Source organism: Parahoeflea alexandrii, from assembly GCF_027214025.1.
GTDB classification, from domain to species: Bacteria; Pseudomonadota; Alphaproteobacteria; order Rhizobiales; family Rhizobiaceae; genus Hoeflea; species Hoeflea alexandrii_A.
The window spans coordinates 848,457-905,656 of sequence record NZ_JAPWHB010000002.1; the positions used below are offsets into that span (position 1 = coordinate 848,457).

Sequence of the window (57,200 nt, forward strand, 5' to 3'; positions counted from 1 at the left end):
CTCCGCCCGCACCGCCAAGTGGATGCGCTCCAACGTTCCAGGCGTGCACATTCCCGACGAGATCATCAAGCGCCTGGAAGGCGCCGAGGACCAGAAGAAGGAAGGCAAGCAGCTCTGCATCGACATCATCAACGAGGTCAAGGAGATCGAAGGCGTCTCCGGCATCCATGTGATGGCCTACCGTCAGGAAGAATTCGTTGCCGAGATCGTCCACGAATCAGGCGTTCTGAAGGGCCGCAGGCCCTGGCGCAAGGAGCCCAATCCGGTGGACGAACTGGTCGCAGCGAGGATGGAGGAAATCCTCGAGGAACCCAAGCAGGTCCCGCATGAACTGGCAGGCGCCGTGGGAGATGCGGAGCCCTCCGATTAGAGCCGAAGGCTTGCATCTCGCACCAGAAATCTATAAACACATAAACAAATCTTTATGTCTCTACCGCAAGGACCGACCATGACCCGCACTATCGTCGCCTCAGCCACCCGAGAAGTGATCATCGGCTTTGATCAGCCCTTCTGCGTCATCGGCGAACGCATCAACCCGACCGGCCGCAAGAAGCTCGCCGCCGAGATGATCGAAGGCAATTTCGACACCGTCATCAAGGACGCGCTGGAACAGGTCGCCGCCGGCGCCACCATGCTCGACGTCAATGCCGGCGTCACCTCGGTCAATCCGAACGAGACCGAACCGGGTCTGCTGGTCCAGACCATGGAGATCGTCCAGGGCCTGGTCGACGTGCCGCTGTCGATCGACAGTTCGGTGACGGCCGCTATCGAGGCCGCGCTGAAGATCGCCAAGGGTCGGCCGCTGGTCAACTCGGTCACCGGCGAATTGGAAAAACTCGAAGCCATCCTGCCGCTGTGCAAGAAGTACGACGTACCGGTGGTCGCCATCTCCAACGACGAGACCGGCATTTCCGAAGATCCCGACGTGCGTTTCGCTGTTGCCAAGAAGATCGTCGAGCATGCCGCCGACTACGGCATCAAGCCGTACGACATCGTCGTCGACCCGCTGGTCATGCCGATCGGCGCCATGGGCACGGCCGGCCAGCAGGTCTTCGCGCTGCTTCACCGCCTGCGCAACGAACTCAAGGTCAACACCACCTGTGGCCTGTCCAATATCTCCTTCGGCCTGCCGCACCGCCACGGCATCAATGCCGGCTTCATCCCGATGGTGATCGGCGCCGGCATGACCTCGGCGATCATGAATCCCTGCCGTCCGCAGGAAATGGAAGCCGTGCGCGCCGCCAACGTGCTCAAGGGCAACGACGCCAACTGCATGAACTGGATCAAGACCTACAAGGACTACCAGCCGCATGTCGCCGGCTCCGCCCCTGCGCCCCAATCGGCAGCCCCCTCGGGCGGTGATGGCGGCCGCCGCCGCGGCGGCCGCGCAGCCCGCGCCGGCGGAGCGTGATCCAAAAGTCGGACAATGACACTGGCAAACCATTGCTTTGGACGGGTGACTGAAATGAAGTCACCCCAACACCCTCATCCTGAGGTGCGAGCTCCGAAGGGGCGAGCCTCGAAGGGCGAGGGTGTTGGCCTTCTGGCGCTATGGTTTCGGCACAAGATGCCCGCGCCGCGAAAGATCTGGCAATCCTTCATAATCAAGGGCGATCAAGGCCTGCTTTTTTCGCCTCGACCATCCCTTGATTTGCCGCTCGCGCGCGATCGCATCGGTCACCAGATCGTAAGTCTCGGAGAACACCAGTTCCACCGGGCGCCGCTTGGCCGTATAGCTGGTTTCGCTCGGAAGGTTGTTGTGCTCCCATACACGCGCCTCGAGCGCCTGCTTCGTCAGTCCCGTGTAGTAGCTGCCGTCCGCACAGCGCAAAATGTAGACAGTTGCCTCAACCATCCTGCCCCTCGCCCTTCGAGGCTCGCATTCGCCTTGCTCATGCTCGCACCTCAGGATGAGGGTCAGGATAGAGCATCGCGCCTCACTTGCAAAATGGTGACCCAATGACCGACCATCTCGTCCTGTTCATGCCCTCGGGCAAGCGTGGCCGCTTTCCCACCGACACGCCGGTGCTCGATGCCGCGCGGCAACTGGGCGTGCATGTCGAGAGCGTTTGCGGCGGCCGCGGCATCTGCGGCCGTTGCCAGGTCGACGTCCAGGAAGGCGTCTTCGCCAAGCACGGCATCACCTCGTCCAACGAGCACATCTCGCCGTTTGGCGGCAACGAGGTGCGCTACGCCGAAAAACGCGATCTCAAGGCCGGCCGCAGGCTGTCCTGCTCGGCAAAGATCCTCGGCGACCTGGTCATCGATATCCCGCAGGACGCCGTGGTCAACGCGCAGGTCGTGCGCAAGGATTCCGACGGGCGCGTCATCGAACGCAATCCGGCCATTCACATGTGCTATGTCGAGGTCGAGGAGCCGGACATGCACAAGCCGCTCGGCGACCTTGACCGGCTGCTGCTGGCGATCGAGGCCGACTGGGGCTTCAAGGGCCTGGCCATCGACACCTACCTGCTCGGCCAGGTGCAGCAGATCCTGCGCAAGGGCGACTGGAAGGTCACCGCCGCCGTGCACGAACCCGTCGACGGCGGACAGGCGACACTGGTGGCACTTTATCCGGGGCTGAAGAACGAGGCCTACGGCATTGCCTGCGACATCGGCTCGACTACCATTGCCATGCACCTGTCGTCGCTGCTTTCGGGCCGCACGCTCGCCTCGTCGGGTACGTCGAACCCGCAGATCCGCTTCGGCGAGGATCTGATGAGCCGCGTCTCCTACGTGATGATGAACCCGGAAGGCCGCGAAGGCATGACGGTGGCCGTGCGCGAGGCGATCAACGGACTGATCGACAAGGTCTGCGCCGAGGGCGGGATCGACCGCACCGACATCCTCGACGCGGTCTTCGTCGGCAACCCGATCATGCATCACCTGTTCCTGGGCATCGATCCGACCGAACTCGGCGGCGCGCCTTTCGCGCTCGCCGTCTCCGGCGCCGTCAACGTCAAGGCCTCCGAGATCGACATTCCGCTCAACAGGGGCGCACGGGTCTACATGCTGCCCTGCATCGCCGGTCATGTCGGCGCCGATGCGGCAGCGGCAACGCTCACCGAAGGCCCGCACCGGCAGGACGAGATGATGCTGCTGGTCGATGTCGGCACCAATGCCGAGATCGTACTCGGCAACTCGGCCCGCACGGTGGCCGCCTCCTCGCCCACCGGCCCCGCCTTCGAGGGCGCTGAAATCTCCTGCGGCCAGCGCGCCGCACCCGGCGCGATCGAGCGCATCCGCATCGATCCGGAAACGCTTGAACCGCGCTACCGCGTCATTGGCATCGAGCCCTGGTCGGATGAGCCCGGGTTTGACGAGGCCGCGAAGAAGGTCGGCGTCACCGGCGTCTGCGGCTCCGGCATCATCGAGATCATCGCCGAGATGTACCTCGCCGGCATCATCACCGAGGATGGCGTCATCAACGGCGATCTCGCCGCCCGCAGCCCGCGGATCACCGGCAATGGCCGCACCTTCTCCTACCTGCTGCGCGATGGCGAGCAGCGGCTGATGGTGACCCAGACCGATGTCCGCGCAATCCAGCTGGCCAAGGCGGCACTCTATGCCGGCGTCAAGCTGTTGATGGACAAGCAGGGTATCGATCATGTCGACCGTATCGGGCTGGCCGGCGCCTTCGGCTCGTTCATCGACCCGAAATATGCCCTCGTGCTGGGTCTCGTGCCCGATTGCGATCTCGAGAAGGTCAAGGCCGTCGGCAACGCGGCGGGCACGGGCGCCCGCATGGCGCTGCTGAACCGCGATCACCGTCGCGAGATCGAGCAGACCGTCACCCGGATCGAAAAGATCGAAACGGCGCTTGAGCCGAAATTCCAGGAGCATTTCGTCAACGCCATGGCCTTCCCCAACAAGGTCGATGCGTTCCCGAAGCTCACCGAGGTGGTCAAACTGCCGGAACGCTCGATGGACACCGATGCCGCCGACGGCATCGAGCCCGGCGCCGGACGCCGCCGCGGAGGCCGGCGCAACCGGGGCTAGAATTCGCCCTTTACCCGAATCGGGCTTGGGTCTACGGCCATTGGGATGTCTTCCCTTTTCCGATCACCGCTGTTCCTGGTCCTCGCCCTGTGGGGTGCGGGCCTGGGAGCAGCGGCGCAATTCGCCAAGATCGTGGTGATCTTCCCCGAACTGCAGGCCCATTACGGCGAGACGGGTGCCGCCTCGGGATATCTTGTCTCGCTGATCTCGGTCATCGGCATGCTGTTAGGGATGGTCGCCGGCGTCATCGCCATCCAGCTCGGCGTCCGCCGCCTGCTGATCGCGGGCCTCTATCTCGGCGCCGCCGTTTCCGCCTGGCAGACCATGCTTCCCGGGTTCGAGTGGATGCTGGCAAGCCGGCTCATCGAGGGTATGTCGCATCTGGCGATTGTCGTCACCGCGCCGACACTGATCGCCCAGTTGACAACGAAGCGCCATCAGGCTGCGGCGCTCACCCTGTGGGGCACCTATTTCGGCGTCGCCTTCGCCGCCATCGCCTTGACCGCGCCTCATATCATCCGGATTGCAGGACTGTGTGGATTGTCGGCGATCCATGCGGCCTACATGGCGTCTTTCGCGATTCTTCTGACGATTGTCCTGCCAGGGGAAGATCGCACCGGCGCCCCGCCATGGCCTTCGCTCGGGAACATCCTGCATCGGCACCTGACGGCCTACGCTTCCCCCTTCATCGCCGCTCCCGCGCTCGGCTGGCTGTTCTACACACTGACCTTCGTCTCGATGCTCGCCATCCTGCCGACCATGGTGGATCCGTCGCAGCGCGCCTTCGCCGCCGCCGCCATGCCGCTGTCCAGCATCGTCTCGTCGATGACGCTCGGCAATGTCTTGCTCAGATACATGTCCGCGGTCAGCGTCATCGTCACCGGCTTCGCGACAGCCATCGTCCTGGTGCTGGTGTTTCTGCTCACAGGCCCCGGTGCCTGGCTCTTCATCGCGCTGTTCGCGTGTCTTGGCCTGGTTCAGGGCGCGAGCTTCGCGGCAGTCCCGCAACTCAATATCTCGCTCGAAGATCGCGCGCTGGCCAATGGCGGCATCGCCCAGACCGGCAATATCGGCAATGCGCTCGGCACGCCGGCAATGCTGGCCGTCGTTGCGACGGGCGCCGACACCGGGCTGCCGGCCCTGCTGATCGGCTGCTACGCCTCGGCGATCATCGTCCATCTGGCATTGGCCCGCGGCCGGGCCAATGCGGAAAGGGCCTCGGCTCCGAAGAACTGAGGGCTCATTCCGGCCAGATATACTTGCCGCGCGCCCAGCCAAGCTCGGCGTCGTCGGTCATCACCTGGCACCAGACATTGGCCTTCTTCATCTGGGCATATTTCCACTCGATGCTGCCATAGCCGTCAATCCGGAACGAGACATTGGTGACGATGTTCTTGCAGCGCCCGGTCATGCTGATTTTTTCATTGAGCTCATAGGCATCGATGATCTGCGATTGCGCCGATGGCCATTTGCGGATGTTGAGAGCGTCGTCCGGTGCGATTGCCGTGATCGTGCCTGCCGTAAAGGCCGACGAAAGGGCCGGAGCGGATGTCGCGCCAATGGCCGCAGCCGCAAGCGCCAGAATGATGCGGATGGATGATTTCATTGTCTTTCTCCCCTTCAGCGCCGGGTTGGATGCGCTGTTGTCTGCAAACTGGACGATTACGGCTGGCTATACCCTGAACAGGCCGTTCAGGCGGCATTCATCCCCGCAGATCCGCAGATATCACACTGCTGACGCATCGAACGATCCGGTCTGGTTGAACCGTTCGAAACCCGCACGGAAATGATCGCTGAGTGCGCAGATCTGTGGCGACGGATCGGCCGCCACCTTGAGCAGCAACTGGTACTCGCCGGGCGCCGGCAGCCCGCAATTCTCGTCGAGGATCTGGATATCCGGTCCAACAAAGCTCCGCCCCATCGGCGCGATCGCCAGGTCGGCCAGGATCGCCGCGCGTTGCCCGGCCATGTGCGAGGTCATGAACGCCACCCGGTAGGCCCGGCCAACCCTGTCGAGCGCCGACAGCGCGCTTTCGCGCCACACGCACCCCTCGTCCCACATCGACACCGGCAGCGGGTCCATCAGGCAGGCCTGGCCGCCCTTGGCGCCGGCCCAGACAATCTCGTCCGTCATCATCACTTCGTCGGGCGTCGGCGTCAGATGCTTCATGCAGCTGACCAGGGCGATGTCGAGGTGCCCCGAGGCAAACCGCTTCAGAAGGCTCGAGGACTGGTCGATCACCACGTCGACGACCACCGAAGGGTGCGATTTGGCAAACAGCTTGAGCACGCCCGGCAGCACCGCCTCGCCATAATCCGACGGCGATCCGATCCGTACGACGCCGGAGACCTCCGACGTCACGAACCGCGAGATCGCTTCCCGGTTGAGCGCGATCAGCCGCCGCGCATAGCCAAGCAGCACCTCCCCGTCATGGGTGAGCGACACGTTGCGCGCATCGCGCAGGAACACCGAGACGCCCAGCTGCTCCTCGAGGCGCTTGATCTGCATCGAGACGGCTGATGGCGTCCGGTAGATCCGCGCGGCCGCGGCCGTGAAACTGCCGGTCTCGGCGATCGCGACAAAGCTGCGCAGGACATCCGGATCCAGCATCAGCAGCGGGTGGTTGAGGGGTGCATTCATATCATTCAATTCCATTGATCGTTGAGGTAAATTCATTTCGTTTGATTGAATGATGCATCGGAGCGATGCTGTTGTCAATCCAGCCTGGCTGGTCAACACCGACACAGGAGACACAGCAATGTTCGGTCTTTCGCAAATCGCCCGCCATGCCCGCCGCTGGCATGCCAATCACAAGCGTGCCGTCATGGAACGGACCCTGCTCGATCTGCCGCTCGAGCTGCAGAAGGACATCGGCTGGCAAGCGCCCCGGGGCCATGTTTCGGAGAACACGACACGCGCTGAAATTCTTGCCCGCCCGATGCTGTGACGCCTGTCGTCCATCCCCGATCCCCATGTCGCAAGGCGAAAAAATCCGGTGTCATCCCAGTGACAAAACGCGATTTTTGTGGCCTGATCGCGACATGGGCCTCTGGGAGGCGCGCACAGGATTGTTGGCATGGCCTCACCGAACAAACAGAAGCGGTCGATCGTCTTTTTCATGGTTCCGGAGTTTTCGATGATCGCCTTCTCGATGGCGATCGAGCCGTTGCGTCTGGCCAACCGGATGCTCGGATACGAGTGCTACAAATGGCGGCTGACGTCCCATGATGGAGAGCCGGTGCCGGCCTCCAACCAGGTTGTGGTCGGCGTCAACACCTCGCTCGCCGACGAACGGCGCAGCCTGTCGGGCGAAAACCGGCCGACAATGGTGTTTGTCTGTTCCGGCGTCAATGTCGAGCGATTCCAGAACAAGTCGGTCCTGGCCTGGCTGCGCGAGGAGCACAATCGCGGTGTTGCCGTCGGCGGCCTGTGCACCGGCGCCCACATCCTGGCGCAGGCGGGCCTGCTGTCGGGACGTCGTTGCGCCATCCACTGGGAGAACCTGCCTGGCTTCGCCGAAGCCTTCCCGAAGGCCAATGTCTATGCCGATCTTTATGAAATAGACGGATCGATCCACACCTGCGCCGGCGGCACCGCGGCACTCGACATGATGCTGAGCCTGATCGGCGAAGATCATGACGACACGCTGGTCAACCGCATCTGTGAAATGGCGCTGACCGATCGCGTCCGCAATGCCCACGACCGCCAGCGCCTGCCGTTGCGCGCCCGTCTGGGTGTGCAGAACGCCAAGGTGCTCTCCATCATCGAGTTGATGGAGGCAAATCTCTCAGAACCGCTGTCGCTGATCGAGATCGCCGACGATGCCGGCCTGTCGCGGCGGCAGATCGAGCGCCTGTTCCGCCAGGAAATGGGCCGTTCCCCGGCCCGCTACTATCTGGAAATCCGTCTCGACCGGGCCCGGCACCTGCTCATCCAGTCACCGATGCCGGTGGTAGAGGTGGCGGTGGCCTGCGGCTTCGTCTCCGCCTCGCACTTCTCCAAGTGCTACCGCGAACTCTACAACCGCTCGCCGCAGCAGGAACGCGCCGAGCGCAAGCAGTACCAGACGGCAGCCTGACGAACTGCGGCTGCCCTTAGGTTGGCTGATGGATCAGGCCGGCACCGCGACGGCTGGATGATGCCGTGCCGCGGCCCTCTTCAGGGCTTCCATCTTCATCAGGATGCCGATGTTCTGAGCAATCCGGCACTGGAACTCCTCCTGGACAAACGGCCGGTAGAGAAAATCGCTGGCTCCGGCCTTCAGGAAGCTTGCCGAAAGCTCCGGATCGTTTGAATTGGAAATGCCGATGATGCGCAACATGTCGTCGGTGTAGTCGCGGCGCAGCTTGCGGGTCAGCTGATAGCCGTCCATGTCGCCCATGTGATAGTCGGTCAGCACCAGCTTGATGTCGGGATTAGCCGCAATAGCCTCCAGCGCCTGCTGGCCCGATGCAGCTTCGACCACTTCGAACTTCTGCGCCCGCAGCATCGACGAGAGAATGCTGCGCTGGGTCTTGGTGTCATCCACCACGAGAATGCGGTAGTTGCGGTTGGACATGATCCGCTGCACGGCATTGACGATTTCGTCGAAAGCCCGGTCGGTATCCTTGATCACGTAGTCGAGCACATTCTTCTTCAGAATGCTGGCGCGCGTGTTGAAATCGAATTTTCCAGTAAAGACGATCGTCGGCAAGTCGATATCGAGGGCATAATCCAGTGCCTCGCAATGCGGCGAATCCGGCAGGTTGAGGTCCGTGACGGCGACGAAGAAACCGTGACTGGCATCGTTTGCCGCCCGCTTCATTTCCGCCAGCGAACTGCAGGTGACGACATCGACGCCAAGATCGGTCTCGAACCGGAACTTGAGCGCCGAGGTGAACATACGGGAATCCTCGACCAGCAGCACCCGAAGGCGCTCCCCTGCCATGAGCGGATTGGCTTGCATTTCGAGTTCATTTGAAGCTCTCGGCATCAGCTACTCCATTGGTAAGCAGGCCAATCACGCGGCGGCAAACCGGGTACGGATCGGGTTATGCGACTTTCGCCGCCTCTGTATTTCCCTTCAACCGGCGTGCGGACTTGATCTGGTCAAGCGTGTCCAGGTTCTGGTTCACACGGCAGTAGAATTCCTCGTCGATATAGGGCCTGAGCATGAAATCATTGCCGCCGGCCTTCAGGAACCGCGCCGAAAGCAGCCGGTTGTCGGACGACGAGACGCCGATGATTCTGAGCTCATGGCTGCCGCGCACCGAGCGCAGGCGCCGTGTCAGTTCGAAACCATCCATGTCGGGCATGTTGTAGTCGGTAATCACCAGGCCGATGTCCGGCGTCACCTTCAGGATCTTCAGGGCCTCCGCCGCGCTCTCGGCGGCGCTGACCTTGAAGTTGAAGCGCTCCAGCCGAGTGCGCAGCAGCGCGCGCGCCGTCGGGCTGTCATCGACGATCAGCACATGGTGGCGGTGATTGGTCAGGAAGCGGCAGACCGACTCCTCGAGCATGTCGATCGCAAGCACACTGTCCTTGATCACGTAGTCAACGATGTCACGGGCAAGAATCCCTTCCCGGGTCTTCTCGTGGAATGTTCCGGTAAAGACGATGATCGGGATCGACAGTCCGGCCAGATAGGCCAGCGCCTCGCCGTTCTCCGCCCCTGGCAGATTGACATTGGAAATGGCCAGCGTGATCGGCCGGTCATTGTAATCATAAGCCAGTTGAAGCTCTTCGAAGGAACGGCAGATCTCGATGTCAATATCGAAGCTTTCCTTCAGCTTCTGGCCAATCATCGAGGTGAAGACATTCGAGTCCTCAGCCACAATGATGCGGTGGTCACGAAGCGATCCACCCGTATACTGCATTCCCGAAAGCCCGATGAACATACATGCACCCCTTTGTATGCGTCAGGCTAATCATGCCGGGATTGAATTTCGGTTAACATCAACCGGTCAATACCAGCATTTCCAGGGGATGAGACGGCCGGAAACCGGCGGTTCTGCGACCTGCCTCGAGGCTCAGGCCGACAGGCTGCAGCTGGCCCACGCGAAGAATGGCGTAAACCGCCCGTTTTCGGGCAGATGCAGCAATACCTCTAGGGGTCATCGAACATCCATCGCCGCTGATCCCAGATCTTCTCGCCGATCAGGCAGTCATAAGGCTCGGACGGCGCCCGGAATCCCAACCCCGGCGGGGATTGCGCCGGAATGACCGATTGCTCCACCGGTGGCAATCCGCCTATCTCGAGGATGAGCTTGCGCCGGATCGCTTCGGGAAACTGGTCCCAGCTTGTCACCGGAACCAGGAAACTCCCCGGTCCGCCGATCACGCATTCGCTGTAATAGGTATCGAGATCGGCGATGTTGAAGCCGCTGCCGAATCCGTCGCTGGTCATCAGCGGAAGCCCGTTGATGACAATGCGGTTGGCGAGCGCCGCCTCGCGTGCAGCCAGCACCGGCTGCCCCTGGTTGTTGGGACCGTCGCCGGAAACATCGATCACCTTGCGAAACCCGTCGAAGGGCGCTTCTTCCAGAAGCTTCAGTGCGTGCAGGATGGCGCCGGAAATCGATGTCCGGCGCAGGCCGACCGGACTGGAACTGCCGACAATCGCCGAGAGCTGGTCCGCATCCGCGCCTGTTTCCACAAGCGTCCAGCCGAACACCTCGCGGATCGCACTGTTGCCGGCCCACTCGAACATCGTCACGGCTATGCGGCCATAGGCGCCCTGCCTGATGGCCCGGATGACGTCGGGATGATTGAGCGCCGCGGCATAGCCGTCGCGCTGGATGGTGAGTTCCCGTGCCGACATCGAGCGCGACACGTCGACCGCCAGTACCAGCGCGACATCGACCGGCTCCCGCGCTTGCGCGCCGGGCGATGCCACCAGCAAAGCTGCGGCTGCCAGCGCAGCCCTGATCCATCCGGTCATGGTTCAGCTTATCATGGCAGCAAGCGAGGCTGAACCGGATTTTCGGTTGGCGGTGGTGCAGATGGTGGGCAATCTGTGCCCGCAACTCCCAGAGGCCGGTGTTGCAGCGGCAGCAGGGACCAACCTCGCGACAACGGGTCCGTCCGCAAGAAAAAGCCGTGCTGCCCCAGGTGAGCAGCACGGCCATTCATTCCGGCAATAAGCGAACGATCAGCTCCGCGGCTTGAGGTTTTCCGGGTCGTAAAGCGGCGTGTAGCCAACCGCCGCCACTTCGACCGGGTAGGTTTCGTTGAAGTACTCGACATTGAGCTTGCGCCCGACCTGGCAGTAATCCCAGGGCAGATAGGCCAGCGCGATGTTTTTGCCGATAGTCGGACCGTAGGCGATCGACGTCGTGTAGGACCGGCGGCCGAGTTCGTCGACAAGCGTCTCGCCGGTTTCCGGATCCATCACCGGCAGGACGCCGACCGGGTAGCGGGCCACGCCCTTGGCGTCGACATTCTCGGTCATCACCAGCGTGCACAGCATCGCCGGCTGGTTGGCGCGCGCCTTGTATTCCAGGTGTTTTTCCTTGCCGCGGAAATCGGCTTCCTTGACCTTCGGCCGCGCAAGGTCGCTTTCGATCAGGTTGTACTGGGTCAGAAGATCGGCGTTCTGCAGCCGCAGGCTCTTTTCCATGCGGCGCGAGTTTGCGTAGGTCTCGACACCGACCGGCATCACCCCGGTCGACCGCAGCGCGTCCCAGACGGCCAGGCCGTCCTCGTATTTCATGTGCAGCTCCCAGCCCTGCTCGCCGACATAGGAGAGGCGGAAGGCGGAAACCGTCCTGCCGGCGATCTCGATCGGCTTGATCGCGGCAAAGGGGAAGTTCTCGATGTCGAGGCCCGCCGGATCGGCGACCACCTTCTTCAGCGTCTCGCGGGCGTTGGGGCCCCAGATGCCGATGGTGATGAACTTCTCTGTCACATCGGTGATGGTGACATCGTAGCCCTTGTCCTGGGCAATACGCTGCATGTAGTGGAAGTCGCGCGGCCCGGCATCCGCGCCGTTGATCAGCCGGCAACGGTCGGCCATGCGGATGACCGTGAAGTCGGCCCGTACCATGCCCTCGTCGTCGAGGAAGTGGGTGTAGATACCCTTGCCGATCATGTTGTCGCCGCCGATCTTGGCGGCGCAAAGCCATTCGAGCATCTCGACGTGATCCGGTCCCTCGATGTCGACCATGTGGAAATGCGACAGGTTGATGATGCCGCAATCTTCGGTCAACTGCAGATGCTCGGCATTCGACACCCGCCAGAAATGACGGTTGTCCCACTCGTTTGCCCGAACCGGAACCCGGTCGCCGAACTTCTCGAGCAGGTGCGCGTTCGAGGCATAGCCATGTGCGCGCTCCCAGCCGCCGAGTTCCATGAAATGACCGCCAAGCTCGACTTCGCGCTCGTAGAACGGCGACCGCTTGACGCCGCGGCCCGAAGCATAGGGCTCGCGCGGATGGATCGCCGGGAAGTAGATCTTCTGCGCCGCCTCGCGGCAGCGGCCCTCGATGAATTCCTCGGTCATCTGGTGCGGGTAGAACCGCGCATAGTCGATCGAGTTATGGTCGATCTCGGTGCGCCCGTCGGTCATCCAGTCGGCAATCAGCTTGCCGTAACCCGGACCGTCCTTGACCCATATGGCGACGCAGTACCACAGGCCGCGCACCTTCTGGCTTTCGCCGCAGGAGGGCCCGCCGGCGGCCGAGACCTGCAGCAGGCCGTTGAAGGAGTGGCTCTCATTGTAGCCGAGCTCGCCGAGGATCGGGGTCAGTTCCATGGCCCGCTCCAGTGGCTCAAGGATCTGCTCCATCTCGAGATCGCGCTGTGACGGCGAAAGCCGCGCCTCATTCTTTTCCAGGATGTCCCGGGGATGGCACAGCCGCGGCTCGTCGGTCTCGTAATAGCCCCATTCGATCTGGCCGCCCTCGGCGGTCTTCGGATCGCCGGTGTCGCGCATATAGGCCGAATTGCCCTGGTCGCGCATCAGCGGCCAGCCGATGTCCTTGCCGGTGCCTTCGAACTCGTTGTAGGGGCCGAAAAAGGTCAGCGGGTGATCGACCGGCATCACCGGCAGGTCTTCGCCGACCATCTCCGCGATCAGCCGCCCCCAGATGCCGGCGCAGATGACCACATGGTCGGCCATGATGGTGCCGCGATGGGTGACGACGCCCTTGATGCGCCCGCCCTCGACGATCAGCGACTGGGCCGGTGTGTTAGCGAAGACGCTAAGCTTGCCGGTCTTTTCGCCCGCATCGACGAGCTTGCCGGCAACCGTCTGCGAGCGCGGAATGACAAGGCCTGCGTCCGGGTCCCACAGGGCGCCCGCGACCATTTCTTCCTCGACCAGCGGGAACTTTGCCTTCACCTCAGCCGGACCGATCAGGCTCGCCCGCGTCCCGAAGGCTTTGCCGGAGGATATCTTGCGCTTGATCTCTTCCATCCAGGTCTCGTCGCCCGCGCGCACGATTTCCAGTCCGCCGATACGGGCGTAGTGGCCCATCTTCTCGAAGAAATCGATCGAGTACTGCGTCGTCCAGACCGACAAATAGTCGTGGCTGGTCGTGTAGCAGAAATCCGAGGCATGCGCCGTGGACCCGATGTCGGTCGGCACGCCGGACTTGTCGATGCCGACAATGTCGTCCCATCCACGTTCGATCAGATGGTGCGCGATGGAGGCGCCGACAATCCCGCCCACACCGATGATCACGACCTTCGCCTGCTTCGGAAACTCTGCCATTTTGATCTGCCCTGATTGCGCTTTGAACAGAATTTAGAATCTGCCGCATCAAAACTAGAGCCTGTCTACGACATAATCACAATGCAGGACGACGGGCAGAACCTTGCAAATTTGGGGATGGTGATTTCGCCGCTTGATCCTCAAGGAGCGGAGGCTGCCAGCTTCCGGCAGCCGCAGGTGGCGCGTGAATAAAGCGTGAGGTCACATCCTGAGCATTTGGACGTCGAGAAAACGCAGTATAGTTGCTTTTTGAGGAGGCTCCACATGCGTTACGTCGACCGCAGCAATGTGTCACCGCCCACGTCGTTGGCTGACGACGATTTCAAGAAAATGCGGATGGCATACCTTCAATATCTGAGCCTGCCCGACAAGGAACGGGTCCAGCACACCCCCCCGGACAGACACCTGCTCCATGATTCGAACTTGAACAACGCGCTGTCGAAGCTGTTTTCAGGACGCTGTGCGTTTTGCGAAACGCGGACCAGACTGGAGACCTATCGCTTCCGCCCGACCAGAGAAGCTCTGCCGCTCGACAAGGACGAATTCGCCTTCATGGCCTATGGCTGGCTGGCCGACGCCTGGCAGAATCTCTACCCGATCTGCAAGGAATGCCGCCCCCGCCGCCTCAACTTCTTTCCCGTGGACGGCCGCCGCAGCAAGGCTCCGACGGCGGCGCAGTATAGGGCCTATGCCGAGCGAAACGATGGCAACTGGCTGCTGTCGATTTCGGAGAGGAACATCCTGCTCGATCCCTGCAATGACCAGGACATCTCAAGCCACATGATCATGGGCCGCAACGGGTTCCTCAGACCACTTTCGCCGCGCGGCGAGGAAACCATTGCCCATTTTGGCCTTAACCGGCTGAGCCTCGCCAACAGACGCGGTAAAGAGCGTGAGCGCGTCGTGCCGGACCTGTCGGTTTTTGGCGGCAGACCGGATTCCTATTTTGCCTCCGAGGCCTGGAAGCTCGAAACAGAGTTTCCGGGACTGATTGCCGGCTACATCAAGTCGGAAAGAACCGGTGCAAATGACTCCGTCGGCCGCGCCGCAAATCCGGCCACCAAGCGTTCTCCCGCGCGCAAGGTCGGTACGGCACGAGCGGCAAAGAAGCAGACCAGGCAAGACTGGCGGCTCAGCAGCGTCCGGCTCAAATCTTTCAAATCGCTCGAAAAGCTCGAGTTCGAAATGCCCCGCCGCAAGCACGGCCGGGAACCGGGACAAACCCCGGCGCTGCTGATACTTGGCGAAAACGCATCCGGAAAGAGCTCGATCCTCGAAGCCATCACGCTGGCCCTTAGCTCGGAGGCGGCACTGGAAAAACTCGGCGTCGAGGCCGGCCGGCTGCTGCTCGACCCGACTTTTCTGGGCGATCAGAAGAAACGCCGGCGTACCCATTCGAGCGTCGAACTCGATTTTGCCGACGATACCGGCAAGTCCCAAACCGTCAGCTTCAAACTGAGTTCGAAGGGGTTTCAGGCAGAGAGCGCTGTTCCGGCCAACATGCCGGTCTTCGCCTATGGTGCCTATCGTCATTACCTGGACGATTTCTACGAATGGGAGCCGCACCGGGGGATCGTCAGCCTGTTCCGCAGCGACAACCTACTGTCCAATCCGGAAAAATGGCTGCTACAGATCAGCCAGAACAAGTTCAACATGGTCGTCAGATCGCTGCGGCATGTCTTCGGCATCGGTGAAAACTTCAACGTTATCGAACGCGACAAGAAGGCCAAACGATGCCTCGTCGTCGTCGAACTGGCGAATGGAAAACTGTCCAGGACGCCTTTGTCCAGCGTCTCCTCCGGTTTCCGGACTATTCTGGCCCTCACCTGTGACGTCATGCGCTGGCTGCTCGATGACAAGCGCGGGTGGAATTTCCAGACCCTGAACGACGCCCACGGCATCATTATGATCGACGAGGTGGAGGCGCACCTGCATCCACGCTGGAAAGTCCGCATCATCGAAGGCTTGCGCAAAGCGCTTCCCAACATGACCTTCATCGTCACCACCCACGACCCGCTGTGCGTCCGCGGGATGCACGACGGCGAAGTCATGGTGCTGCAGCGCCTGCCGGGCCGCGCCCTGGGATCGAAACTGCCTGTGGTGATCGAAACCCTGACAGAGCTCCCGAATGTATCGCAATTGACCATCGAACAATTGCTGACCTCCGATCTTTTCAGCCTGTTCGACACGGATGATCCTGTGAGCGGCAAGGCAATGGCGCAACTCGCCGACAGCCTGGTCAAGGCCAAGACCGATAAGATTGATGACAACTCCGAAGAAGGCCAGATGCTGCGGAAGTTCCGCCGCGAGATCGAAGAGGCGTTGCCGATCGGCACCACCCAGGTTTCGCGGATCGTCCATGAAGCGGTCAGCGATTACATCATCAAGCGCGGCAACGTGAGTGCCAACGCCTATGCCGGTTTGCGCAAGGAAACCAAGGAGCGCATCCTCGAAGCACTGGAGCGTGTATGATGCGCAAGGTTGACCGCAACACCATCGATCCCCCGAGCTATTTGACCGGCCCCGACTCGCGCGGTCGCGAAGAGCTGGAGAAAGCCCGCAGTCACGTATCCAACGCGGCCTTGCGCAAGAAAGCGTTCCCGTTCAAGGTCTACAAGAACGACGGCGTCAAGACGGCGCTGCATGCGCTGTTTCATGGCAAGTGCGCCTATTGCGAAAGCTATTACCAGGCCCAGGCGCCGGTGGATGTCGAGCATTTCCGCCCCAAGGCTGCGGTGGAGGGCGAGGATGATCATCCAGGCTACTGGTGGCTGGCGATGAACTGGGAAAATCTTCTTCCGAGCTGCATCGATTGCAACCGCAGACGCCGGCAGGAAATTCCCTCGCCGAGGGTCAGCCTCAGCGATTTGCACGAAGCCGAGATGGCAACCAGAAGCACCGGAAAGGGCCCCGCATTTCCCATTGCAGGCACCCGTGCGGTCACCGAAGCCGATAGCATAGAACGCGAAGCGCCCTATCTGCTTGATCCATGCCGCGACGACCCGGCCGAACACCTGGAATTCTATATCAATCACGACCGCCCGATCGGGCTGGTTCTGCCGAAAACGCTATCAGGCGGCACCGAGGCCGTACCCGACACCGGGAATACAGGAGCAATCGTCAGCGGCGCCCAGGCGCGGAAGAACGCTGTGCGCGGCGCTGTGTCGATCCAGGTCTACGGCTTGAACCGTCTGGGTCTGGTGCAGGAGCGCACGCGGATCCTGCGCCATCTTGAGTTCCTTCGCCATCTCATCGCCGAGATCGACAAGACATCCCGACAACTGGCCCGCTCGCGAACCGCCAAGGTCAGGGCTGCTGCCATCAAGCTCGACAACCTCATTGAACTCATCATCGCCGAAATCGCGGCGATGGCCGAACCCGACCAGCCCTACAGCGCGATGGTCCGGCAATGGATCGACGCTTTCAAGCAAGAACTCGCGACCTGACTTGCAACGGTTTGAACTGGAGACATGCCATGACGGCGCCGCAACGGAAATGCGATCTGGTGATGAAAGGAGGGATCACCAGTGGAGTGGTCTACCCGATGGCCGTGGTCGAACTCGCCAAAAAGTACCGGTTCGAGAACATCGGCGGCACCTCTGCCGGCGCGATTGCAGCAGTGGTGACTGCCGCCGCCGAATACGGCCGTGACAAGGGCGGGTTCAAGAAGATCGGCGAATTGCCGGAGGAACTCTCGGCCGATCTGATCGGCAAGTTCCAACCGGTTCCCGAATTGCGGCCGCTGTTCAATTTCATGCTCGCAGCCTTGTCGAAAAGCATGAGCAAGATCGTTGCAGCGCTCCTGGGTAATTATCGCAGAAAAGCCCTGATATGGGCCCTCCCCGGGATGGTGATCGCAATTGCTCTGGGAATTCTCCCCCATTCGCTCGGCTTCACCCTGCTGGGCCTGTTGCTTGCGGTTCTGGGCGCTTTTGCAGGTGCTGGCGCAGCCTTGCTGCGGCAGGTCACGGTGACCTTGCCCGAACATGATTACGGGATCTGCCCGGGCCTCACACAGGCCAACAGCAAAGGCGCGGCCCTCACCGATTGGCTAAGCCAGACCATCGATGCCGTGGCGGGCCTCGATGACAGCGAGGGCCCTTTGACCATTGCGCACCTCAAGGAAAAGGGGATCAACGTAAAAACCGTCACCACGGACATCACCACCCACCGGCCCTACATCCTGCCGATTGCAAACAACAACCACGCTTTCTCCGAAGCCGAATTCCGCAAGCTGTTTCCCGGCAAGGTGGTGGACCATATGATCTCGCGTTCCTCCAAAGTGAGCGCAAAATGGGGGAAAGATGCCGGTGATCTGCACTACTTCCAATCAGATCAATTGCCTGTCGTCGTGCTGGCGCGCATGAGCCTGAGTTTTCCCGGGCTGATTTCGGCTGTGCCACTGCACCGGATTGACTACACGCTGGTCAACCAGGCGGTCTATCCGGCGGTCAAGCGCTGCCTGTTCTCCGACGGCGGGCTGTCGAGCAATTTTCCGGTTCACTTCTTTGATGAATTCCTGCCGCAAACACCGACATTCGGTGTGTCGCTCTCCGAATATCATCCCATGCGCATCAGGAAAGAGGATGCCGGCAAACCGAAAGCCGGACGGATCACCCTGCCAGTTGAAGCAGCAAGTGGCCGCTTGCTGCCAACCCACCAATTCAAGGGCCTGTTGGGCTTTGTCATGGCCATGTTTGACAGCGCCAAGGACTGGCAGGACTCGCTGCAGTCCATCTTGCCGGGCTATCGCGAACGCATCGTCACGGTGAATTTGAAAGAAGATGAAGGCGGACTGAATCTCGAGATGAAAAGCCCAACAATCAAATTGCTTTCAGATTTCGGCCAGGATGCCGGCCAGGAAATCGACCACAAGTTCGATCTCGATGAACATCGCTGGAGACGATACCTGGTGGAAATCCAGGCGATCGAGGAAATGCTGGAGCAATTCTCAAAATCCTACTCGGACACGACACCGCAACCCGACAGCCTCGCCTACCCCGACCTTGCAGTCGACTACCGCCCGAAATCCTTCGACAAACTGACAGACGAGCAACGCAGGGTGATCAAGTCAAAGGCCGAGCAGATCGCGGCTCTGGGCAAGGCATTGACGGCGGAAACGCCCATCAGCAAATACGCGGCGGCTTTGCCCAAGAGCCAGTCCAAACTGCGCAACATCGCCAGCATGGACCAGTAGCGCTGTTACGACACGTTTCCGGCTCCCGGCGTTGCGTTCTGGCCTGGTTCGACCGGACCGGAAGCCGGTGGGTCGCATAATCGCTCCAATCCGCGTCCGGTTCCCGCCGGCATTGCAACCTACTTGATCACCGCCGCGCCGTTGACGATGTCGATGGTTTCACTGCCGGAAAAGGTTTCGCGGTCGCCCGACGGCATGGTCACGAAACAGCCGGTCGGGCAGAAACTGACCGTGGCTCCGGCCTCGACCACCATTTCGATCTTGGCGCCAGCTTCGGTCACGATCAGCACCTGCGGCTGGGCATCCTTGTTGGTGATGCTCGCGGCCGAGGCGCCGCCAATCATGGCCAGGCTCACGGCCATACCCAGATAGAATGTTTTCATCGGTGTCCGGCGAAGATTTCCGCCGCTCCCTGTTGGAACACTTTCGAGCCGCCTTTGGCCCGGTATGGGTGCTTTATTGCATTGCGAAAATGAATGCAGCCTGAACGATGCAAGGTCAACGGTCGCCCCCGTCGGAATTGCCGCCATCATCCATCGAATCCGGCCGCATCTTCGGGTTCGGCTTTTTTCTCGAACGCTTGGGCGCGGGTGGCTTGCCAGAGGTGGCGTCGGCAGTCACCGGGCTGCCGGCACCGCCCATTCCACCCATCAGTTTTTCCGCAAGCACAGCCACCGGTTCGTGTTCGTCGCCGAACTTGACGTTGAGATCGCGCTGCGGGAACGGAATTTCAATACCTTCGGCCTTCAGCCGCTCGAAGATGCGCAAGCTCAACTCGGTGCGCACGGTTATCCCCGTAAGCACGTCGGCAACATGACACTTCAGCACGAAGTCCAGCGAAGACTCGCCGAATCCGCTGAAGTGAACCACCGGTTCCGGGTTGTTGAGTACCAGTTCATGGCCCTGGGCAACCTCGATCAACAGTTCGATGAGCCTGCGCGGGTCGGCATCATAGCTTACGCCAATCGGTACATCGACGCGGCCGAGCTTGTTGCGGTGGGTCCAGTTGCCCACCGGCGAGTTGATAAGTTCGGAATTGGGAACGATGATAGACTGGCGGTTGAACGTTTCAATCTCGGTGGCGCGGACGGAAATCTTCTTCACAAAACCCTCGGTCGAACTGGTCGACACCCAGTCGCCAACCTTGAACGGCCGCTCGACCAAGAGGATAAGCCCCGAGACGAAGTTGCTGACGATATTCTGCAGGCCGAAACCGATACCGAGCGAGAGCGCACCAGCGACCAGGGCGAGGCTCGAAAGATCGATGCCGGCCGCGGAAACCCCGATCAGGCCGGCGATCGCCACACCGAGATAGCCGACCCCGGTCTTGATCGAGTTGCGCACACCCGTATCCATCCGGCCCCGCGCCATCACGCTGCCATCCAGCCAGCGCTGGAACCAGCGTGTGACCAGAAGCCCCAGCAGGAACAGCAGGATACCGAAGAGGATGCCGACGATGGAAATCGTGATGCCGCCAATGCGGATCTCGGTCATGAACCGGTAGAACCACAGCTCGATATCCTGGACCTGAAAGCCCCATTGCAGGAGGATCAGCGGCACCCCGAGCAGCAGCACGGCCAGGCTGATCAGCAGTCCGGCGCCCAGTCCGGCCTGGTCGAGTGCCATGTGACCCAGCTTGAATCGATCCTCGACACGCCGCCCGATCGCGGTCTGCGCAAAGGTTCCGGGCTCGGAAATCGCCTTGCCGGACAGATAGCCGATATACATCGTCGTCAGGATCGCGCCGGTCACCACGAACTGGGTCGCGGCGAAACGGGCGAACCCGACATAGCCGAGCGAGGCGGTGGCCATGAGTCCGATGCCGGTGGCAAATAGCGCGACCGAAACCGGACGCGGCCATGGCTGCCCCGGATCCGCCAGGTCTCCGGATGCCGCGACCATGGGGTTGCCCAGCGCCATGCCGATCAGGATCAACGCGATCAGGAACACCGCCACGATGCCCTTGAAAACCGTCAGCACCACCGGCGATCCCATCGACTGGCTGACCTGGTCGCCAACGAAATCCAGGCCGTTGACGATCACCATCGCCAAGACCAGGAAGTAGAGCATGCGGGCGCCGCTGTTGGACACATTGACCAGGCGCCAGGCCGACATCCTCGGCGCGAGTATTCCGCGCGCCAGCTTGCCGACAAAGAAGATCGCCACAAGCGTCATCAGCACGCTTGCGACAACCGGAGCGACATCGGCACGAAGAATCGAGAAACTCTGCCCCAGCACATAGACCGTCCCCGCCAGCGCGGTCATCGCCATGCTCGGGATCACCGTCGACCAGAACGCCACCGACAACCGGCTCGTATAGGGCGGGTCCTCGTCTTCCGGGTCACGGTCGATCAGTCCGCCGAACACCCGGTAGGCGCCCGGCACGAATACCAGCGCCGCAAGCAGCGAGAAGAACGCCCAACCCAGGAGCGCCTGCCATTTGAAGGCCCAGACGAATTTCAGCCACGAACCATAGGTGCGGACCACATAGGATCCTTCGTCCTCCATCGCGCTGAGAGCTTGCGCCAGCATCGTTGGCCCGATCTCGGTCCGCTTGAACAATGTCGTCGTGAAGAGTTCGCGCCTGGCTTGCGTGATCCGGTCACCGAGCTGGCTGGCCCTCACCGAGACAGCCTCGGCGCGGCCGGTCAAGGCATTGATCTGCGCCCGCTCCGCGGCCAGGCGGGTCCGTTCGGCGACCACGGCCTCGGGTTCGGCCGGCTCCCCCTCGGCAGGCGGCGCGCCGAGCTGGTCGATCCGCGCCTTGATTTCCGTCAGCCTCGGGCGCAGCGACACCCCGATATCAAGCATGCTGCGCGCCAGCGCCTCGACTTCCAGCTTGAGATCCACCAGCGAACTGTCATTACCGGCGTTTTCCTCAACCCGGCTGGTCAGCCGCGTAATGGTCGTTTCAGCAGATGTGAGTTCCTCTTCGGCGGCCGTGATTGCAGGCGACGCCAGCGGCTCTGCTGGCGCCGTTTGGGCGGCGGGCGCCGCGGTCCCTGCAGGTGCCGGTGCGGCGTTGCTCTGGGTGCCAGCTGCTGCCGGCGCTTGCGGCTGCGAAGCCTCGGTCGGCGCCGCGGTTTGCGAACTGGCGGAACCGGCCTGCAAGAACGGCACGAGGCCCGCAAGGATCGTCGCAATCAACCAAACAAAACGCATCTAAAACCTGTCCATTTCGCCATCACCGCAGCATCCATAGCAGGCTCGCGGCGCTTCTCAAACGCTGAGAGCGTCGGCATCGCTGTTGTTGGAAGGTGCCGTGATCGGATCGTCCCGTCCGGCAGACCTCAGAATCCGGCGCCAGGCTCGGCAAGATAGGCCTTCTCCTCCGGGGTGGAGACCCGGCCGAGAATTGGATTGCGGTGCGGAAACCGGCCATAGCGTTTGATGATCTCGTGGTGCTGATTGGCGTAGTCGAGATAGTTTTCGTTGCCAAGCGCCTCGAACAGCGCCACGCAACGTTCCTGCTCGCCGATATCTTCGGAGTGTTCGAACGGCATGTAGAAGAACGCCCGGCGGCTCTCGTCGACATTCTTGTCGGCCCCCACCGCCAGGGCCGCCTTTGCTTCCTTGAGTGCAAGCCCATCTGTGGCAAAGGCCAGCGGCGATCCCCGGTAAATGTTGCGCGGGAACTGGTCGAAGACGATGACCAGCGCCAGCCGCGCCTCGGGCGTTGCGCGCCAGTCGTCGCCAATTGCCCGCGACAGCGCCAGATGCAGGCCGGAGAACCGCTCCGAGATTCGCCGGTCGAGGTCCTCGTCCTTGACGAACCAGTCCTTCGGGGTCAGTTCGTTGAACCAGAAATCAAGTACGGTTTCAGGTGTTTCGGTCATGAAGGGTTCCTGCCTCTGGCTGCGTTTCCATCGCTTGAACTTGGGATTTCCTGCCACGGCTTCAACCGCGATGCCGCCGATTTCCACTGCGCTCAGGCGCCATGCGTCCAGGTGGACGCACAAGGGACGCTCCAGGTATTCCAATCTCAAGCATCATGCCTGCGCCATGCGGCGCCGCGCGGCCTGAGGATGCACCGGCAGCGCGGCGGACGCAAATCCCACAGATCAGGCAGCCGCGGCTTCTGTCTGGAGCATCACCAGGCTGACGCCGTCTGTCACCTGCGCGCCGACTGTCACCAGGACTTCGGCCACCACCCCGTCGCGCGGCGCCGACAGCGTCATTTCCATCTTCATGGCTTCCATGATCACCATCGGCTCGCCGGATTTGACCTCCTGCCCCTGGGCCACCAGCACCTGCTTGATGATCCCGGGCATGGCCGAGACCACCTGGTCCCCGCCCGCTGCAAGATCGTCGGCACGGCTGCCCTGGGGCTTGCCGAACCTGTGGGTCAGGCCTTCGTGAAACACCGCCACCTCGGTGCCGCTTTGGACCAGCCGGCATCGCTGCGTCACGCCATGGACGCGGAAAACCCAGTCATCATGCTTGCGCTCAACCGTCTCCAGCCGCATGTCGGCCGATTTGAGACCGCTCCCGGCAATCCGCCACGCGGAAGCGCCCTCCCGCTGAACCCGGAAGCCATGCTCCGCTCCGTTGGCCTCAAGCGTCACCGACCGCATTGGAGATCCCCAGATTTCGAATGGACCGATCTCCGCGACCGAACCGCCAATTGACCTCTCCGGCGGAACCATCCCCGACGCGGCAAGCACTGCCAGCGCCACGATTGTCTCGGGCGCTTCCGCCCGTTCGGTCAGGCTTGCTATGTTGCGGTCGATCAGCCCGGTATCGAGCCGCCCCGCCGCAAAATCCGCATCCCGGCACAGCCGCGCGAGAAACGCCGTGTTGGTCACCGTGCCGGCAATTTCCGTGCGGCCCAGCGCGCCCGCCAGTTTGCCCAGCGCTTCAGTCCGCGTCTTGCCGTGCGCAATCACCTTGGCGATCATCGGATCGTAGAACGGCGTGATCTCGTCGCCGGCCCGGACGCCGGCATCGACCCGGATGTCGCCATCGGGAAACTTGAGATGCATCAGCCGTCCGACGGCGGGCAGAAAGCCCTTTTCCGCATCCTCGGCATAGATCCGCGCTTCCACCGCATGGCCGTTGATCGAGAGCTCGTCCTGCGCCATCGGCAGCGTCTCGCCCGCCGCCACCCGGATCTGCCATTCGACCAGGTCCAGCCCGGTGATCAGCTCGGTGACCGGATGCTCGACCTGCAGCCGCGTGTTCATCTCCATGAACCAGAACCTGTCGGCCGAAAGCCCTTCGCTGGCGTCGACGATGAACTCGACGGTTCCGGCGCCGGCATAGTCGATAGCCCTGGCGGCCTGCACCGCGGCGGCGCCCATCGCCGCGCGCATGTCCTCGGGCATATCCGGCGCAGGCGCCTCCTCGATCACCTTCTGGTGCCGCCGCTGCGCCGAGCAGTCGCGCTCGAACAGATGCACCACATTGCCGTGCCGGTCGCCGAACACCTGGATTTCGATATGCCGCGGCGTGGCGACATATTTCTCCACCAGCACCCGGTCATCGCCGAACGAGGCCTTGGCCTCGCGCCGCGCCGAGGACAAGGCAGCGGGAAAATCCTCCTGCCGGTCGACCTTGCGCATGCCCTTGCCGCCGCCGCCGGCCCGCGCCTTGATCAGCACCGGAAAGCCGATCTCGTTGGCCTTGCCCGCGAGCACCACCAGGTCCTGCGCCTCGCCGTGATAACCCGGCACCACCGGCACCTTGGCCTTTTCCATGAGCGCCTTCGCCGCATCCTTCAGCCCCATCGCCCGGATCGCCTTTGCCGACGGCCCGATGAAGATCAGCCCGGCCTTCTCGACACGCTCAACGAAGTCCGGGTTCTCCGACAGGAAGCCGTAGCCGGGATGGATCGCGTCCGCGCCGGTGCGTTTGGCGGCCTCGAGGATCGCGTCAACCTTGAGATAGCTCTCCGACGCCGCGGCGCTGCCGATCAGCACCGCCTCGTCCGCCATCTCCACATGCAGCGCGTTTGCGTCGGCCTCGGAGTAGACCGCCACCGTGGCAATGCCCATTTTCCGCGCGGTGCGGATGATCCGGCAGGCAATCTCGCCCCTGTTGGCGATGAGGATTTTGGTGATGGTCATAGTTTGAGCTCTCTAGCCAATAGGGCCACCATATTCATTCGTTTTATTTTTCATAAAGAATGGAGTTGTTGGGGCGCCTCCATAGACCGCGCTTTTGCCCTTACGAACTTCTATCGTCATCTTGTCGTGAAGCGCACCTAGTCGCTCAACATTTTGGATGTCAGCGACCATAGACCTGTACATTCGGGAAACCGGATTAGCACCGAATTTCAATATTCTTTTCAACGATTGTGGAATTATGTCGAAATCTAAAGACGGCCCAGACAAACCGACAGAAAAAGACAAAAAACTGCCTGAATTTCCGGAGTATACGTATTTTTTCCTAATTTCGTCCAATACCGCCTGCAGAGCCTTATTCACTTTTACAATTTCTGCCCGTTTTTCCTTTAGTGGTAAAACTGACAAATTTGAAAGCAAATCCCGAGCCTCTCGAAATTCTTTCTCGCTTTTAAGCTGAAGAGCCATATCTAAACCTTCAGAAGGATTTTGGGCTCGAGCCATTATCCAGGCCGTAAAAAACGGCAAGGTAAAAACAATTGCAGTGGAATCGACTGCATTATTGATTTCCTTAACTAACGAGACAGCAGATTTGCTGGCAATATTCACAAAATTTTCGTCCCACTGAATTGGCTCCAATCCGGTTGACGCCAATGCAAATGCATCTCGAAGCGGCGACACAATTGGGTTGCAATTGCTCGCACGTCCAACAGCCTCATAAAAAAATGATCTCTCAGCTAGCCATCCATATGCAAAGACAAGCTTCATTAGAGTATCTTTACTACCCAATCCGCTATAATTCGGATTTTTTGACCTTATTCTCTCAATAAATTCCTCAACATCAACAGCCTCTTGTTCGTCTCGCCTAATAAGAGCGCCTGAAGACTCACCATTAACAGTCCTTTGCGAATCAGTGTACTCGTTACCGAGTGAAGCAGCGAATGTATTAACGTAGTTTTCTTCTGATTTTTCAGACACAAGATATGACAAAGTCAAATATTCGCTTGATACAAAAATATTCCACCTCAATTGAGGCTTTAAAAACAATTGCTCAAAGAATTTTAAGGTTTTTCCAACAGGGACTGATCCAGACAATTCAAATAACTGACTCTGAGCATATTCAGCAGAACGCTCTTTGAGCAAATTATGATCAATATCTGTTTTATCTATTACAGAAATATATTTAAAAACATCCTTTCTTCTATCGCTATAATGTTTTTTATAGTCATCAAACATTTTTATGTCATCATACAATAATATTGAAGAAACAAGTTTTTCGTAACAACAAATATCATGATCGATATTTGAAAGGTTAACTACTTTTGAGACACCAAGAAGCCTTTCGACTCCGCTCAATGTAGAATTATCAATTAAAGCATTTCTAGGGTTCAACATATCCATCACATCCTGAACACGCCGAATTTCGTGTCCTCCACCGGCGCGTTGAGCGCCGCCGACAGGCTCAAGGCCAGGATCTCGCGGGATTTCAGCGGATTGATGATGCCGTCGTCCCACAGCCGCGCCGAGGCATAGAGCGGATGCGACTGCCGCTCGAACATCTCGATGGTCGGACGCTTGAACTCCGCCTCGTCTTCTGAAGACCAGCTCCCGCCCTTGCGCTCGATCGCGTCGCGCCTGACCGTGGCGAGCACTCCCGCCGCCTGTTCGCCGCCCATCACCGAGATCCGGCTGTTGGGCCAGGTCCACAGGAAGCGGGGCGAATAGGCCCGGCCGCACATGCCGTAATTGCCCGCGCCGAACGAGCCGCCGACGATCATGGTGATCTTCGGCACCTGCGTTGTCGCCACAGCCGTCACCATCTTGGCGCCGTCCTTGGCGATGCCGCCGGCCTCGTATTTCTGCCCGACCATGAAGCCGGTGATGTTTTGCAGGAAGACGAGAGGCACCTTGCGCTGCGAGCACAGCTCGACGAAATGCGCGGCCTTCACCGCGCTTTCGGAAAACAGCACGCCATTGTTGGCGACGATGCCGACCGGCATGCCCATCACATGGGCGAAACCGCAGACGATGGTGGTGCCATAACGCGCCTTGAACTCGTCAAAGCGCGAGCCGTCGACGATGCGGGCAATCACCTCGCGGATATCGTAGGGCTGGCGCGTGTCGGCGGGAATGATGCCGGCGATCTCCGCCGGATCGTAAAGCGGATCTTCCGGCGTCAGGAAATCCATCTGACTGAGTCCTGCCCGGCCCCGGCCATTGAGATTTGCGACCGCCTGGCGCGCCAGTTCCAGCGCATGCGCGTCATTGTCGGCCAGGTGATCGGCCACGCCCGACAGCCGCGTGTGCACGTCGCCGCCGCCCAAATCCTCGGCGCTCACCACCTCGCCGGTGGCGGCCTTGACCAGCGGCGGGCCGGCGAGAAAGATCGTGCCCTGGTCGCGCACGATGATGGTCTCGTCGCTCATCGCCGGCACATAGGCGCCGCCCGCCGTGCACGATCCCATCACCACGGCGATCTGAGCGATGCCCTTGGCGCTCATATTGGCCTGGTTGAAGAAGATCCGGCCGAAATGGTCGCGGTCGGGAAACACCTCGTCCTGGTTGGGCAGGTTGGCGCCGCCCGAATCCACCAGGTAGACGCAGGGCAGGTTGTTCTCGAGCGCGATCTCCTGAGCCCTGAGATGCTTCTTCACCGTCAGCGGATAGTATGTGCCGCCCTTCACCGTGGCGTCGTTGCACACCACCATCACGTCGCGGCCCCTGACCCGACCGACGCCCGCGATCATCCCGGCCGAGGCGATGTCACCGCCGTAGAGATCATGGGCGGCGAAGCGCCCGATCTCCAGAAACGGCGAATCCGGATCGAGCAGCGTCGCGACCCGGTCGCGCGGCAACAGCTTGCCGCGCCCAACATGGCGCTCGCGCGAAGCCTCCGGCCCGCCCTGCCCGTGCAGCGCGGCCACCGCCGCCGTCTCGGCGATCTGGGCCTGCATGCGCGCGGCATTGTCCTTGAAGGCCTGCGAGCCGGTGGAGATCTTTGACGTTAGGACGCTCACGCCGTTTCCGCCATCATTTCGCGCCCGATCAGCATGCGGCGCACTTCCGACGTTCCCGCCCCGATCTCGTAGAGTTTGGCGTCGCGCAAAAGCCGGCCGGTCGGGTAGTCGTTGATATAGCCGTTGCCGCCCAGCGCCTGGATCGCTTCCAGCGCCACCTGCGTCGCCTTCTCGGCCGCGTAGAGAATGCAGCCGGCGGCGTCCTTGCGGGTGGTCTCACCGCGGTCGGCGGCCTGCGCCACCGCGTAGACATAGGCCCGGCAGGCGTTCATCGTCGTGTACATGTCGGCAAGCTTGCCCTGCATCAGCTGGAAATTGCCGATCGGTTCGCCGAACTGCTTGCGCTCGTGGCAGTAGGGCACCACCACGTCCATGGCGGCGGCCATGATGCCGAGCGGTCCGCCGGCCAGCACCAGGCGCTCGTAATCGAGCCCGGACATCAGGATCTTCACACCCTGGCCTTCCTCGCCGAGCACGTTGTCGAACGGCACTTCGCAGTTCTCGAACACCAGCTCGCAGGTGTTGGAGCCGCGCATGCCGAGCTTGTCGAGCTTCTGCGCGGTCGAGAAACCGGCCATGCCCTTCTCGATCAGGAAGGCGGTGATGCCGCGTGATTTGGCTTCAGGATCGGTCTTGGCATAGACCACCAGCGTGTTGGCGTCCGGCCCGTTGGTGATCCACATCTTGTTGCCGTTGAGCACGTAGCGGTCGTTGCGCTTCTCGGCCCTGAGCTTCATCGACACCACGTCCGAGCCCGAGCCCGGCTCGCTCATCGCCAGCGCGCCGACATTCTCTCCCGAGCAGAGCTTCGGCAGGTATTTCTGCTTCTGCTCAGCGGTGCCCCAGCGGTTGATTTGGTTGACGCAGAGATTGGAATGGGCGCCATAGGACAGGCCGATCGAGGCCGAGGCGCGGCTGATCTCTTCCATCGCCACCACATGGGCGAGATAGGTCATTCCGGTGCCGCCGAAATCGGGATCGGCCGTCATGCCGAGCAGGCCGAGCGCCCCCATCTCCCGCCACAGATGCATGGGAAACTGGTTGTCGCGGTCGGTCTGCTCGGCAACCGGCGCGATGCGGTCGGCGGCAAAACGGGAAACCATGTTCCTGAGCGCATCGATATCGTCGCCCAGCCCGAAATTCATGCTTGCTGTAAACACTTCAATCTTCCTTCTTCTGCCCCACCAGGCGCGCCACCAGGCGGACATACAGCGCTTCGATCTCGTCGAGCGACAGCCGTCCGTTCTCGCGGTACCAGGTGGTCATGCCGTTGAGCATGGCGATGATCGCCATCGTGCTGACCTGCGGATCCATGATGTCAAATGTTCCATCCGCGGCACCCCGATCGAGGATAGCCCGCGGAACGCTCTCGTATCTGCGCCTCAGCGCCTCGATGGCGCTGAAATTCTCGGCCTCGAGATTGCGCAGCTCCATGTAGGAGATGAAAACCTCGCGCGATTTAGCAAGGTGGTAGCGGATGTGAAACCGGACAAAGTGCTCGAGCGCCTGCGGCGGCGCCAGGCCGGGCTCTTCGGCCTCAGACCAGGCATTGAGCAGCGTTTCCATGTGAACCTGCAGCAACTCGTTGAGCAGGTCCTGCTTGGTCGGAAAATGATTGTAGATGGCGCCTGCCTGCACGCCAGTTTCAGCCGCGATTTCCCGCATCGACACCGCAGCATAGCCCGAGCGTGCGAACAGTTCGAGAGCTGCGTTGCGCAGCTTCTCCGCTGTTTCAGCCCCCGATGATCCCGCCCGTCGCGCCATGGCTCACACAATTAAATGAACATTCGTTTATTTTATCGTCTTCCGTATTGATCCGCAAGTACCTTGATGACATCGTCACTGCAGTAATTCGTTGCCGCACGCAGAGAGGGTTGCACCCGATCAGGCCAGCCAGCGCTTGCGCCGCTTGTAATGCTTGACGTTCTTGAACGACCGTCGCCCCTCGCCGCCGACGCCGAGATAAAATTCCTTGACATCCTCGTTCTCGCGCAGGTCCTTGGCCACGCCATCCATGACGATGCGGCCGGATTCGAGAATGTAGCCGTAAGTGGCGTAGCGAAGCGCGATGTTGGTGTTCTGCTCGGCCAGCAGGAAGGACACGCCCTGCTCCTGATTGAGCTGGCGGACGATCTCGAAGATCTCTTCCTGCAATTGCGGCGCCAGCCCCATCGACGGCTCGTCGAGCAGGATCATTTTCGGCCGGCTCATCAGCGCCCGGCCAATCGCCGTCATCTGCTGCTCGCCACCGGAAGTGTAGCCGGCCTGGCTGCTTTTGCGCTCTCGCAATCGCGGGAAATAGTTATACACCATCTCGATGTCGCGCTTGATCGCCGCATTGCCGTCGCGCCGCGTGAAAGCGCCGGTGAGCAGGTTTTCCTCGACGGTCAGATGCCCGAAGCAATGCCGGCCTTCCATCACCTGTATGCAACCGCGCCGCACCAGCTCATTGGCTGTCTGCGCCTCGACGCGCTTGCCTTCGAATTCGATCGATCCCTTGGTCACCTCGCCACGCTCGGAGCGCAGCAGGTTGGAGATCGCTTTCAATGTCGTGGACTTGCCCGCCCCGTTGGCGCCCAGCAGCGCCACGATCCCGCCTTCCGGCACAACCAGCGACACGCCCTTGAGCACTAGGATCACGTGATCATAGATCACTTCGATATTGTTCACCGCCAGGATGTTTGGCTGTGCGGACGCATCGGTTGATACGGAAGTGGACATCGACATGGACCCTCTCCGGTCGGGAATAAAAGTCAGGGCAGTTGCCTGCCGCGCGGAACTGGGTTCCACGCGGCAGAGTTTCATTTTGCCAATCAGTTGGCGCAGGCTTCAGTCCGCTCCGGCCATGGCGCATTGCTGGCGACATATTCCTCGGCTGCCTTCTTCAACAGCGGCTTGACCATGTCGACGTCCGGAGAGAACCAGTCGCCGGACTTCTGCCAGTCCTTGCCGTCCCACTCGACCACATAGACCTTGTGGTGACCGGAATGGTCTTCACAGGACAGTTTCATGGGAAGCGCGAAGCCTTCCATGCCCATTTCCTTGAGCCGCTCTTCGGTAATGTCGAGGTTCTCAAGGCCGACGCGCATGTCGGTGGCATCAATCACCGTCTTGCCCGCCAGTTCCTGGGCCCGGCGGATGCCCTCGACAATCAGCATCGAGTTGTAGACGCCGCGGTTATAGAGGTTGTCGGCAAATTTCGCCGGGTCCACCTGGCTCTTGCCGGCATCAATGACGTACTTCTTGATGTCGGCGATGAACGGATAATCCGCACCGACGCCGTGGAAGTTGAGCGTACGGTAGCCCTTGGCGGCTTCGCCGCCGGCTGCCGCGTCATCGTTGCCGCCCGACCACCACACACCGTAGAACTTGTCCATCGGATAGCGGATCTTGGTGGCTTCCTTGACCGCGGTCGGGTTCATCGCACCCCAGCCCCACATCACCATGTAGTCCGGCTTGTCGCGGCGGATGTTGAGCCATTGCGATGCCTGGTTCTGCATTTCCTTGCCGGGAACCGGGTACTGCAGCAATTCGAAGCCCATGTCCTTGGACAGTTGTTCCAGGAGCGGGATCGCTTCGCGTCCGTAACCGGCGTCAAGGAAGATGTAGCCGATCTTCTTGCCCTTCATCGCCTCGGCGCCACCCTCACGGCGGGTAATATCGGTGATGATGGCCGACGCGCCATCCCAGTACGTGTCCGGCGGGTTGAACACCCAGGGGAACGTATTTCCTTCGGCGGCGGCCGAAAGGCCATATGCCATCGACAGAACCGGGATCTTGTCGACTGATGCCTTCGGGATCACCTGCAGCGTGATGCCGGTCGAATAGGGGCTGATGACCAGAGCACCATCGCCCTTGACCTGCTCGTAGCACTCCACGCCCTTCTGGGTGTCGTAGCCGGTTTCGCATTCCTCGATCCGGATTTTGACACCGTTGATGCCGCCATCGCGCTCGTTGAGCATGGTGAGATAGTCATGCATGCCGTTGGCGATCGGGATGCCCGAGCCGGCATAGGGGCCGGTCCGGTAGCTGAACAGCGGTACAAACAGCTCGTCGGCGAAAGCCGGCAAAGCCGCACCCGCCAATGTGCCGGCCAGGATGGTTCCGGCAATCAGACGTTTCAGTCGCATTGTATTCCTCCCATTAGGCGCGAAAACCGCACCAGTCCGGGGACCCTGTTCCTCCCGACATAACGGTCCGGACGGGTCCCATGCCCGGACAATGTCGCTTATGGAACCTCCCCGGAGCACCTCCTCAGGAACCCCGGAAAGCACCAAGTTGGTCAGCCGTATGGAAACGGCCAGACCCGCAATTTCTCCTTGCCGAGCGACCAGAGCCTTGCCAGCCCGTGCGGTTCGACAATGAGAAAGAAGATGATCAGTGCGCCCACCACCATGGTCGCAATGTGAAACACGGTCTCGGCGCCGATATCGATGCCCATCGCCGGCAGCACCGCGCGCAACATGATCGGCAGCCCCCAGATAAAGGCCGCACCGAAATAGGAGCCGACCAGGCTGCCCAGTCCGCCCAGGATCACCATGAACAGGATCTGGAACGACAGCGTGATTGAAAACGCCGAAGGTTCGGCAGCCCCGAGATAGAAAAAGATGAACATCGCTCCGGCGACACCGCACAGGTAGGACGAAACGGCGAATGCCGAGAGCTTGGCCGTCAGCGGCCGCACACCCATCAGCTCGGCCGCGATGTCCATGTCGCGGATCATCATCCACTGCCGGCCGATGCGGCCGCGCACGATGTTCTTCACCGCCAGCGTCACCACCACGACGATGCCGAGCACCGCGAAATACTGCGTCATCGCCGACGCCGACGGCCCGGTCAGGATGATGTCGCCGAACCCGCGCCGTTCCGGCACCTCGATCGCGCCGGAGGAATTGTAGTTGTAAAGCCACGGAATGCGGATGAAGCACCACTCGAGGAAGAACTGCGCGGCAAGCGTCGTCACCGCCAGGTAGAGCCCCTTGATCCTGAGCGATGGCAATCCGAAGATCACGCCGATACCAGCCGAGAAAATTCCCGATAGCAGCACAAGGATGATAATGTTCACATCCGGAAAGATCGTTGTCAGCTTGTAGCAGCTGTAAGCGCCGACGCCCATGAACGCGCCGGTCCCGAGTGACAGCTGCCCTGCATAACCGGTCAGGATGTTCAGCCCGATCGCCGCCAGCGCCAGGATCAGGAACGGCGTCATGATCGCGTTGAGAAAGAAGTCGCTCGCCACGAACGGAATCGCCAGCGCGATCAGCCCGATGATGGCGATCCCGATCCGGTCTTCGCGGATCGGAAAGATCGACTGGTCGGAAATGTAACTGGTCTTGTACTGGCCAGATTCGCGGTACAGCATTACTCGTCTCCCCAGACATTCCCGCTCGATGGCAGTATGTGCGAATGCGGACCGGTCAGGCGGAATCGGTGTCCGGTCGGCGCCTCCATGATCACTGAATGATCCACCACGCTGATCTTGCGACCACCGAGTTGCTCGATGCGATGGATCTCGGCGGCAAGGTCGTCGGTCTCGATATCGAAGTGGATGCGGGCTTCGTCGCTCACCGCTTCGATGATCAGGGATACTCCCTTGTCGGCCGCCATGATCGTGGCGCGCTTGCCGTCATCGATATGCGAGGGCTGGCCCAGCAGTTGCGACCAGAAACTGGCTGCGTGTTCGATATGGTCGGTGTGGCAATCGATGACGATGGCTGAAAGTCTGCTCTTATGCATCGCTTACACCCTTTCGATAATGCGTTCGCCGAACAGGCCCTGCGGCCGGAACAACAGGAAGATCAGTGCGATCATGTAGGCGAGCCAGCTTTCGATACCGCCGCCCACCAGTGGACCCCAGTAAATCTCGCCGATTTTCTCGCCAATGCCAATGATCAGCCCGCCGACGATCGCTCCGGGGATCGAGGTGAAGCCGCCCAGGATCAGCACCGGCAGTGCCTTCAGCGCGATGATCTCGAGCGCGAACGACACGTCGGAACGCGCGCCCCACATGATACCCGTCGTCAGCGCCACGATGCCGGCAGCAAACCAGACGATGGCCCATATCTGGTTGAGCGAAATCCCTACCGACAGCGCCGCCTGATGGTCGTCGGCAACCGCCCTGAGCGCCCGCCCGATCCGGGTCTTGTTGAAGAACACCGCAAGACAGCCGACCATGATGAGCGCGATCACCGCCGCGGCGATGTCGATATGCTGCAGGATCAACAGCCCGCCATCGCCGATCTCGAACGCGGTCGACCCGGTCGGCAGACCCAATTCGCTGGCAATCATCTGCTTGGGTTCGCCACCGAAAATGAACTCGCCAAAGCCGATCAGGAAGTAGGTCAGGCCGATGGTCGACATCAGCAGGATGATGTCGGGCTGGTTGACCAGCGGCCGCATCACGAAGCGTTCCACGGCAAGTGCCAGAAGCCCCATCACGCCGATGGTCAGGATCAGCGCCAGGTAGGCCGGAACGCCCTTTTCGTGAAGGCCGACAAGCGTCAGCCCGGCAAACACCACCATGATGCCCTGCGCGAAGTTGAACACGCCCGAGGCCTTGAAGATCAGCACGAAGCCCAGCGCGATCAGCGCATAGAGAACGCCGGCGACAAACCCTTCCCACAGCACCTGCAGGAAGAAATCCGGCAGGTCGATCATCTGGACAAACGGATCGACAAGAATTGAATACAAGATGTCCATCAGTGCGACACTCCCAGATAGGCGTCGATGACGTCCTGGTTGTTCTTCACTTCCTCCGGAGGACCGTCGCCGATCTTGCGCCCGTAATCGAGCACCACCACCCGGTCGGAAATATCCATCACCACGCCCATGTCATGCTCGATCAGCGCAATGGTCGTGCCCATCTGGCTGTTCACATCCAGGATGAACCGGCTCATGTCCTCTTTTTCCTCGAGGTTCATGCCGGCCATCGGCTCGTCGAGCAGCAACAGGTCCGGCTCCATCGCCAGCGCCCGGCCGAGTTCCACCCGCTTCTGCAGCCCGTAGGGCAGCTTGCCCACCGGCGTCTTGCGGATGTGCTGGATCTCGAGAAAGTCGATGATCTCCTCGACCTTGAGCCGGTGCTCGATCTCCTCGTTGCGCGCCGGCCCGACATTGAGCACCTGCCAGAAGAAGTTCTTGTGCATCTTCAGCGTCCGTCCCGACATGATGTTGTCGAGCGTCGACATGCCCTTGAACAAGGCCACGTTCTGGAAGGTCCGGGCGATGCCCGAGGCGGCCGCTTCATAAGGCTGCATGCGCGAGCGGGCCTGGCCGCGAAAGGTGATGACGCCTTCCTGCGGATGATAAAAGCCGTTGATCACATTGAGCATCGAGGTCTTGCCGGCGCCGTTCGGGCCGATGATGGCGCGGATTTCGCCCTTGCGGATGTCGAAGGATATGTCGGAAATCGCCTTCACGCCGCCAAACGACAGCGACACGTTCTCGACCTTCAGCATCACGTCGCCGGGGTTCAGCCCGTCATCCTCGGCATGCAACTCGACATGTTGGATCCGTGCATTCATTCGGCTGCCTCCGGCATTGCGTTCGACACCGGCAGTACTTCCGCATCCGCCACCTTCACCGTGGCCCGGATCACGCCCTTGCGGCCATCCTCGAATGTCATTTCAGTTTCGATGTATTGATCCGCCGAACCGTTGTAGAGCGCCTCGATCAGCGGACCGTAGCGTTCCGCCAGGAAGCTGCGCCGCACCTTCTGCGTCCGCGTCAGTTCGCCGTCGTCGGCGTCAAGCTCCTTGTGCAGCACCAGGAAGCGCCTGATCTGCGCGCCGGCCATCATCGGCTCGGCGGCCAGATCGCGGTTCACCTTGTTGATGTGGCCGGTCATCATCTCGTAGACCTGCGGCAGGCCTGCCAGTTCCTGGTAGGAGCCGTAGGAGATATTGTTGCGTTCGGCCCAGTTGCCGACCGCGGTCAGGTCGATGTTGAGGAATACCGCGACAAAATCCCTGCCGTCGCCGAAGGCCACGGCCTCCTTGATATTGGGGAAGAACTTGAGCTTGTTCTCGATGTATTTCGGCGCAAACAGCGCCCCGGTCGTCAGCTTGCCGACATCCTTGGCCCGGTCGATGATCTTGAGGTGACCCTGGGCATCGAAGATGCCTGCGTCACCGGTCATCACCCAACCGTCCGGCGTCAGCGTTTCCCTGGTCTTTTCCTCGTCGCCGTAATAGCCGGCAAACATGCCGGGGGACTTGAACTGGACTTCGCCATTCTCGGCAATCCGGATCTCGACGTCCGGCGCCGCCGGCCCCACCGTGTCCGGACGGACCTCGCCATCCTTCTGCGCGGTGACATACAGGAACGCCTCGGTCTGCCCGTAAAGCTGCTTGAGGTTGATCCCCAGCGAGCGGAAGAACGAGAACAGGTCCGGCCCGATCGCCTCGCCCGCGGTATAGGCGGTGCGGATCCGGGTGAAGCCGAGCACGTTGCGCAAGGGGCCATAGATCAGCTTGTCGCCGATCCAGTAGGAAATCCGCCCGGTAAGCGGCACCGGCCGGCCTTCGAGGATCTTCTCGCCATATTTCTTGGCGACCTCGAGATAGTGGTCGAACAGCCATTTCTTCAGCCGGCTGGCATCCTCCATCCGGATCATAACGCTGGTCAGCAGGCCTTCAAACACCCGCGGCGGCGCGAAATAGAAGGTCGGCCCGATCTCGCGCAGGTTCTGCGCCACGGTTTCCGGGCTTTCCGGGCAGCTCATGCACAGCCCGACCACGTAGCCCTGGGCATAATTGAGGTAGTGATCGCCGACCCACGCCAGCGGCAGGTAGGCCAGCACCTCGTCATGCTCGCTCATGTGATCGAACTTGGCCGTATCTTCCGCGGCCTTGACCGAAGCCATCGCCGTCAGCATGACGCCTTTCGAACGGCCGGTGGTGCCGGAGGTGTAGAGGATCGCCGAAATCTCGCTGCCGTCGGATGCCCAGATGCCGGCTTCCCACTCCGAAATCGCCGACGGATTGGCAGCCGCCAGCTTGCGGCCCTTCTCCTGCACATCGGCAAAATCGTGCAGATGCATACGCTCGTAGTCGCGCAAGCCGCGCGGCTCGTCAAAAATGATGTCGGTCAGCTGGGGAATGTCGGACGCCACGGACTGGATCTTGTCGACCTGCTCCTGGTCCTGGACGACGGCGAACCGCACGCCTGCATGATGCAGCACATAGGCCATTTCTTCGGCAACGGAGTCTGCATAGACGGGCACCGGAATGGCCTTGAGCGACTGGGCCGCACAAAACGCCCAGTAAAGCCGCGGCCGGTTGGAGCCGACAATCGCGATGCGTTCGCCCTCAGTCAGGCCCATGGCCTTGAGCCCGAGCGCGAAGTCGCGAATCTCGTCACGCTGCTCGGACCAGGTCCAGGTCTGCCAGATGCCGTAATCCTTGATCCGCATCGCAGGCCGCACTGAAAAACGCTTGGCGTTCAGCAGCAGATACTGCGGAAACGTAACCGGCTTGCCGCCGGCGGTCACGCCTGTGGCTTCCATTCCTCCACTCTCCTCCCTGTCCGGACGGCTTGTCGCCTTGTCCGGGCGCATGGCTCTCACCCCATGCAATTGGCCGTTCCCATTGGCCACCCTTCCACCGGACTGCGCCGGTGTCTATTGCTTGTCGGAACCGGCCTCTGTCCTCTCAGAAGCCGCTCCGAATGCGCCCATCAATTAAATGAACGCTCGTTTACCTTATTCGCCTTTGCTGTTGTTGCAAGTACTACTTTCGCCGATACTCACGCTTTTGCTCCGATCGATTCCAGCCTGTCGACAAGGGTGGTCACGCCGAAACGGATCGGATCGGTGGCCGGAACCCCGTATTCGGCCTCAAGCCCCGCCAGCAGCGCCCTTGCCTCTTCGTCGCCAAGCTTCTGCGTATTGACCGAAATCCCGGTGCACATGATGGCAGGGTTGGTCAGCCGCCCGCAGGCAATGGTCATGTCGATCACCTCGCGGATGCTCGGCAGGCTATGCTTGACGCCGCGCATGGTGGTCCGTGTCGGCTCGTGACAGACCACGAAGGCGTCGGCTTGTGCCCCGTGCAGCAGCCCCAGCGATACCCCGGCGAAGCTCGGGTGAAACAGCGATCCCTGCCCCTCGACCAGATCCCAGTGACCGGGCTCCGCCGCCGGCGCGATCCATTCGACAGCTCCGGAGATGAAATCGGCCGCCACCGCGTCGATCGCGGCTCCCCGGCCTGAAATGAACACCCCGGTCTGCCCGGTGGCGCGGAAATCCGCATCCATTCCGCGGGCGCGCATCTCGCGCTCCAGCGCCAGTGCGGTGTATTTCTTGCCGACCGAACAGTCTGTGCCGACCGTCAGGCAGCGCAGACCCGGACGCTTGGTTCCCTTGCCGGTGTCAAACCGCTGGTCCGAAAACCGCACGTCGTGCAGCTTGGCGCCGCTGCGCTCCGCCGCCTCCCTGATCTCGGGGATAGAGGCAAGCCGCGTATGCAGCCCTGTCGCAACATTCAGTCCGGCATCGAGTGCCGCGACAATCGAGGCGATCCAGTGCGCGGGCAGCACGCCGCCGGCATTGACCGCGCCGACCACCATGGTCTTCACACCTTTCGCCGCAGCTTCCTCAATGGAAAGGTCGGGAATCGCCGCATCCGCCTGGCAGCCTTCCAGGCGCAACTGCCCGATGCACCACTCGGGCCGCCAGTCAACGATTCCCAGGCCGGTCTTCGCGGCAAGCGAGTCCGGCACATCACCGAGAAAAATCAGATAGGGTGGATCGATGACCATCACATACTCCGGACGATTGGACTGGTTTCAGACCCCACTGTCCTGCGCCATGCTGTAACCGTCAAGATGGCAATTGCCGTCTTGACCTGTTTGCCGCACCTCCGTCCGCTAACTTATGGGCGGGGCAGGATAAATGCGTCATAGCAGGGCGTCAGGGTGATCCGCTCGTGCCCGGTCAGGGCCGAGGCATAATGATCGAGAAGCACTTTCCTCGCGTGATGCACCGGACAGGTCGGCAACAGCACCAGGTCGGTCTCCGCCACTGCGGCGCGGGTCTTCTCGTCGAGCTCCGGGACCGCCCTGTTGGGATCGGCGCCGATGGAGACATTCGCGGTGCCCTTCCTTTTCAGGATGTATGGAAACGGATTGGCGAAATCGAGGTTGAGAACCCGCTCGAACCGCCGCTTGTTTCTCAGCTCCAGCGACTTGATCGCCTTGGTCGCCGCCTGGATCTCCTGCAGCAGCAGATACTGGTAATCCGGATCCGAGAACAGCAGGAAGGATGGCAGAATACCCTCCTCGGCAATGTCCTCGAAGGTCTCGCGGCGGTCGATATAGATCTGCCGTATCCGCTCGGCGCGGGTCACGAACACATCCTTGGCCGAAACCCGCCCGAGCGGACCCAGATCGGGCGCATCGAGCTCGATGTAACCCGGAGCCACCGCGATCGCCCGCGCCGCCTTGTGCAGTACAGTGCTGACATTCGGCAGCACCGTAAAGCCGATCAGCACCACGATCACCGCCCTGTAGCGTCCGTAGTCCTTGCCCGGCCGCATCAGCACCGCCAGCAAGGCCGGCCACGCCAGCAGGAAGGCCTGGCTGCCGGTGTTCTGCGTCTCGTAGAACAGGCCGCACAGCAACAGCAGCCCCACCCAGAACCAGTCCGCGTCGATCAGCCGGGCGAGTGCGTTTCCGCTTGCCCGCCCGCCTGCCCCGGGCTTGCCGGCAAGGGCTGCGACCAAGAGAACGACCGCCAGCAGGCCGCCCGCTCCGAGCACGTTGAAATGCAGCGAGCCCGCCGTCAGGAACCTCGGCAACAGCGCATCGGTGTTCTGCGAGGCCAGTATGATGATGTCCTGCACGTAAGGCACGACCAGCCCGGTCGTCAGTTCGGTGACACCGGTCACGCCGATACAGATAAGCGCCGTGGTGATCGCCGTCACCAGCGAGATCCGCCCGAGTACAAGGCCGAACAGCAGGATCGGTCCGGCCGCCAGGAAGGCCGTGATCTTGCAGAAAGCCAGCGCCAGGAGCAGCAGGCTCAACAGCACCGTCTGGATCACTTGCCCGCGCACGAACAGCACGGTGACCGCCACCAGATACATCAGGTGCGCGCCGTGGCGGTTATAGATCCCGAACGCGTCGGTGCCCGGATAGGGATAGAAATCCACCACATTGTAGGGCAGCGCCGTAAACAGCATCCACGGCGCGAGCAGCCAGAAAGCCACCCGTCCGCCGCTGCGGCCCGCAACATCCCACAGGATCAGCGCCATCGCCGGCACTGTCACCGGCAGCCAGATCCACTGCGTCAGCAACACCGGCTGGGCCTGCGGGAACAGGAAGTTGGAGAACGCCGCCAGGAAATATTCGGCCGGGCCGACCGGCGCGAAGAAATCGATCGCCGGCCATTGCCCTTGCGCGATCCGGCCGATCGCGTCGTAATAGATCAGCACGTCCCAGTACATCGGCCCGATCGGCAGCACCAGCGGCAGCGTCTGCAGCACGATCAGCACCAGCGCAAACACGATCAGGACCGGATAGAGCCAGATCAGCGCACCGCGGCCGCGGGTTTCGTCCCTGTCCGTCATATCCATGCTCATTGCGCGTTCCGTCCTGATTCTGTGTGCGGCGATAGTCGGCGAAATCAAGCAACGAGGTCAATTGCCGGGCTGCAGCAACCTCCGCACGCCCACGGCAAAGCGCAAACCCTGACGGCGGGCCTCGAAACACAGGGTCCCGGAAAGCGCTAGAACCCCTCGCCCTCTTCCTGGATGATTTTCAGGCTGCCATTTTCGATGCGATGGACGATCATCCGCCGCTCGATCCGGCCGTCCGGACGGAACCGGAACAGCCCGGTGGCGGCGCGGAATCCCTGGCTCGAGGTCAGGTTTTCGACGGTAATCGCATCCGGCCCGCCCGAGCGCACCAGGCCCGCGGCAATGGCGATCGAATCATAACCGATCGCCGCATCGTAGCTCGGCGCACGCCCATACTTGGCCTTGAACCGCTCGGCGATCACGTTGACGTCGGAGGTCGACGGAATCGCCACCATCAGCCCCTGCGCCGACGGCCGCTTGTAGATCTCCTCGGGAATGAGCGAGGTGGCTATCGCCGTGGCGATCGATTGGCCGAATTCGCCCGCCGCAAGGATGTCGATCACCTCGCCGATCGCCTTGCCGCCGCCGAGCAGCACGATCGTGTTGGCCTTGGCAAACACCAACTGCCCCTTGGCAAAAGCCGCGCGCAGGTTGATGCCGCTTGCCGGATAGGGCACGAAGCCGATGGTGTTGCCGCCCTTGAGCTTGATTCCCTCGCGCAGGCGAAGCAGGTTTTCGGCCGGAAAGCCGGCCTCGTGCACCACCACGATGTTCTTCTGCTTGGCCGCGACCGCGACACCGACGCCCTCGAGCGCGCTGTCGATGGCATCGCCATAGAGCGGCCAGATCTGCGTGCCGCCGGCCGAATTGTTGGCCACCAGCGCCAAAATCGGCGGCCGCGGCAGGCTGGTGCCGGAAATGATCCGCGACACTTCCTCGTTCGTCGCCGGGCCGATGATCAGCTTGGCGCCGGCAGCGCTCGCCGCCTGAACCTTGCTCGCGGCCTGTCCGGACGTGGAAGCCGAGGCCTGGAAGTCGATCCTGAGCTGCCCGCCGCCGAGATCGTCGAGCGCCAGCTTGGCCCCGTCGGAGATATCGGCGGCCTTCCTTCTCAGCGCGGCGTCCGTCGGCAGCAACATGGTGACCAGAACCGGCCCGCCGCCATAGGTCGAGCTGCCCAGTGCTGCGACACCTGAACCCGAAGCCGACACGCCTTCGCCAAGATTAGACGCCTGGCAGCCCGCAAGACCGGCACAGGCCATCAGCGCCAATGCGCGAACCGTTTTCGTCAGCCAGCCCCGGCTTGGCCTCGAGCCCCCGTTACCCATCACCTTTGTCACTTCACACCCCGAACTGTCCGCGTACCCGAAACAACCTGCCTCAAAGCACTACAGCGTCACCTCAATCATGACGTGACGCTGTAGCATTTTGAAACCCGCCGCGTAAGCCCGGCCCTCGATCCGCTCGGGATCAGATGGTCACCGGCGTGTCCGTACCATCGTCGACCAGGATCTTGATCATATCCTGAGCGGACCCGAACCTGGCGATATCGACGAAGCTGTCTTCGCCGCCATCGACATCGACCTGAAGGATGGTGCCGGTGTCGTCGAGCTTGACGTAGTCGCCCACATTGTCCTGGTTTACCTCCGACCCGAGCAACTCGGAGAGATCGACTATGTCGCCGCCGATATCGTAGTCGGCGATCAGGTCCTGAATGCCGTTGTTGACAGCATCCGACAGAGCATCCGCATCGAAGACGAAGGTGTCGTCGCCGAGGCCGCCGGTCAGGGTATCGAAGCCCAGACCGCCGTTGAGGATGTCGTCTCCGTCGCCGCCAATCAGCGTATTCTTGTAAAGACCGCCGTGGATATCGAGATCACTGCCATTTGACTGGCCGTTGCCGATCAACTCTTCCACAACATTAACCAGATAGTTGCTCATTCCGTTGGAAGGACTGTTGGCAAAGCCGTCGCCAGTATGGTCGAGATTGGATCCACCTCCGAAATAAAATCCATCGTAGTGGGACCAATAATGGCTCATTGGGATCGTTGTGTAGACAATCGATCCATCGCCAACTTCGAGGCTAAAGCCCGCGACTTGGTCAGTGTTCTGAGACGTCAGGTGTGGCACGGCCCCTGCCGGGAGGCTTTCCAGGCTCATTGCGCCATGGATTGACCAATAGCCATCATCCAGATCGGTGTTGGAGATGATGCCGCCGGCCCCCTCGGCAAACCGCGAACTTGGATCGATATCCACCTCGGCGCTACCACCATAAAAGGAGGAGGTGATTCCAGCGCCGGGGAAGAATGTATCCCAAGTCTCCGATCCATCGAAGATGAATATTCCAAGACCGTCATCCACAGCACTCATGATATCAGCTTGGTTCGCTGCAAACTGGGATCGGCTACTGTAGTTATTGTTGTAAGCATCCAGCACCAGGCCATCCAGTCCTTGGATGTCCGCCGCACTCAACGACGTAACCTTGACGCCAACACCACCGGCTCTTGAAATAATGTCTTCCAAGTGTGCATCGATCGCGGCATTGCTGTTGGTGAAATAGCCGACGAGTTTCGTACTCTCATAGACATCCGTCACCGTGACCGTAACCGGCACGGTGGTCAGGTTGTTGACCAGGCCGTGATCGTCGACTTGGATCTTGAGATCCAACGACGGCTCGGTTTCGAAGTCCAAGCTCTCGCCCGCCTTCAGCCGCAGTTCATAGCTGCCCGGCGCGCCTTGCGTCGTGCTGCCGGTAGCCACGACCTCGAAGCGCGGATCGACGTCATCAGAGGCATTGAGCACCTTGAAGGTAAGCCCGCTGTCGGTGTCGATGTCGCTGACGTCGAAGCTGTGGATCAACGCACCCGCATCGTTCTCGGCGACTTCCGCGACATCCGAGCCACCGTTCACCGAGATCTGAAGGCTCCAGGTGCTTTCGTCCAGGTTCGGCGAACCCGCGAAGGTCCAGTCCGGTTGACCTCCAGCATTGGGGTTGTTTCCGAAACCGATATCTGGAGTGCCATTGTGGTTGTTCCAGGCAAACACAGTCTGCGGCGTGGGTGCGCTGAGATTGTGAATCTGGAAGCTGCCATAACTGCCGTTCACCGGCGTATCGGCAATATCGTAGGTCGAGCCGTTGCCGGTCAGGCCGTTGGGAACCGTCGTGCTGTAGTCGGAAGGCCAGATTTCGAGCCTTCCAGCGAAACCCGATCCATTGATGACGCCCGGATAATTGGAGTCGACCGTCATGTTGGTCACGTCACGCTGGATATAGATGCCATTGGCATTTGTCGGGACGGCCAGGTTCGCGGTCGTCAGACCGGGCCAGGCGTCGAACGAGACTTCGGCGTAATAGAGCGTTCCGTCGGTCCCTTCCGCTTCCATGCGATACTGAACGCGTTCGATAGCTCCGGTTTGATCGGCCGCAGCGTTGATCGTGTAGCTCGGCACTCCGCCCGAGAACGACGGGTTCTCTACCTGGTAGAGCAGGGTTTCCGATGGGATCACAGGCGCATCATTGACCGGGGTGACCGCCAGATCCACTGTCACCGGCGGCGTCGTGCTGGTACCGTCATTGACGGTGTAGGTGAAGCTGTCGGCGCCGTTGTAGTCGGCATCCGGCGTGTACACGAAGCTGCCGTCGGCATTGAACGTCAGTGAGCCGTGAGCCGGGCCCGTGCCCAGCGCCGCGGTCAGGCCATTGCCTTCGAAGTCGCTGTCATTGGCAAGAACGCCGGTCGCAGCATCGACGCTCAGCACGCCGTCCTCGGCAATCGTGTAGGCATCGGCGGCAGTTGCTGCCGGGAGGTTGACCGGCTGCTGGCCGGCTTCTCCCGCATGCTCGACGAAGGACGGAGTCCCATTGTCGAAGGTGAGGCTGGAGCCGTCGTCGAAGGTCAGCTTGTAGCTGCCGCCGCCGAGATCCTCGTTGCTGACGACCGTGCGTCCGGTGACGTCGACCAGATCTTCAGGCCGTGCCCCGGTGATGGTGTCCTGGCCGCCGTTGGAGACGAAGATGATGTGCTGCAGGCCATCGCCCGAGTTGCTGTCGACAAAGTCAGCCACGTTGATCGTGTCGTTGCCGGATGTTCCCCTGATGGTGATCGTCGAGGAGTCGAGATCGGTGGCGGAGAAGTCGCCGGAAATGGTCACGCCGAAGCCGGGCGCCGACGGAGACGCCGACGAGCCGTTGATGACGATGTCGTCGATGTGCTGCAGTTCCGCGATCACCGTGAAGCTGGCGCCGCCGTCGGTCGAGCGCGAGACGACGATCTCGGTGCCGGCCGCAAGATCCGACGGAGTCGGGAAGGTGCGGGTTTCATAGGCTGCCGCAGTTTCGATCAGGAACTCCTCGCCGGCGGTACCGGTGCCGACCGCTTCGAAGGTGTCGGTGTTGGTCACCACGCCGCCATCGACGATGTCGCGGCCGTCGCCGGGGGTCCAGATGATATGATCGTCGCCATCGCCGGCGTCGATCACGTCGTCGCCTGCACCCAGATGGATCACGTCGTCATGCTGCGTGCCGGTGATGGTCTGGGCCGCACCATTGGCGTCGTAGATCGAGACTTCCGGTGCAGAGCCCGTGAAGCTGTTGGCGCCGACGATCGCGCCGACATCGTTGGCGCCGGCATTGGCCGCACCAACGCCGATCTGCTCGACCACATTGTTGACGAAGCTGTTGCCGGAAATGTCCGAGGCGTCCGGACCATCGTTCGACAGGCCCACATTGTTGGCCTCCAGAACGTTGCCGGTGATCGTCGCATCCGAACCCGGGTTGATGTAGATGCCGGTGGCAAAACCGGTGATCTTCGAGCCGGTGACTTCCAGCCCCTGCGCATCGCCGCTGGCGGTCACGATGCCGCGCGCCGTGCCGAAGCCGCCGCTGCGTTCGATCAGCATGTTGGAAACGTCGATATTGTCGGCATTGACATAGACCCCGGCCGTCGAGCCGAGTGCCGAGCCACCCTCGAGGATCTGCAGGCCGTTGACCGAGCTGCCGTCCGCGCCGGGGGCGAAGCGCAGCATGCCGGTGAGCGAGCTTTCCGCACCGCGGATGCCGTCTCCGGCAATGTTCGCATTGGCGCCGATGATCGTCAGGTTGGCTGTCGAGACCACGACGTTCTCGGCATAGGCGCCTTCGGCGATCAGGATCGTGTCGCCCGCATTGGCGGCGTCGACCGCAGCCTGAATGGTTGCAAACCCGCCATTGCCGACCAGCAGGAAGCGGCCCGCGCCGGCACCATCGACAAACTCGACACCGGTCAGCGTGTCGGTGCCTTCGGTGGCGGTCGTGACCGTCCAGCCGCCGGCGCCATTGCTGGTGATGTTGAAGGCCGTAAGGGCGGTCGTGTACTGAGCGGTGTCGAGACCGTCGCCACCTTCGATGGTGTCGTCGCCCTCGCCGCCGATCAGGATGTCGGCGCCTGCGCCGCCGTCCAGCTCGTCGTGACCGCCGCGTCCGTCGAGCGTGTCGTCGCCCGCACCGCCGTAGTAGACGTCGGTGCCTTCCGAGCCGACCGGGTTGAGAACCGTCGTCTGGGAAGCCGGGTCAAGCCCGAGATAGTGATTGACCTCTTCGATGCCGCTGTAGCTGTTGGCATCCGCTCCGGTGTTCACGACATCGTTGGCGACCGGGATGACACCGTAGTCGATGACGCCGTAATCGGCATCCGAGAGCACGTTGTTGGTAACCGTCGAGCCATCGGCGTTCACCAGATAAATGGCGACGTCGTTGTTGCCAGTACCCGTGTAGCTGTTGCCGTCGATCTCGAGACCGCTGGCGTTGTACACGAGAATTGCAACCACGCTCCACGAACCGGCGCCGGTGTAACCGAGACCGCTGATCGTGTTGCCGATCAGCATGCCGGTGGAGCCGGCCGACATCTGAATGCCGTTCTGCGCCATGACCGCCTGGCTGACGGTGGTGATGGCGTTGCCATCGGTCGTCACGTCGGCGTTGCGGAAGATCATCGCGGTCTTCTGGAACTCGGTGACAGTCGAATTCGTGACGCTGATCGCCTTCATCGAACCCGCGCCATTGCTGACGAGGATCCCCTGGCCGCGCTGGTTGCCCGAAACCTGGCCCGTCGGTCCGTCGATCGGCGTGTCGCCGATCTCGCGAACCTGGACTTTGTCGATCGAGCCGGAGGCATCGACATAGGTGACGCCGACGAAGTCAGCACCGCCTGCGACCTGGCCGGCCTGCCAGTTGCCGTCGATGGTGATCGACTGGATATTGACGTTGTCGACACCATCCACGGTCATCACGCCATAGAGCGCCTTGCCGTTTTGCGGGTCCGTCGCGGTCTGCGCGAGGCCGGAGTCCGGTGCCTCGATGACCACATTGCCGACACCGACGACGGTCAGGTTGTCGGTCGTGATGACCACCTGTTCGGTGTAGGTGCCTTCCGCGATCAGGATCGTATCGCCCGAAGCGGCTGCATCGACCGCGTCCTGGATGGTGGCATATCCGCCATTGCCCACCAGGAGGAACCGACCGGCGCCCGCGCCGTCGACGATCTCGATGTTGGACAGGGTGTCAGAACCTTCCGCGCCGGTGGTGACAGTCCATTCGCCGGAGCCGTCTGTGCTGAAATCGGTCGCCGTCAGCGCGCTTGCGAAATTTGCCGTATCGACGTCCGCACCACCGTTGAATTCGTCGTCGCCGGCGCCCGAGGTAAACGTGTCGTTGCCTTCGCCGCCGTTGAAGACCACGCTGTGGCCGCTGGTAATGCCTGCGGCATTGACGGTGTCGTTGCCGGTACCGCCTTCCACCGTGATCGTCGAGGTTTCGAGCGCGGTCGACGAGAAGTCGCCCGCAATCGTGACGCTGTCGCCGGCATTGCCGAGATGGAAATCGATGTCCTCGATCTCGTCGGCCCGGATGGTCGCCGAACCGTCGGAAACGAGAATGTCGGTCGCATCCGAGCCGGTGTCCGGAACGATGTTGCTGCCGCTGGAAGCGACATTGACGGTGTACGCCGTCGAGCCACCGGTATTGGTGATGTCGAGCGTATCCGCGCCGGTTTCCGAGCCGCCGTCAACGCGGTCGTTGCCGTCACCCGTCGTCCACAGGAAGGTATCGTCGCCGGCGCCGCCGCGAAGCGTATCGCTGCCTGTACCGCCGATGATGGTGTTGTCCTGCGCGTTGCCGGTGATGACGTCATTGCCGCCTTCGCCGTCGATGTGGGTGATGCCGTCAAGCGTCGTCGCCGAGAAATCGAGCGTGTTGTGGTCGCCGCTGCCGTGGACGCTGACGTCCGCGAAGCCGCCGCTGCTGATCGTCTCGATGCTGCTTGTTGCGTCGAAGTTCTTGCTGATGCTGATTTCGACATTCGCCGCCGTGGCGATGACGGTGTCGTTGTCAGCTCCGCCGTCGAACGTGTCTTCGCCGTGGCCGAGGCCGATCTGGAAGACATCGTCGCCCGCACCGCCGTTGAGCGTGTCGTTGCCGGCACCACCGATGATGATGTCGGCGGCGTCCGTCCCGGTGATCACGTCATTGCCGCCCTCGCCATCGATCGTGTCGATGCCGTCGAAGGTGGTTGCCGAGAAGTCGAGCGTGTTGTGGTCGCCGCTGCCGTGGATGGTCACGCCGGCAAAGCCGCCCGCGCTGATCGTCTCGATGCTGTTTGAGGCGTCGAAGTTCTTGCTGATGCTGATTTCGACATTCGCCGCCGTGGCGATGATGGTGTCGTTGTCAGCTCCGCCGTTGAACGTGTCTTCGCCATGGCCGAGGCCGATCTGGAAGACATCGTCGCCGGCGCCGCCGTTGAGCGTGTCGTTGCCGGCACCACCGATGATGATGTCGGCGGCGTCCGTGCCGGTGATCACGTCATTGCCGCCCTCGCCGTCGATCGTGTCGATGCCGTCGAAGGTGGTTGCCGAGAAGTCGAGCGTGTTGTGATCGGCGCTGCCGTGGATGGTCACGCCGGCAAAGCCGTTGGCGCTGATTTCCTCCACGCCGCTCGCAGCATCGAAGTTCTTGCTGATGCTGATTTCGACATTGTCGGCCGCCGCCAGGATCCTGTCGGTGCCCGCGCCGCCGTTGAACGTGTCTTCACCATCGTTGAGACCGACGAGGAAGGTGTCGTCGCCGTTACCTCCCTGCAGTGTCTCGTTGCCCGCATTGCCCATCAGGACGTCGTTGCCGTCGCTGCCGGTGAGAGTGTCGTTGCCGCCGAGACCGAAGACCAGGTAAGGATTGGTTGTCACCCCTCCGGCCACTGTTTCGACGTCTAGCGTGTCATGGTTCGGCGTGCCGACGATCAGGTAGCTGGTTGCGATGGAGAACTCGCCGACGGTCAGGAACAGTTCGACATTCTCGAAATTGACGGCGTTGAAGCCGAGCGTCGAGAAGTTGAACACGCTTGCCGACCCGCCGGGCAGGCTCGCCACATAGGCGTTGAACTGCGCGGCCACAGCCTGGTTGGAAGCCTGCGCCAGCGTCATGTTGATACGCAGCGTATCGGTGTTGGCGCCACCGTCATAGGTGACGGTGCCGGTGACATTGGCGGTAAACGCCGTCGTCACGAAGTCGTTGCCGTTGGCGCCTTCGACGCGGCCGATATTGGTCAGCCTGGTGTTGGTGAAGTCGAGCGCATGACCGGTATTGGTGTCGCGGATGATGGTGTCGCCGGTGCCGACGAATTCATCCACACCGTCATTGCCGTAACCGTTGACGCCGATGACCGTGCCTGCGGCGTCAGCCTTGGCGATGGACACACCCGTGGCGTTGTTGGTGAAGGTGTCGGCGCCGTTGCTGGTGCCCGAATAGAGCCAGGTTGCGTCGGCATCGCCCGCATTGAGCGTGTCGTCGCCGTGGCCCCCGCGATAGCTGACCGCGCTGATGTTCGAGGCCGTGATGATGTCGTTGCTGTTGCCGCCGTCGACTTCGAAGCCTGCGCCGACATTCGAGAATGTGGTGCTGGAGAAATCGAGCACGTCGTTGCCGGTGGTGCCTTGCACCTCGACATTGGCATGACCAGCGACGTCGATCACGTCGACGCCGTTCACAAAGCCGTTCACGCCGACAATGGTGCCGTCGGCTTCGGCGCGGATGGTGTTGACCACGCCGTCACCGACAGCGTTGCCGTTGAAGATGTCCGAGCCGTTGTTGGTACCCGAATAGAGAAGCGTCGCGGCGTGGCTGGCGCTGATGTTGAACGTGTCGTTGCCATGACCGCCGCGATAGCTCAGACCGCCGGTCTTGTTCGAGGTGGTGATGGTGTCGTTGCTGTTGCCACCATCGATCTCGAAACCAGTTCCGGTTCCGGTGAAGCTCACTTCCGAGAAATCGAGCACGTCGTTGCCGGTGGTGCCCTGAACCTCGACATTGGCATGACCAGCGACGTCGATCACGTCGACGCCGTTCACGAACCCGTTCAGCCCGATGATCGTGCCGTCGGATTCCGCCCGGATGGTGTTGACCACCAAGTCGTTGGCCACGTTGTCGTTGAAGGTGTCCGCGCCGTTGTTCGTGCCCGAATACAGGAACGTCGCCGCCTGGCTGGCACTGATGTTGAACGTGTCGTTGCCGTGGCCGCCGCGGTAGCTCAGACCGCCGGTCTTGTTCGAGGTGGTGATGGTGTCGTTGTTGTTGCCGCCATCGATCTCGAAACCAGTTCCGGTGCCGGTAAAGCTCACTTCCGAGAAGTCGAGCACGTCGTTGCCGGTGGTGCCCTGCACCTCGACATTGGCATGGCCCGCGACGTCGATCACGTCGACGCCGTTAGCAAAGCCGTTCAGCCCGATGATCGTGCCGTTGGCTTCAGCGCGGATGGTGTTGACCACGCCGTCACCGATAGCGTTTCCGTTGAACGTGTCCGAGCCGTTGTTCGTGCCCGAATACAGGAAGGTCGCCGCCTGGCTGGCGCTGATGTGGAACGTGTCATTGCCATGACCGCCGCGATAGCTCAGACCGCCGGTCTTGTTCGAGGTGGTGATGGTGTCGTTGTTGTTGCCGCCATCGATCTCGAAACCAGTTCCGGTGCCGGTGAAGCTCACTTCCGAGAAGTTGAGCACGTCGTTGCCGCCGGTGCCCTGCACCTCGACATTGGCATGACCAGCGACGTCGATCACGTCGACGCCGTTGGTAAAGCCGTTGAGGCCCACAAGCGTGCCGTCGGATTCCACCCGGATGGTGTTGACCACGCCGTCATTGGCGGTGTTGCCAGCAAACGTGTCCGAACCGTTGTTCGTGCCCGAATACAGGAACGTCGCAGCCTGCGTCGTGCTGATATTAAAGGTGTCGTTGCCGTGACCGCCGCGATAGTTCAGGCCGCCGGTCTGGTTCGAGGTGGTGATGACGTCGTCATTGTTGCCGCCATCGATCTCGAAATCCGCCACCACGTTGTTGAAGGTGACGTCGGAGAAGTTCAGGACATCGCCACCGCCTGTGCCGGCGATCTTCGAGCCCGCCATGCCGAGCACGTCGACGGTTTCGACGCTGTTGTCAAAGCCGTTGAGGCCGACAATCGTGTTTGCCTCGGTGATGACGATCGTGTCCGAGCCGCCGTCGCCGGAGACAGTGTCCGAACCGTTGTTGGTGCCGGAATAGAGGAAGAAGTCGTCGCCTTCGCCGCCATTCAGCGTGTCGTTGCCATGGGCGCCGATAATGACATCGTTGCCGCCGCCGCCGTCGATCACGTCACTGTTGTTGAAGCCAAAGATGAGATCGTTGAAGTCGCTCGGTGTGCCGGAAACGCCTCCCGAGATAGACAACGGTGTGATTGTGTCATTGCTGTTGGTTCCAAGGATCACGTTCTCGAAGGATGCGGTGAAGCCGCCGATATCCACCAGGCCTTCGAAGGTCTCGAAGTTGACCGCGCGGAATCCGAGCGTGGTGAAGCTGAACGGTGTCGCCCCGCCCTGCGGCGCCGGAAGCGCAGCGTTGAAGGCGTTGAGCTCGGCGCGGATGGCCGGGTTGAGAACCTCGGCCAGCGTCAGCTTGATCTGCAGCGTGTCCTGGCCGGTGCCGCCGTCATACAGCGTGTTGCCGGTGAAGCTGCGCGAGACGGTGATCAGGTCGTTTCCGCCCTGGCCCAGAACGCGCGCGATGTCGGTGAGCGTCACGCCCGAGAAGTCGAGCGCATTGGCATTGTTGTCGCCCTTCACGTCGATATTTGCAAAGCCGTTCGCCGAGAATTCCTCGATCCCGTTGGCCGAGCCGAAATCGCCCAGCAGGCCGATATCGGTGTTGTTGGACAGCGCCACCACCGTGTCGGTGCCGCCGGCACCGCTGTCGGTGAAGTTGTCGTAGCCGTGACCGGTGCCCGAGACCTGGTAGGTATCCGAGCCCTCGCCGCCGTCCAGCGTGTCATTGCCGGTATTGCCGCGGATCGTGTCGTTGCCAGCAGTCCCGATGATCGTGTCGTTGCCGCCCGCGCCATCGATGAAGGCGATGTCGGTCAGCGTCATGCCCGAGAAGTCGAGCGTGTTGGCAGAGCCGTCGCCCGAGACATAGACGCCGGTCTTGCCATTGCCATCGATCGCCTCGATGCCATTGCCGGAGTCGAAGTCGCCGGCAAGCCCGATGCGGGTGTTGTTCGACAAGGCCACGATCGTGTCGACATCCGTCACCCCGGTGCCGGTGTCGCCATAGCTGTCGAAGCCGTGGCCGCTGCCCGAGACCTGGTAGGTATCCGAGCCCTCGCCGCCATCCAGCGTGTCGTTGCCCGCACTGCCGCGGATCGTGTCGTCGCCGGCGGTGCCGATAATCGTGTCGTCACCATTGCCGCCATCGATAAAGGCGATATCGGTCAGCGTCATGCCCGAGAAGTCGAGCGTGTTGGCAGAGCCGTCGCCCGAGACATAGACGCCGGTCTTGCCATTGCCATCGATCGCCTCGATGCCATTGCCGGAGTCGAAGTCGCCGGCAAGCCCGATGCGGGTGTTGTTCGAAAGTGCAACGATCGTGTCGACATCCGTCACCCCGGTGCCGGTGTCGCCATAGCTGTCGAAGCCATGGCTGGCGCCGGAAACCTGGTAGGTATCCGAACCTTCGCCGCCATCCAGCGTGTCATTGCCGGCGCTGCCGCGGATCGTGTCGTCGCCGGCGGTGCCGATGATCTTGTCGTCGCCGTTGCCGCCGTCGATATAGGCGATGTCGGTCAGCGTCATGCCCGAGAAATCGAGCGTGTTGGCAGTGCCGTCGCCCGAGACATAGACGCCGGTGTTGCTATCGCCATCGATCGCCTCGATGCCGTTGCCGGAGTCGAAGTCGCCGGCAAGCCCGATGCGGGTGTTGTTCGACAGCGCGAGAATGGTGTCCGTGCCGGCGGTGCCGGTATCGGTGATGCTGTCGAATCCGTGACTTGTGCCCGAGACCTGGTAGGTATCCGAGCCCTCGCCGCCGTCCAGCGTGTCGTTGCCGCCATTGCCGCGGATGGCGTTGTCGCCGTCATTGCCGGTGATCACATTCGCCGAGTTGTTGCCGATCACGTCGAACGGCGCATCGCCGAGCAAGGTCAACGTCGTCACTCCCCCGCCGAGCGTGAAGGTGTTGCCGGTATCGTCTGCGCCGCCCTCGATGCGCATATTGTCGTGGGTGATAGTCAGCGATTGTCCGGTGATCGTGCCGGCGATGTTGATCCTGTATCCGTCCGCCGCGTCTGCGTTCGCCGCGGCCAGCGTATCGTAGGTGTCGACCAGATGATCGTACTCGTCGAACAGATGCACGGGCTTGCTCAGGTCGAAGGTCTTGTCGCTGAACTGGAGGCGCTCAACCGAAACATGTGCGGTATCGGTGCCGTCGTCGCGGGCGACTGTATCAGTGTCGGTGATCGTCACCTCGCCGGTGGCCGAATCGATCGTGATGGCAAAGCCGGTGCTGGCGCCGCCATGGATATAGGTGTCGGTACCCGCTCCGCCGACGAACCGGTCGTTGCCGACGCCCGAGGTGAACTTGTCATTGCCGTCATTGCCGTTGAAGTCGATGCCGACCTTGGAATCCGGGTCCGTGCCCGTCATTGCCGCGGCGTTGACAACATCGTTGCCGGCTCCGCCTTCGATGGTGATTGTCGAGGTCGCGACCCCGGAAGCAACGAAGTCGCCGGTGATGTTGACCGTGTCGCCGAAGGCCGAAAGCGTCAGTTCCACTTCCTCGACATTCGTGACACTGGCCGTGTCGGTACCGTCGCTCACCGTGAACCCGGCTCCGGGCGCATCGAGCGTGATGGTCTGTGCCGCGCCGCTGTCGTTGACGACCCGCAGCACGTCGCCGTCGGTTTCTCCGCCCGTACCGCCGTCGATCTGGTCGTTGTTGGCGCCATCGGCAACCGACCAGATGATGACGTCGTCACCCTCGCCGCCATCGATGGTATCGGCGCCAGCCCGGCCACGAATGACATCATTGCCGTCGGTGCCGGTAAGCACGTCATTGCCGGCCAAGCCCTGCAGCACCGAAATCGGCGCGCCTGCGGCGTTGTTGATAAGCGACGTGAAGCCGGTGGAGAGATCGATCGTTCCGCCGACGCTGTCGAAATTGACCAGACCCCACGGTGCGCTTGCATCGAGGCTCACGTCGGAGATGGAGATCCCAGCGAGTTGGGCGATCCGGTAGAACGCGATCAGGTCCTGTGCGTAGCTTCCGCTGATGTCGAGATTGTTGAGCGTCAGCGTGCCGGCGTTGTCGTATGGTCCGATCCCCGCGGTATCCAGGCCGTCCTGGTGGCCGCGCCACTGGATCGCCTTCTGCGCGCCGGTAGCCGGATCCCGGATGATGACGCCCTCCAGGGTCAGGTTGCCGTTGAAGCCGAAAAGCAGGATGTCGCCGCGGCCGTCCGGTCCCGAAGTCTCGGTCGCATTGCCGTAGAACTCCGAATTCAGGATCGAGATCGACCCGACCGTGTCGCTGAGCGTCGGCGTCACGCCGTTACCGGCCCGGATATAGGCAAACCCGTCGAGCTGCGCACCATGGATGGTGACGCCATCGAGCGTGACCGAGGATTGCGCCGGATTGGTGGTGTTGGAGGTGACGTAGATGCCGTAGTCGTTGCCGGCTGCATCGATCGTCAGGTTCTCGAATCGGAGGCCCGCGTCAAGCGTGCCCGATGTCGTGATCTGGCCCTCGATGGTGACCGCGCCGATGCCGGCGATGGTGATGGCCTTGCTGACGGTGACGTCGCTGTTGCCCGCACCCGACCAGGTGCCTTCGGCGATCAGAACGGTGTCGCCGTCGACGGCCGCGTCAACCGCGTCCTGGATGGTGGCATAGCCGCCGTTTCCGACCAGCAGGAAGCGGCCGGTTTCCGCACCCACGGGATCGGTGCCCTCGACGATCTGCACGCCGGTCAGCGTGTCGGTGCCCTCGCCGAAGCCGGTGGCGTTGATCTGCCAGCCCGGGATCACGCCCGCCGTCGGATCGGCATCCGCAATCACCGTGAAGTTTGCCGTCGTCAGCACGCCGTTGAACAATGCCGTGTCGGTACCGCCGCCGCCGATCAGCGCGTCGTTGCCGGCGCCGCCTTCGAGCGTGTCGTTGCCGATTTCACCCGCAGCGCTGCCGCCCGGCTTGTCGGCGCCATAGAGCTGGTCGTCACCGTCGCCGCCGCGCAGCGTGTCGTTGCCGCCCTTGCCGATGATCCGGTCATTGCCCGACGTGCCGGTGATGGTCTGGTCGACCGCCGGCTGGCCGTTCTTGTCGCCCTGGATCTCGGTGTAGATGTCCAAACCGCCAGGCAGCGTGATGGTGAAGCCCGACACGTCGATCGTGCCGTCGGCGATGCCGTCGATGTTGAACAGCGGACCCCAGTTGCTGACCGCGCCCGACAGGTTGAGGTTGGTGACCGACAGCCCGTCGATCTGGTCGAAGTTGAAGATCGCGATCGGGTTCTTGTGGTACTCGCCCGTCACCGTCACGCCGTCGAACACCACCTGGCCGATGTTCGGCTCGTTCGCCGGAACCGGGTTTGCGTTGTTGGCATCAAAGAGACCGCCGGTGATTTCCACCGCATTGTCCGGACGGCCGGCCGGGCCGGCAACGCCGGAGGTGCCTTCGAATGTGACGTTCTGGAAGGTCGCGTCGCCGTCATAGCCGAACAGCTTGACGTCGGCGGTGTTGCCCGAGCCCGAGCCGTTGCCCGAGAACTGCGAGTTGCTGACAACCAGCGCATCCATGGCCGGGGTTCCGGACGGATTCCCGGCGTCGGTTGCAAAGATGCCGCGATCGGTGAAGCCCGAGATCGAGCCGCCGTCGAAGCTCAGCGTGCCGATGGCAGCACCCGCGCCAATGTTGATGCCCGTGGTCGCAACGCCTGCGCCATCGAGATCGATATTCGCAAACGAGATGTCGCCTGCACCGCCGGTGATGTTGACCGCGGTGCCGTTGGCGCCGGGCGCGATGTCCGGATTGCCTGCACCGACATCGACGCCGATGAAGCTCAGCGCCTTGCCGACCGTCAGGCTCTCGGCATAGTCGCTCGCCCGGCCGATCACCATGATGACGTCATTGGCCGACGCCGCATCGATCGCAGCCTGGATCGAGGTGAAGGCGCCGAACTCGCCGTCGATATCGACGATGTGGACAACCGCGTCGTTGAACACCAACGTCTCGACCGCGCTCAGCGTGTCGGTGCCGTCATTGCCGTTGGCTCCAGGCTCGTTGTCGGTCACCGTAATAGTGCCGGCAACGTCATCGAAGCTGATCGAATGGCTCTCGAACGTGCCTGCGTAATTGGCGGAGTCCGCCCCTGAACCGCCATCGATCGTGTCGTTGCCGGTTCCGCCGGTGAGGCTGTCGTTGTCCTCGTCGCCATAGAGCTGATCAGCCCCGGATCCGCCGGAGATTTCGTCATCGCCAGTGCCGCCGTGGATCTCGTCGGCATTGTTGCCGCCATTGAGGATGTCTGCGCCGGCATCGCCGTAGATCAGGTCCTCGCCGCTGCCACCGTTGATGGTGTCAACGCCATCGCCGCCACGGATCTCGTCATCGCCGCCGCGGCCATGGATGGTGTCGTTGAGATCGCCGCCATAGACCGTGTCATTGCCTTCGCCGGCGTCAAAGGTCTTGCCCGGGCCGTATTCGCCGGCGAGATCATCCCCGGCATTCGGCAGGGTAACCACGTCATCGCCGTCCATGGCGTTGAGATAGTTGCCGTCCTGCGCGTCGGCGGCGGTCAGGGTTGTCAGGTCGACCGTCTCGCCATTGTCGGTGAACAGCACGTCATTGGCGCCGTTGACGGTCACCGTGATGGTCTGGGTCGCAGTGCCGCCCTTGCCGTCGGCAACTTCAACCACATACTCGATCTGAACGGCTTCTCCCGTCTTCAGGTAGTCGAAGAAATCGTCGCTTGCGGTGAATTCCCAATTGATGCTGCCGCCGGTGGTTGCGGCGGTCGAGGAGGCCGAGCCGGTCACGCTCATCAGCGCAAGCGCCGCCGCATCGAAGGCCGCGGCGGACAGGTCGCCCGTGCCGCCGGCCAACCGGGTCGCGGACACCACCTGGAAGGTCTGTGTATCGGTGACATCAACATCGTTGAAGGCCAGCGATCCGGTCAGCGAATCGCCGGTCAGCACGCCCTGTCCCGCAGCACCCGCCACGTCGACGGCTTCCGCATAGGTGACAGCGACAGGACCGTCGGTGATCACCGGTGCGTCATTGGTGCCGGTAATGGTGATGGTGACGTCGACCGTGTCGGTCGCGCCCTGCGGGTCGGTTA

35 protein-coding genes (1 of these 35 only partly in view) are annotated in these 57,200 nt (G+C 61.7%); 9 read left to right on the plus strand and 26 right to left on the minus strand.

Annotated features, from left to right (window positions below; genetic code table 11):
* Positions 1-370, plus strand: partial view of a methylenetetrahydrofolate reductase gene (locus tag O4H62_RS10255; RefSeq protein ID WP_269387465.1) — the final stretch only. The gene continues 731 nt to the left of window position 1, outside the view; the window shows 370 of its 1,101 coding nt (coding positions 732-1,101); its start codon lies beyond the left edge, outside the window; it ends in the stop codon at positions 368-370.
* 78 nt (positions 371-448) lie between these two features.
* Complete coding sequence (locus tag O4H62_RS10260) at positions 449-1,411, plus strand: methyltetrahydrofolate cobalamin methyltransferase (protein WP_269387467.1); 963 nt, start codon at positions 449-451, stop codon at positions 1,409-1,411.
* 138 nt (positions 1,412-1,549) lie between these two features.
* Here the strand turns inward: O4H62_RS10260 and O4H62_RS10265 are convergent, their stop codons facing one another.
* The gene (locus O4H62_RS10265; RefSeq protein WP_269387469.1) at positions 1,550-1,855 is read right to left on the minus strand and encodes a GIY-YIG nuclease family protein; all 306 of its coding nucleotides are present in this window, start codon (positions 1,853-1,855) and stop codon (positions 1,550-1,552) included.
* Between the two features lie 104 nt (positions 1,856-1,959).
* On the opposite strand from O4H62_RS10265, the gene O4H62_RS10270 reads away from it, so the two are divergent.
* Positions 1,960-3,999: an ASKHA domain-containing protein gene (locus O4H62_RS10270; RefSeq protein ID WP_269387470.1), complete on the plus strand. Its 2,040-nt coding sequence runs from the start codon at positions 1,960-1,962 to the stop codon at positions 3,997-3,999.
* Between the two features lie 45 nt (positions 4,000-4,044).
* Positions 4,045-5,235: an MFS transporter gene (locus tag O4H62_RS10275; RefSeq protein ID WP_269387471.1), complete on the plus strand. Its 1,191-nt coding sequence runs from the start codon at positions 4,045-4,047 to the stop codon at positions 5,233-5,235.
* A 4-nt stretch (positions 5,236-5,239) separates the two neighbouring features.
* Here the strand turns inward: O4H62_RS10275 and O4H62_RS10280 are convergent, their stop codons facing one another.
* Positions 5,240-5,605, minus strand: coding sequence for an SH3 domain-containing protein (locus O4H62_RS10280; protein ID WP_269387472.1), 366 nt, complete (start codon positions 5,603-5,605; stop codon positions 5,240-5,242).
* 120 nt (positions 5,606-5,725) lie between these two features.
* The gene (locus tag O4H62_RS10285) at positions 5,726-6,640 is read right to left on the minus strand and encodes a LysR family transcriptional regulator (RefSeq protein WP_269387474.1); all 915 of its coding nucleotides are present in this window, start codon (positions 6,638-6,640) and stop codon (positions 5,726-5,728) included.
* A 118-nt stretch (positions 6,641-6,758) separates the two neighbouring features.
* Here O4H62_RS10285 and O4H62_RS10290 point away from each other — a divergent pair, with 118 nt between their 5' ends.
* Positions 6,759-6,947: a hypothetical protein gene (locus O4H62_RS10290; RefSeq protein ID WP_269387476.1), complete on the plus strand. Its 189-nt coding sequence runs from the start codon at positions 6,759-6,761 to the stop codon at positions 6,945-6,947.
* A 129-nt stretch (positions 6,948-7,076) separates the two neighbouring features.
* Positions 7,077-8,078, plus strand: a complete 1,002-nt coding sequence (locus O4H62_RS10295; RefSeq protein ID WP_269387477.1) for a GlxA family transcriptional regulator — start codon at positions 7,077-7,079, stop codon at positions 8,076-8,078.
* Positions 8,079-8,111: 33 nt separating this feature from the next.
* Here the strand turns inward: O4H62_RS10295 and O4H62_RS10300 are convergent, their stop codons facing one another.
* The 4 genes from O4H62_RS10300 to O4H62_RS10315 form a co-directional block, all read right to left on the minus strand.
* Positions 8,112-8,972: a response regulator gene (locus O4H62_RS10300; RefSeq protein ID WP_269387479.1), complete on the minus strand. Its 861-nt coding sequence runs from the start codon at positions 8,970-8,972 to the stop codon at positions 8,112-8,114.
* 58 nt (positions 8,973-9,030) lie between these two features.
* A complete protein-coding gene (locus O4H62_RS10305; protein ID WP_269387481.1) occupies positions 9,031-9,876 on the minus strand; it encodes a response regulator in 846 nt (281 codons plus the stop codon).
* A 209-nt stretch (positions 9,877-10,085) separates the two neighbouring features.
* Entirely contained in the window at positions 10,086-10,919 is an 834-nt protein-coding gene (locus O4H62_RS10310; RefSeq protein WP_269387483.1) for a DUF1194 domain-containing protein, read from the minus strand.
* Positions 10,920-11,129: 210 nt separating this feature from the next.
* A complete protein-coding gene (locus O4H62_RS10315; protein ID WP_269387485.1) occupies positions 11,130-13,691 on the minus strand; it encodes a GcvT family protein in 2,562 nt (853 codons plus the stop codon).
* 264 nt (positions 13,692-13,955) lie between these two features.
* Here O4H62_RS10315 and O4H62_RS10320 point away from each other — a divergent pair, with 264 nt between their 5' ends.
* From O4H62_RS10320 to O4H62_RS10330, 3 genes are all read left to right on the plus strand, one after another.
* Entirely contained in the window at positions 13,956-16,163 is a 2,208-nt protein-coding gene (locus tag O4H62_RS10320; protein ID WP_269387487.1) for an AAA family ATPase, read from the plus strand.
* Positions 16,160-17,137: a hypothetical protein gene (locus tag O4H62_RS10325; protein ID WP_269387489.1), complete on the plus strand. Its 978-nt coding sequence runs from the start codon at positions 16,160-16,162 to the stop codon at positions 17,135-17,137. The genes O4H62_RS10320 and O4H62_RS10325 overlap by 4 nt, the downstream gene beginning before the upstream one ends.
* 62 nt (positions 17,138-17,199) lie before the next feature.
* On the plus strand, positions 17,200-18,888 hold the full coding sequence (locus O4H62_RS10330) for a patatin-like phospholipase family protein (RefSeq protein ID WP_269387595.1): 1,689 nt from the start codon (positions 17,200-17,202) through the stop codon (positions 18,886-18,888).
* A gap of 119 nt (positions 18,889-19,007) precedes the next feature.
* Here the strand turns inward: O4H62_RS10330 and O4H62_RS10335 are convergent, their stop codons facing one another.
* The 19 genes from O4H62_RS10335 to O4H62_RS10425 form a co-directional block, all read right to left on the minus strand.
* The gene (locus tag O4H62_RS10335; protein WP_269387491.1) at positions 19,008-19,271 is read right to left on the minus strand and encodes a hypothetical protein; all 264 of its coding nucleotides are present in this window, start codon (positions 19,269-19,271) and stop codon (positions 19,008-19,010) included.
* Between the two features lie 115 nt (positions 19,272-19,386).
* Positions 19,387-22,050 carry a DUF3772 domain-containing protein gene (locus tag O4H62_RS10340; protein WP_269387493.1) on the minus strand — a complete coding sequence of 888 codons (2,664 nt, stop codon included), beginning with the start codon at positions 22,048-22,050 and terminating at the stop codon, positions 19,387-19,389.
* 128 nt (positions 22,051-22,178) lie between these two features.
* Positions 22,179-22,724: a DUF924 family protein gene (locus tag O4H62_RS10345; protein ID WP_269387495.1), complete on the minus strand. Its 546-nt coding sequence runs from the start codon at positions 22,722-22,724 to the stop codon at positions 22,179-22,181.
* A gap of 225 nt (positions 22,725-22,949) precedes the next feature.
* Entirely contained in the window at positions 22,950-24,953 is a 2,004-nt protein-coding gene (locus tag O4H62_RS10350) for an acetyl/propionyl/methylcrotonyl-CoA carboxylase subunit alpha (protein ID WP_269387496.1), read from the minus strand.
* Between the two features lie 12 nt (positions 24,954-24,965).
* Positions 24,966-26,351 carry a hypothetical protein gene (locus tag O4H62_RS10355; protein ID WP_269387498.1) on the minus strand — a complete coding sequence of 462 codons (1,386 nt, stop codon included), beginning with the start codon at positions 26,349-26,351 and terminating at the stop codon, positions 24,966-24,968.
* The gene (locus O4H62_RS10360; protein ID WP_269387501.1) at positions 26,351-27,967 is read right to left on the minus strand and encodes a carboxyl transferase domain-containing protein; all 1,617 of its coding nucleotides are present in this window, start codon (positions 27,965-27,967) and stop codon (positions 26,351-26,353) included. Before O4H62_RS10360 ends, O4H62_RS10355 begins: the two co-directional genes overlap by 1 nt.
* Positions 27,964-29,112 carry an isovaleryl-CoA dehydrogenase gene (locus tag O4H62_RS10365; protein WP_430538413.1) on the minus strand — a complete coding sequence of 383 codons (1,149 nt, stop codon included), beginning with the start codon at positions 29,110-29,112 and terminating at the stop codon, positions 27,964-27,966. The genes O4H62_RS10360 and O4H62_RS10365 overlap by 4 nt, the downstream gene beginning before the upstream one ends.
* 16 nt (positions 29,113-29,128) lie before the next feature.
* Entirely contained in the window at positions 29,129-29,731 is a 603-nt protein-coding gene (locus O4H62_RS10370) for a TetR/AcrR family transcriptional regulator (protein ID WP_269387505.1), read from the minus strand.
* A gap of 120 nt (positions 29,732-29,851) precedes the next feature.
* Positions 29,852-30,688 carry an ABC transporter ATP-binding protein gene (locus O4H62_RS10375; protein WP_269387596.1) on the minus strand — a complete coding sequence of 279 codons (837 nt, stop codon included), beginning with the start codon at positions 30,686-30,688 and terminating at the stop codon, positions 29,852-29,854.
* Positions 30,689-30,780: 92 nt separating this feature from the next.
* On the minus strand, positions 30,781-32,097 hold the full coding sequence (locus O4H62_RS10380) for an ABC transporter substrate-binding protein (protein WP_269387507.1): 1,317 nt from the start codon (positions 32,095-32,097) through the stop codon (positions 30,781-30,783).
* Between the two features lie 152 nt (positions 32,098-32,249).
* Complete coding sequence (locus O4H62_RS10385; RefSeq protein WP_269387510.1) at positions 32,250-33,329, minus strand: branched-chain amino acid ABC transporter permease; 1,080 nt, start codon at positions 33,327-33,329, stop codon at positions 32,250-32,252.
* Positions 33,329-33,703, minus strand: a complete 375-nt coding sequence (locus tag O4H62_RS10390; RefSeq protein WP_269387511.1) for a VOC family protein — start codon at positions 33,701-33,703, stop codon at positions 33,329-33,331. Before O4H62_RS10390 ends, O4H62_RS10385 begins: the two co-directional genes overlap by 1 nt.
* A gap of 3 nt (positions 33,704-33,706) precedes the next feature.
* On the minus strand, positions 33,707-34,666 hold the full coding sequence (locus O4H62_RS10395) for a branched-chain amino acid ABC transporter permease (protein WP_269387513.1): 960 nt from the start codon (positions 34,664-34,666) through the stop codon (positions 33,707-33,709).
* Positions 34,666-35,490 (minus strand): ABC transporter ATP-binding protein, encoded by an 825-nt coding sequence (locus O4H62_RS10400; RefSeq protein WP_269387515.1) that lies wholly within the window; start codon positions 35,488-35,490, stop codon positions 34,666-34,668. Before O4H62_RS10400 ends, O4H62_RS10395 begins: the two co-directional genes overlap by 1 nt.
* The gene (locus tag O4H62_RS10405; RefSeq protein ID WP_269387517.1) at positions 35,487-37,472 is read right to left on the minus strand and encodes an AMP-binding protein; all 1,986 of its coding nucleotides are present in this window, start codon (positions 37,470-37,472) and stop codon (positions 35,487-35,489) included. The genes O4H62_RS10400 and O4H62_RS10405 overlap by 4 nt, the downstream gene beginning before the upstream one ends.
* A 239-nt stretch (positions 37,473-37,711) precedes the next feature.
* On the minus strand, positions 37,712-38,725 hold the full coding sequence (gene dgcN / locus O4H62_RS10410) for an N-acetyltransferase DgcN (RefSeq protein WP_269387519.1): 1,014 nt from the start codon (positions 38,723-38,725) through the stop codon (positions 37,712-37,714).
* 113 nt (positions 38,726-38,838) lie between these two features.
* Positions 38,839-40,545, minus strand: coding sequence for a hypothetical protein (locus O4H62_RS10415; protein WP_269387521.1), 1,707 nt, complete (start codon positions 40,543-40,545; stop codon positions 38,839-38,841).
* A 146-nt stretch (positions 40,546-40,691) separates the two neighbouring features.
* Positions 40,692-41,870, minus strand: coding sequence for a hypothetical protein (locus O4H62_RS10420; RefSeq protein ID WP_269387523.1), 1,179 nt, complete (start codon positions 41,868-41,870; stop codon positions 40,692-40,694).
* Positions 41,871-42,012: 142 nt separating this feature from the next.
* Positions 42,013-57,129, minus strand: coding sequence for an Ig-like domain-containing protein (locus O4H62_RS10425; protein ID WP_269387525.1), 15,117 nt, complete (start codon positions 57,127-57,129; stop codon positions 42,013-42,015).
* Positions 57,130-57,200: the final 71 nt, after the last annotated feature.

What these genes read in the sequence shown, in the direction of transcription:
- O4H62_RS10325 (WP_269387489.1), top strand. Translation starts at nt 16,160, where the DNA reads ATGATGCGCAAGGTTGACCGCAACACCATCGATCCCCCGAGCTATTTG.
- O4H62_RS10320 (WP_269387487.1), top strand. Translation starts at nt 13,956, where the DNA reads ATGCGTTACGTCGACCGCAGCAATGTGTCACCGCCCACGTCGTTGGCT.
- O4H62_RS10390 (WP_269387511.1), bottom strand. Translation starts at nt 33,703, where the DNA reads ATGCATAAGAGCAGACTTTCAGCCATCGTCATCGATTGCCACACCGAC.
- O4H62_RS10295 (WP_269387477.1), top strand. Translation starts at nt 7,077, where the DNA reads ATGGCCTCACCGAACAAACAGAAGCGGTCGATCGTCTTTTTCATGGTT.
- dgcN (WP_269387519.1), bottom strand. Translation starts at nt 38,725, where the DNA reads ATGGTCATCGATCCACCCTATCTGATTTTTCTCGGTGATGTGCCGGAC.
- O4H62_RS10330 (WP_269387595.1), top strand. Translation starts at nt 17,200, where the DNA reads ATGAAAGGAGGGATCACCAGTGGAGTGGTCTACCCGATGGCCGTGGTC.
- O4H62_RS10335 (WP_269387491.1), bottom strand. Translation starts at nt 19,271, where the DNA reads ATGAAAACATTCTATCTGGGTATGGCCGTGAGCCTGGCCATGATTGGC.
- O4H62_RS10370 (WP_269387505.1), bottom strand. Translation starts at nt 29,731, where the DNA reads ATGGCGCGACGGGCGGGATCATCGGGGGCTGAAACAGCGGAGAAGCTG.
- O4H62_RS10415 (WP_269387521.1), bottom strand. Translation starts at nt 40,545, where the DNA reads ATGAGCATGGATATGACGGACAGGGACGAAACCCGCGGCCGCGGTGCG.
- O4H62_RS10405 (WP_269387517.1), bottom strand. Translation starts at nt 37,472, where the DNA reads ATGGAAGCCACAGGCGTGACCGCCGGCGGCAAGCCGGTTACGTTTCCG.
- O4H62_RS10310 (WP_269387483.1), bottom strand. Translation starts at nt 10,919, where the DNA reads ATGACCGGATGGATCAGGGCTGCGCTGGCAGCCGCAGCTTTGCTGGTG.
- O4H62_RS10285 (WP_269387474.1), bottom strand. Translation starts at nt 6,640, where the DNA reads ATGAATGCACCCCTCAACCACCCGCTGCTGATGCTGGATCCGGATGTC.
- O4H62_RS10395 (WP_269387513.1), bottom strand. Translation starts at nt 34,666, where the DNA reads ATGGACATCTTGTATTCAATTCTTGTCGATCCGTTTGTCCAGATGATC.
- O4H62_RS10265 (WP_269387469.1), bottom strand. Translation starts at nt 1,855, where the DNA reads ATGGTTGAGGCAACTGTCTACATTTTGCGCTGTGCGGACGGCAGCTAC.
- O4H62_RS10385 (WP_269387510.1), bottom strand. Translation starts at nt 33,329, where the DNA reads ATGCTGTACCGCGAATCTGGCCAGTACAAGACCAGTTACATTTCCGAC.
- O4H62_RS10400 (WP_269387515.1), bottom strand. Translation starts at nt 35,490, where the DNA reads ATGAATGCACGGATCCAACATGTCGAGTTGCATGCCGAGGATGACGGG.
- O4H62_RS10305 (WP_269387481.1), bottom strand. Translation starts at nt 9,876, where the DNA reads ATGTTCATCGGGCTTTCGGGAATGCAGTATACGGGTGGATCGCTTCGT.
- O4H62_RS10365 (WP_430538413.1), bottom strand. Translation starts at nt 29,112, where the DNA reads ATGAATTTCGGGCTGGGCGACGATATCGATGCGCTCAGGAACATGGTT.
- O4H62_RS10375 (WP_269387596.1), bottom strand. Translation starts at nt 30,688, where the DNA reads ATGTCCACTTCCGTATCAACCGATGCGTCCGCACAGCCAAACATCCTG.
- O4H62_RS10355 (WP_269387498.1), bottom strand. Translation starts at nt 26,351, where the DNA reads ATGGATATGTTGAACCCTAGAAATGCTTTAATTGATAATTCTACATTG.
- O4H62_RS10270 (WP_269387470.1), top strand. Translation starts at nt 1,960, where the DNA reads ATGACCGACCATCTCGTCCTGTTCATGCCCTCGGGCAAGCGTGGCCGC.
- O4H62_RS10340 (WP_269387493.1), bottom strand. Translation starts at nt 22,050, where the DNA reads ATGCGTTTTGTTTGGTTGATTGCGACGATCCTTGCGGGCCTCGTGCCG.
- O4H62_RS10275 (WP_269387471.1), top strand. Translation starts at nt 4,045, where the DNA reads ATGTCTTCCCTTTTCCGATCACCGCTGTTCCTGGTCCTCGCCCTGTGG.
- O4H62_RS10300 (WP_269387479.1), bottom strand. Translation starts at nt 8,972, where the DNA reads ATGCCGAGAGCTTCAAATGAACTCGAAATGCAAGCCAATCCGCTCATG.
- O4H62_RS10315 (WP_269387485.1), bottom strand. Translation starts at nt 13,691, where the DNA reads ATGGCAGAGTTTCCGAAGCAGGCGAAGGTCGTGATCATCGGTGTGGGC.
- O4H62_RS10290 (WP_269387476.1), top strand. Translation starts at nt 6,759, where the DNA reads ATGTTCGGTCTTTCGCAAATCGCCCGCCATGCCCGCCGCTGGCATGCC.
- O4H62_RS10280 (WP_269387472.1), bottom strand. Translation starts at nt 5,605, where the DNA reads ATGAAATCATCCATCCGCATCATTCTGGCGCTTGCGGCTGCGGCCATT.
- O4H62_RS10420 (WP_269387523.1), bottom strand. Translation starts at nt 41,870, where the DNA reads ATGGGTAACGGGGGCTCGAGGCCAAGCCGGGGCTGGCTGACGAAAACG.
- O4H62_RS10260 (WP_269387467.1), top strand. Translation starts at nt 449, where the DNA reads ATGACCCGCACTATCGTCGCCTCAGCCACCCGAGAAGTGATCATCGGC.
- O4H62_RS10345 (WP_269387495.1), bottom strand. Translation starts at nt 22,724, where the DNA reads ATGACCGAAACACCTGAAACCGTACTTGATTTCTGGTTCAACGAACTG.
- O4H62_RS10350 (WP_269387496.1), bottom strand. Translation starts at nt 24,953, where the DNA reads ATGACCATCACCAAAATCCTCATCGCCAACAGGGGCGAGATTGCCTGC.
- O4H62_RS10380 (WP_269387507.1), bottom strand. Translation starts at nt 32,097, where the DNA reads ATGCGACTGAAACGTCTGATTGCCGGAACCATCCTGGCCGGCACATTG.